Raw genomic sequence first — 56,761 nt, 5'->3', positions numbered from 1 at the left:
GTCGCTGCCGCTCAGCGCGCTGCCCCGCGACCCGGTCACCCTCGCCCGCTTCGGCCTCGCGGGACTGCCGCCCTCCACCTGGCTGATGCGCCGCTTCAAGGACGAGCGCGTGAAGGCGCTGTTCTCCGGCCTCGTCGCCCATGTCATCGCCCCGCTCGGCGGTATCGCCACCGGTGCCGTCGGCCTGGTCTTCGCGCTCGCCGCGCACGCCGCCGGCTGGCCGGTGGCCCGGGGCGGCTCCCAGGCCATCTCCGACGCGCTCGCCGCGTATCTGAAGGACCTCGGCGGCGCGATCCACACGGACTACGAGGTCAAACGCCTCGACGACCTGCCGCCCGCCCGCGCCTATGTCTTCGACACCTCGCCCACCGCGCTGGCCCGCATCGCCGGCTTCGGGCGGTTCTACGAGTCGTACCGCTACGGGGCGAGCGTCTTCAAGATCGACTACGCGCTGGACGGGCCCGTGCCCTGGACGGCCGAGGAGGCCCGCCGCGCGGGCACGGTCCAGGTGGGCGCGAGCAAGGCGGAGATCGGCGCCGCCCTCGACGCCGCCTCCCGGCACGGCCGGGCACCCGACGCGCCGTTCCTGATCACCGTGCAGCCCAGCCTCATGGACCCCACCCGCGCGCCCGAGGGCAAGCACGTGTTCTGGGCTTACGGGCATGTGCCCAATGGCTGGACGGGGGATCTGACGGACGCGATCGAGCGCCAACTGGAGCGGTTCGCACCCGGGTTCCGCGACCTCGTCCTCGCCCGCGCCACCGCGGGCCCGCCCGAATTCGCGGCGCGCAACGCGAACTACGTGGGCGGCGACATCGCCTGCGGCGCGGCCTCCGGCCTCCAACTGCTGCTGCGCCCCAAGCTCTCGCTCTTCCCGTACCACACCCCGCACCCGGCGGTCTTCATCTGCTCCTCGGCCACCCCGCCCGGCCCCGGTGTGCACGGCATGTCGGGCCACAACGCGGCCAAGGCCGTGTGGCGGCGGCTGCGACAGGAGCTGTGACGGGCCCTCAGGTGCGTAAACTTCCTTGCTGGTCAAGGCCGATCGAGTTCGCGCAAGAGGTTTTCCGTGACACGGAAAATCAAGTCACGGATTGACAAAGACCTTCACATTTTCTCCATGTGAATGTTCAAGTGACGCAGGTAAGTTGCCGCCATGAAAGATCGGAGAGCGGTACTCCGCTCCGGCTCCCGGCCTGCCGTGAGCCTGCACGACCTCGCTCAACTCGTCCGCGCACCCGCCGCCCTGAGCGTCCCCGGCGATGTGCTCGCGGGAGCGGCGGCCACCGGGCAGCCGCTGGGCGCACGGACATTCGGCGTCATGGGATCGTCCATCTGCCTCTACTGGGCCGGCATGGCACTCAACGACTACGCCGACGCCACGATCGACGCCGTGGAGCGACCCGAGCGACCCGTGCCGTCCGGCCGGGTGCCCCGCCGCACCGCCCTCGCCGTCGCCGGCGCCCTCACCGCCGGAGGCCTCGGACTCGCCGCCGTCTCGGCGGGCCGCCGGGGGCTGCTGGGAGCGCTTCCCCTCGCCGGTGCCGTCTGGGCGTACGACCTGAAGCTCAAGGCCACCCCGGCAGGCCCGGCCGCCATGGCGAGCGCACGTGTCCTGGACGTCCTCTCGGGCGCCCTCACCGCCGGGCGCGGCCGGAACCTCGGGGTCGGTACGGCCCTGCGCCGGGGTGCCGTCCCCGCCGCGCTGGTCGGCGCCCACACGTACACGCTGACCGCCCTCAGCCGCCACGAGATCTCCGGCGCCCCCGCGACGCTGCCGGTCCGGACGCTCGCCGCCTCCACGACCACGGCCCTCGCGACGGCACTCCCGGCCGTCCGCACCGCCCTCGCCTCGGCCAGGGCCGGACGCCACCCGGAGCGCCCCGCCGTCGCTCCGCGTGCGGCCGTGCCCCGGGCCGCCGTGGCCGCCGCCGGTGCCCTCGCCTACCTCGGCACCTACGGGACGGCCCAGGTACGCGCCGCACGGGAGCCCTCGGGCGAGAACGTACGACGGGCCGTCGGCGCCGGCATCCTCGGTCTGATGCCGCTGCAGGCGGCCCTCACCGCCCGCGGCGGAGCCCCGGCCACCGCGGCCGTCCTGGGTGTCGTGCACCCCCTCGCACGACGGCTCGCCCGGCGCATCTCCCCCACCTGAACCACCTGAACCACCTTCGACACCTGAACCACCCTCGGACCTCCGCAGGAGGAGCCCCCCGCATGACCCCGCCCCCCACACCCAGCGGCACACCGCTCAGATTCGGCTACGGCACCAACGGCTTCACCAACCACCGGCTGAGCGACGTCCTCACGGTCCTCGCCGACCTCGGCTACGACGGCGTCGCGCTCACCCTCGACCACGGGCACCTCGACCCGTACGCCGACGACCTCCCCCGCCGCGTGGCCGCCCTCGCGCGCGACCTCGACCGGCACGGTCTCGACGTCACGGTCGAGACCGGCGCGCCCTACCTCCTCGACCCCTGGGGCAAGCACCGGCCCACGCTGATGTCGGACGGCGCCGACCGCAGGATCGACCTGCTGCGGCGGGCCGTGCGCATCGCGGCCGACCTGGGCTCGCCCACCGTCCATCTGTGCAGCGGCCCGGCGCCGGGCGGACTGCCGGAGGAGGACGCGTGGAAGCGGCTCGCGGCGGGCATCGAGACCGTCCTGGAGACCGCGGCGGAGCACGGGGTGTCGCTGGCCTTCGAACCCGAGCCGTACATGTTCGTCGACACCGTCGAGCGCTGTCTGGACCTGGCCGAACTGGTCGGCGGACACGAACTGTTCGGGATCACCCTGGACATCGGGCACGCCCACTGTGTCGAGGAGCGGACCGTACTGGACTGTGTGCGCCTGTCCGCGCCGCGACTGCTGAACGTGCAGATCGAGGACATGCGGCGCGGTGTCCACCAGCATCTCGAATTCGGCGCCGGCGAGATCGACTTCCCGCCCGTGCTGGCCGCGCTCACCGCCATCGGCCATCGGGGGCTGGTCTCCGTCGAGATCCAGGGTGCCGCCCTCGACGCCCCTGACGTGGCCCGCCGCTCCCTGGAGTTCCTGCGCGCCGCGACGGCCTGACCAGTACCCCGTCCATCGCTCAAGCCCTTTCCTCCCACAGGAGGTTGTCCCGCCATGGCCTCACCCGGCCTGCTCACCGATCCCCGTACCACCCTCCTCTCCTGCGCGCTCGACGCGACGGCCCGCGCCTGGCTCGACGAGGCCACCGCGAAGGTCACCGGCCGGCCCGCCGCGATCCGGGCCCTGTTCCCGGCCGTCCGCAGGCGCTGCGGACACACCCGGCTGGACGAACACTGGACCGTCGACGAGGCCGCCCGCGCCGTCCTGCTCACCGCGCTGCCCCTCAGGGGCGAGGCGCTCGCCGAGGAACTGACCGGGCTCCACCGGCACGGCGACCCGGCCGAGCAGCGAGCCGTCCTGCGCGCCCTGCCCCTGCTGGACCCCGGCGCCCCCGAGGGCGCCGGCGACCTCGGCGACCTCGCCCTGCCCCTGGTCCGCGAGACCCTGCGCGGCAACGACAGCACCCTCATCGAGGCCGCCCTCGGCACGTACACGGCCGCCCGCCTCCCGGACGTCGAGTACCGCCAGGCCGTCCTGAAGTGCGTGTTCTACGAGATCCCGCTCGACCGCGTCACCGGGCTCGACACCCGCGCCGACCGCGAACTGGCCCGGATGCTCGCCGACTTCGCCCATGAGCGCGCCGTCGCCGGACGCGAGATACCCGCAGGCGTACAGCCTCTCGTCCGGGCCTTCCCGGACGTCGTCGGAGACGGACTCGCGGCCCTCGTCGACGAGTTCGCCGCCCTCCGGGCGGAGCCCGCCCCCACCCCGCACAAACCCGGTGCCGAACAGGGCTCCGACGCCAAGGAACAGGCCTGACCATGCGCATCTTCGACCCCCACATCCACATGTCCTCCCGCACCACCGACGACTACGAGGCGATGTACGCGGCCGGGGTTCGCGCCCTAGTCGAGCCCGCCTTCTGGCTCGGCCAGCCCCGCACCTCGCCCGAGAGCTTCTACGACTACTTCGACTCCCTGCTCGGCTGGGAGCCGTACCGGGCCGCGCAGCACGGCATCCAGCACTACTGCACGATCGCCCTCAACCCCAAGGAGGCGAACGACCCGCGCTGCACGCCGGTCCTCGACGAGCTGGACCGCTATCTCGCCAAGGACCGGGTCGTCGCGGTCGGCGAGATCGGCTACGACTCCATGACCCCCGAGGAGGACGAGGCACTCGCCCGCCAGCTCCAGCTCGCCATCGAGCACGAGCTGCCCGCCCTCGTGCACACCCCGCACCGCGACAAGGCCACGGGCACCCGCCGGACCCTGGACGTCGTACGCGAGTCGGGCATCGCCCCCGAACTCGTCGTCCTCGACCACCTCAATGAACTCACCGTCGGCATGGTCCTAGACAGCGGCTGCTGGGCGGGCTTCTCGATCTACCCGAAGACCAAGATGAGCGAGGACCGCATGGTGTCGATCCTCCAGGAGCACGGCACCGACCGCGTTCTCGTCAACTCGGCGGCCGACTGGGGCCGTTCGGACCCGCTCAAGACCCGCAAGACGGCCGACGCCATGCTCGCCGCCGGCTTCGACGACGACACCGTGGACAAGGTCCTGTGGCGCAACCCGGTCGCCTTCTACGGGCAGAGCGGCCGCCTCGACCTCGACGAACCCAAGCCGGACGAGGAGTCGAGCTTCGAGGGCAACTCCATCCGCCGCGGCGGAGCGTGAGGAACGGCCCATGCGATTCCGGCACCCGGACGGCACCACCGTCCACCTCGGCTACTGCAGCAACGTCCACCAGGCGGAGGACCTGGAGGGCGTCATCGCCCAACTCGCCGAATACGCCGAGCCCGTACGCGACCGCCTCGGCGTCGACCGGCTCGGCATCGGGCTCTGGCTCGCCCGCGGAGTCGTCACCCGACTCGTAGACGAACCAGGGGAGTTGCGGCGACTCAAGAACGAACTCGCCGCACGCGGCCTGGAGACCGTCACCCTCAACGCCTTCCCCTACGCCGGGTTCCACCGCGAGGTCGTCAAGAAGGACGTCTACCTGCCCGACTGGGCGGACGAGGCACGCCTCGCCCACACCCTGGACTGCGCCCGCGTGCTCGCCGAACTCCTCCCGGACGACGTCGAGCGCGGCAGCATCTCCACGCTCCCGCTGGCCTGGCGGACCCCCTGGCCCGCCGAGCGCGCCGAGACCGCCCGCCGCGCTCTGGACCGGCTGACCGCCGGGCTCGCCGGAATCGAGTCCGACACCGGCCGCCGTATCCGGGTCGCCTTCGAACCGGAGCCCGGCTGCGTGGTGGAGACCACCGCCCAGGCCGTACGGGAACTGCGCGGCCTCGACCCGGACCGGCTCGGCGTCTGCCTCGACGCCTGCCACCTCGCCGTCCAGTTCGAGGAACCCGGCGCCGCCCTGACCCGCCTCGCCGACGCCGGGCTGCCCGTGGTCAAACTCCAGGCGTCCTGCGCGATCGAGGCCGCCGACCCGGCCGACCCCGCCGCCCACGCGGCCCTGCGCCGCCTCGCGGAACCCCGGTTCCTGCACCAGACGCGTACGGCCCCGGCGGCCGAGGAGCAGGTGCGGGGAGCCGACGATCTGCCGGACGCCCTCGACGGTGAGCTGCCCACCGACACCGGGCCCTGGCGCGTCCACTTCCACGCCCCGCTGCACGCCGATCCCGAACCGCCGCTGCGCACGACCGCCGACCAGCTGAGCCAGGTCCTCACCGGACTGCTCGGCGGGGCCTCGGCCGCCTGCGACCACATCGAGGTCGAGACCTACACCTGGTCCGTCCTCCCCGAACCGCCCGCCGACCTCGCCGGTGGCATCGCCGCCGAACTCGCCTGGGCCCGCGACCGGTTGACCGGCCTCGGCCTCAAGGAGGACCACCTGTGAGCACCACCCCCGTGAACCGGCTCGTCGTCCTCGACATCGTCGGCCTCACCCCCAAGCTGCTGAAGCACATGCCCGCCGTGGCCGCCCTCGGCGACCGCGGCTTCCGGGCCCGGCTCGACCCCGTACTGCCCGCCGTCACCTGCACCGTCCAGTCCTCGATCCTCACCGGCGAGGCGCCCTCCGGGCACGGCGCCGTCGCCAACGGCTGGTACTTCCGCGACCTCGGCGAGATCATGCTGTGGCGCCAGCACAACGCGCTCGTCGGCGGCGAGAAGATCTGGGACACCGCCCGCAAGTCCGCCCCGGACTACAAGGTCGCGAACATCTGCTGGTGGTACGCGATGGGCGCCGACGTCGACCTCACCGTCACCCCACGGCCCATCTACTACTCGGACGGCCGCAAGGAACCCGACTGCTACACCTGGCCACCGTCCCTGCACGACGAACTGACCGACCGGCTCGGCCCGTTCCCCCTGTTCACCTACTGGGGCCCCAACGCGGGCCTGCCCTCCACCCAGTGGATCCTCGGCGCCGCCCGCCAGGTCTTCGACGAACACAACCCCGACCTCACCCTCGTCTACATCCCCCAACTCGACTACGAGCCCCAGCGCACCGGCCCCGACTCGCCCGGGACGATCGCCAACGCCCGCCAACTCGACGACGCCCTGCGCCCGTTGATCGACCACTTCCTGAACGAGGGCGCCACGGTCGTCGCGCTCAGCGAGTACGGCATCACCCCCGCCTCCCGTCCGGTCGACATCAACCGCGCCCTGCGCTCCGCCGGACTGCTCGACGTCTACACCCAGGACGGCATGGAGTACCTCGACCCGTGGACCTCACGGGCCTTCGCCGTCGCCGACCACCAGATCGCCCACGTCTACGTCCGAGACCCGGCCGACACCGCCGAGGTCGCCAAGATCCTCGACGGACTCGACGGCGTGGACCAGGTGCTGGACGCCGACGGCAAGGCCGCCCACGGCCTGGACCACGAACGCTCCGGCGAGCTGGTCGCGATCGCCGACCCCGACGCCTGGTTCACGTACTACTACTGGCTCGACGACGACCGCGCCCCCGACTTCGCCCGCCAGGTCGAGATCCACCGCAAGCCCGGCTACGACCCCGCCGAGCTGCTCTGGGACGAGACGGTCCCCGCCGTGAAGCTGCGCGCGGTGGGCCAGGTCGCCCGCAAGAAGCTGGGGCTGCGCTACCGCATGCAGACCGTCCCGCTCGACCCGGCCGGCGTCAGCGGCAGCCACGGCCGACTCCCCGACCACCCGGACGACGGCCCCGTACTGCTGTGCTCGGCGCCGGACGGGGCCCGCGAGGCGTACGCGGCGACCGAGGTGAAGTCCCTGCTGCTCGGACTGGCCGGCCTCGACTAGCCCCACCCAGCCCCCACCCACCCCCCGCACAGAACACAGAGCAAGGACCCCCCACATTGACGACCTACCCACCCCTGCCCACCACCCGGCCGCTGCTCGACCCGCCGCCGGAGTACGCCAAGTGGCAGGCCGAGGAGCCCGTCCGCAGGGTGGCGCTCTGGGGTGACAACAGCCCCTGGCTGGTCACCCGGCACGAGCACGCCCGGGCCGTCCTCTCCGACGCGCGCTTCAGCGCCGACGGCACGCGCGACGGCTATCCGGGCCTGCGCCCGCAGCCCACGCCGCGCGCTCCCGGCCAGATCTTCATGATGGACCCGCCCGACCACACCCGGCTGCGGCGCATGCTCATCCCCGACTTCACGTTCCGCCGCGTCGAGCAGCTGCGGCCCGCCGTCGCCCGGCTCTGCGACGGGCTGATCGACACGATGACGGCCGACGGGGCCACCGGCACCGACTTCGTCGAGTCGTTCGCCCTGCCGCTGCCGTCCCTCGTGATCTGCGAGCTGCTCGGCGTGCCGTACGAGGACCACGACTTCTTCCAGCGGCAGGCCCGCGCGTTCATCAGCATCGCCACGAAACCCCAGGAGGCGCTGGCCGCGCGTACGGCCCTGTACGGCTATCTCGGCGAGCTGCTGGCCCAGCGGATGAAGGAGCCCGCCGACGATCTGCTGTCACGGCTCGCGACGGAGCGGGTGGCGACCGGCGAGGCCACGGCGGAGGAGGCCGTCGGGATCTCGTTCGTCCTCCTCCTCGCGGGACACGAGACGACCGCGAACATGCTCGCCCTGTCGCTCGTCGCCCTGCTGCGAAACCCGGAGCAGCTCGCCGCCCTGCGCGCGGATCCGGGGCTGTGGCCGGGCGCGGTGGAGGAACTGCTGCGGTACCTGACCGTGGTGCACGCCGGTATACGCCGGGTCGCCACGGCCGACGTGGAGGTGGGCGGCGTCCTGATCCGCGCCGGCGAGGGCGTGATCGTGTCCCTCCAGGCGGCCAACCGGGATCCCGCCGCCTTCACCGACCCCGACCGGCTGGACGTGACCCGCGACGCGGACCGACACCTCGCCTTCGGCCACGGCCTGCACCAGTGTGTGGGTCAGTCCCTCGCCCGCGCCGAACTCCAGATCTGCCTGCCGGTGCTCTTCACACGTCTCCCGGAACTGCGCCTCGCCGCAGCACCGGAGGATTTCGCCCTCCAGGCGTCCGCCGTGCACGGAATGAGGTCCCTGCCCGTCGAGTGGTAGCGGCACCGGCCGGGCCGATATTCACCGCCTCGCAGGGCCCGACGGCTGATATAGAGGCGAGCATGACCACCATCACCCTCGTCCAGGGCGACATCACCCAGCAGTCCGTCGACGCCATCGTGAACGCCGCGAACTCCTCCCTCCTGGGCGGGGGAGGAGTGGACGGCGCCATCCACCGGCGCGGCGGCCCCGCCATCCTGGAGGACTGCCGCAGACTGCGCGCCTCCCGCTACGGCAAGGGCCTGCCCACCGGCCAGGCGGTGGCCACGACGGCGGGCGCACTGGACGCCCGCTGGGTCATCCACACCGTGGGCCCGGTCCACAGCCAGAGCCTGGACCGGTCCGCCCTGCTCGCCTCCTGCTACCGCGAATCCCTGCGCGTGGCCGACGAGCTGGGCGCCCGCACGGTCGCCTTCCCGGCCATCTCCGCTGGCATCTACGCCTGGCCGCTGGACGACGCCGCCCGGATCGCGGTGGAGACCGTACGGGCCACCGAGACCTCGGTCGAGGAGGTCAGGTTCGTCCTCTTCGACGAGCGGGCGTACGGGGCGTTCGCGGCCCAGGTCCGCTGAGGGAAGCCCTGCCGGTCAGCCGTCCGGGATCCCGGGCTCGCTCAACGCCCGCACCGTGACCTCGGGGCGAACCAACGACCGTGCCCCCAGCCGGAACTGGTCGAGCCTGTCGACGACGGTCTGGCCGACCGGCTTGTGGCCCCAGACGCTGATGCCCTGGTGGGTGGCGGGCTCCCAGGTCGTCTCGTCGACGACGATCGGGTTCCAGCCGATCTCCCACTCGGAGCCCGAGGTGGTGCGGGCGTAGTACGACAGCTGGAGGTGGTCTCCAAGGTGTTCATCGTCGGCCTGCCAGGAAGTCGGCGCACAGCCCGTCGAACAGCTTGGCGCGTTCCGCCGGGCCCCGAAGGAGGCGCGCCCGGCGCGGACCGACCTGTCCTCGAGACCCTGACGGCCCAACGGCGACACGGTGTCGAACAAGGGCGTACGCCAGGTGAAAAGCGGCTGTTCAGCACGGCCCTGTCGCGGAACTGCGGCCCGGGCCGCGGCGAGTGATCGGTTGCGGCGTACCGGGCCGCCTCTCACGGTGAGCGCATAGGACTGCAGCATCGAAAGGAACGTTCATGCGCGCCCTCGTCTCGCCCGGCCTCCTCGTGCCGCCCCTGGTCTGCGCCGCGCTGGTCCTCGGGCCGGTCGGCACCGCCGCCGCATCGGTCGACGCGGGCCCGCCGGCTTCGGGTCGGACGGCCCTGAGCCACCTCGACGACGTGGACGACGCCGAGTGGTCCGACGCCGAGTGGGACGCGCTGTGGTCCGACATCGACTCCGGCATGGAGTCCGACCTGTCGTGGTCGGACGCCACGTTCGACACGTCGTGGTCGGAAGCCCGGCTGGACGCCCTCCTGGCACAGCTCGACGCGCTGGACGAGCTGGACGAGCTGGACGACGAAGGCGCACTCACCCCGCTGCTGGACGTGATGACATCCCTCGTCGAACGCGGCGGCAGCCGTCTGGCACCGACCGAGGCGGCACGGTACGCGAAGGACCTGGAAGCGGCGAACACCAAGGTCCAGCAGCGGCTGCGCGACCTCGACAGCACGGCCCTGCGGCACACACGCCGCTCGCCCGCTCCGACCGCGGACCCGGTCACGGACGTCGTGGGCTCGCTCCAGACCGCCGTCCAAGACCTGACCGACGCGTTGACGACCACACTCGACCTCGGCGAGGTACTGGACGCGGTCACCGGCCTCCTGGACCCCATGATCGGCACGGTCACCGGCGTCCTCGGCGGCGTGCTGGGCGTTCTCCCCCCACTGCCCGCGGAGTAGGCGCTACAGGCCCGACCGGCCCGACCGGCCGACGCCCCCGAACCGCCGCAGCCCACCCGCGTCTTTCAGTCGGCCTCGGCCACGTCGCTGATCCCCAGCCGCAGATGCTCCACGTGGTACACGGCCTGGTCGAGGAGCTCGGCGACATGGTGGTCGTGCAGCGCGTACACCACGGAACGGCCGCGCCGCTCGCCCACCACCAGCCCCAGATTGCGCAGCAGCCGCAGCTGATGGGAACACGCCGACTGCTCCATGCCGACCTCGGCGGCCAACTCCGTCGCGGGCAGCGGGCCTTCCCGTAGCCGGGCGAGGATCAGCAGGCGGGAGGGGGTGGAGAGGGCCTGCAGCGTGGTGGCCACCTTGGCGACATTGGCCGCGTCGAGGCGCACGCGAGGGGTGTCGTCCTGCGCGGTGGTGACGGCTCCATGACCCATGGCGGATATCTTACCCACCGCACATGAAGGCATGAACGCGTCTTCATGTGTTCCTGTATGGTGGGCCGGGTGTCCGCCACCCTCACCCCTTCACCGGTCCGTCGTACGCCCACGACGGCGGCCCCGCGCCGCCGCACCCGCCTCCTCGCCCTGCCCGAGGCTCGCTGGGCGCTGGCCTCGACCGTCGCCTTCCTGCTCGCGCTCCCCCTCGACCTCGCCGGCGCCTCCGCCTGGCTGTACGGCCCGCTCTATGCGATCGCCTACGCGGCCGGCGGCTGGGAACCCGCCCTCGAAGGCCTGCGCGCGCTGCGGGAGAAGAGCCTCGACGTCGACCTGCTGATGATCGTCGCGGCCCTCGGCGCCGCCGCGATCGGCCAGGTCCTCGACGGCGCCCTGCTGATCGTCATCTTCGCCACCTCCGGCGCACTGGAGGCCCTGGCGACCGCCCGTACCGCCGACTCGGTACGGGGCCTGCTGGACCTGGCGCCCACGACGGCGACCAGGCTCTCGGCGGACGCCACGGAGGAGGTGGTACCGACCCATCAACTCGCCGTCGGCGACGTCCTGTTGATCCGTCCAGGCGAACGCGTCGGCGCCGACGGCCGGGTCCTCAAGGGCGAGAGCGAGGCCGACCAGGCCACCATCACCGGCGAACCCCTGCCCGTCCCCAAGACCCCCGGCGACGAGGTCTTCGCGGGCACTCTCAACGGCACCGGCGCGCTGCGCGTCCGCGTCGAACGCGACCCCGCCGACTCGGTGATCGCCCGCATCGTGACCCTCGTCGAGGAGGCCTCCCGCACCAAGGCGCCGACCCAGCTGTTCATCGAGAAGATCGAACAGCGGTACGCCGTCGGCGTCGTGGCCGCCACCCTCGCCGTCTTCGGCATCCCCCTCGCCTTCGGCGCGGACCTCACGGACGCGCTGCTCCGCGCCATGACCTTCATGATCGTCGCCTCGCCGTGCGCGGTGGTCCTGGCCACCATGCCGCCCCTGCTCTCCGCGATCGCGAACGCCGGCCGCCACGGCGTACTGGTCAAGTCGGCCGTCGCGATGGAACGGCTGGGCGAGATCGATGTGGCCGCCCTCGACAAGACCGGCACCCTCACCGAAGGCACCCCCGAAGTCACCGCCGTACGACCGCTGCCGGGCTCCGGCCTCGACGAGGACGAACTGCTCGCCCTGGCCGCGGCCGCCGAGCACCCGAGCGAGCACCCGCTGGCCCGGGCGGTGGTGGCCGCCGCCGGCCTGCGGGGGCTGAGGGTGCCCGCCGCCGAGGAGTTCGCGGCCACGCCCGGGCGGGGCGTGCGGGCCACCGTCGAGGGGTGTGTGGTGACGGTGGGGCGGCCGAGGTCGTACGGCGAGGCCGCCGACGCCGACGGGACGACGGTGCTCGTCGAGCGGGACGGAGTCCCGGTCGGAACCGTCACGCTGACGGACCGCCTCCGGCAGGACGCGCCGGTCGCCGTGACGGCGCTTGCCACCGCGACCGGTAGGGCCCCTGTGCTGCTGACCGGCGACAACCCGGCCACTGCGGCACGGATGGCCGCGGAAACCGGTATCACCGACGTACGGGCCGGGCTGCTGCCCGAGGACAAGGTGGATGCCGTACGGGAGTTGCAGCGGGGGGAGGGGAAGGTGTTGTTCGTGGGGGACGGGGTGAACGACGCGCCCGCGCTGGCGGCGGCGCATGCCGGTGTGGCGATGGGGCGGGCCGGGTCCGATCTGGCGCTGGAGACCGCGGATGCGGTGGTCGTGCGGGACGAGTTGACGGCGATTCCCGCGGTGGTCCGGCTGTCCCGGGCGGCTCGGCGGCTGGTGGTGCAGAACCTGGTGATCGCCGGGGTGTGCATCGCCGTGCTGGTGGTGTGGGATCTGGTGGGGCATCTGCCGTTGCCGCTCGGAGTGGCCGGTCATGAGGGGTCCACCGTGCTGGTGGGGCTCAATGGGCTTCGGCTGCTGCGGGAGGGTGCGTGGCGGCGGGCTGCTGGTTCGCCCGATGGAGAGGCGCATCAGATCTGTGGGCGGCTGCGGGTCCGAGGCGGCTGATCGCGCGGTTCCCCGCGCCCGTTGATGGAACCCCGGCGGCTACGAGGTCAGCCCACGTCGATGTCGGATTCTCGCCAGCCCGCGCCTCTCCCGTCCCCGATCCTTGAACCATGCGGAACGGGATGTACAGCGATGTCGAGCGGTGTGTGCGGGCCGTGCAGTCGAAGGACGCGCGGTTCGACGGGTGGGTGTTCACCGCGGTGCTCACGACGCGGATCTACTGTCGGCCGAGTTGCCCGGCCGTGCCGCCGAAGCCGGAGAACATGACGTTCTACCCGAGCGCGGCCGCCTGCCAGCAGGCCGGGTTCCGGGCGTGCAAGCGGTGCCGCCCGGACAGCAGCCCGGGCTCGCCCGAGTGGGACCAGCGGGCCGACCTGGTGGCCCGCGCCATGCGGCTCATCGGGGACGGGTTGGTGGACCGCGAGGGCGTGCCGGGGCTCGCGCGGCGGCTCGGCTACAGCACCCGGCAGGTGGAGCGGCAACTCCTCGCCGAGCTGGGCGCCGGGCCGCTCGCGCTCGCCCGGGCCCAGCGCGCGCAGACCGCGCGGCTGCTGATCGAGACGACCCCGCTGCCGATGGCGGAGATCACGTTCGCGTCCGGATTCTCCTCGATCCGCACCTTCAACGACACCGTGCGGGAGGTCTTCGCGCTCTCGCCGAGCGAGCTGCGGGAGCGGGCGGCACGGTCCGCCGGGCGTCGGCCCGACGTCCCGGGCACCCCCGGCGTACTGAGCCTCCGCCTGCCCTTCAGGGCCCCGCTCAACCCCGACAACCTCTTCGGCCACCTCGCCGCCACCGCCGTACCCGGCGTGGAGGAGTGGCGCGACGGCGCGTACCGGCGCACGCTCCGGCTGCCGTACGGGCACGGAATCGTCGGCCTCACTCCGCAGCCCGACCACATCGGCTGCCGGCTCACCCTCAGCGATCTGCGGGACCTGCCCGTGGCCATCAGCCGCTGCCGCCGCATGCTCGATCTGGACGCCGACCCGGTCGCCGTCGACGAGCAGCTGCGCGGCGACCCGGTCCTCGCGCCGCTGGTGGACAAAGCGCCGGGGCGCCGGGTGCCGCGTACGGTCGACGAGGCGGAGTTCGCCGTACGGGCGGTGCTCGGCCAGCAGGTGTCCACGGCCGCCGCCCGCACCCACGCGGCCCGGCTGGTCACCGCGCACGGCGAACCCGTCGACGACCCCGGGGGCGGCCTCACCCACCTCTTCCCGACCCCCGAGGCTCTCGCGGCCCTCGACCCCGGGACCCTCGCGATGCCCCGCACCCGGCGGAACACGTTCACCACCCTCGTCCGTCGACTCGCCGACAACGAACTGCACTTGGGCGTGGACAGCGACTGGGCCGAGACCCGCTCCCGCCTCCTCGCCCTCCCCGGCTTCGGCCCCTGGACCGCCGACGTCATCGCCATGCGCGCCCTCGGCGACCCCGACGCCTTCCTCCCCACCGACCTCGGAGTCCGCCGCGCGGCGAAGGAGCTGGGCCTGCCGTCCACACCGGCCGCGCTCACCGCACACGCGGCGGCCTGGCGCCCCTGGCGGGCGTACGCGGTCCAGTACCTGTGGGCGACCGACAGCCACCCGATCAACTTCCTTCCAGGACAAGGACGTTCATGATGAGCCAGCCCAAGCGGCACACTGTGGTCGACAGCCCCTACGGCCCCCTCACCCTCGTCGCCGCCGACGACGGCATCCTGTGCGGCCTCTACATGACCGAACAGCGCCACCGCCCACCGGAGGAGACCTTCGGCGTACGCGACCACAGCCACTTCGCCGAGGCCGAGGAACAGCTGGAGGCCTACTTCGCGGGCGAGTTGAAGGAGTTCACCCTCGAACTCCGCCTGCACGGCACCCCGTTCCAGCAGTCCGTCTGGGAGCAACTGCGCCGCATCCCCTACGGCGAGACCCGCTCGTACGGCGACCTGGCCGAGGCCCTCGGCAACCCGGGTGCCTCCCGCGCGGTCGGCCTCGCCAACGGCAAGAACCCCATCGGCATCATCGTCCCCTGCCACCGAGTAGTCGGCGCGAGCGGCGGCCTCACCGGCTATGGCGGCGGCCTGGACCGCAAGAAGCGCCTCCTGGACTTCGAGAGCGGCTCGGCGCTCTTCTAGGGCCTGTAGCCGAAATCCTGCCCGCCCCGCGAACGCCATGAGGCCTTGGTGATCGCGACGGCCTCGCCGACGACCACGGGGGCGAGCCGCTCGCCAGCCATGGCCTGTATGGCGCACTGCGGTCTTCCTCCCGAGTGACCCCGGTGGCGCGAGTCCGTGGATCGCTGGTGTCTGTAGGAAGGAGGACCAGGCAGAAAGCGGGAGACCATGGAGCGAAAGCACGAGCGCCTCGCGACACCCTGGGCCGCCGGGGTGGCCGGGGTCGTGTTCGCGATCCTGATGGCCGCGGCGATCGTCCTGATGCGCATCGCTCTGCCCGCCGGCGCCGGTGGGGACGACGCGACTGTCGGTGCCGGACAGCGCGGCACCGTGCGGACGGCGCTGGCGCTGCTCCCGTTCGCCGGGATCGCCTTCCTGTGGTTCATGGGCGCCCTGCGCGAGCAGGCCGGCGAGGGCGAGGACCAGTTCTTCTCCACCGTGTTCCTGGGCAGCGGCCTGATCTTCGTCGCCACCCTGTTCGGCGCCGCCGCGGCGGCCGCAACCGTGCTCGACGAGAGTCAGCAGCACTCTCCTTTCGGCCGGCACTTCGCCTACGCCTTGCTGACCACGTACGCCATGCGGATGGCGGCGGTGTTCATCATCACGACCTCGACCATCGGCCGCCGACGTGGCGCCCTCCCGCGCCCGCTCGTCGTCCTCGGCTATCTGGCGGGCCTGACGCTGCTCGTGGTGGGAGCGAACCTGCCCTGGTCCGAACTTGTCTTCCCGGCCTGGGCCCTGGTCCTCAGCCTGAACATCCTGTGGGGCCGGCGCCCCGCCCGCCCGCAGCCGCCCCCGTCGACCTGAGCCGACCGCACCGCTGACTCGAACGGCCTCCTTCTCGTCGCCGCATCCCGTCCGGCCACCGAGGGTGGTCGTAGGGGGCTTGACCGGGCCATTGGAGAGGACCGATTCCGTGGTAAGGATTGCCGTCGACCTGAACCGCTGTCAGGGGTATGCGCAGTGCGCGTTCCTCGCCCCCGAGATCTTCACCATGCACGGCGAGGAGGCGCTGCTGTACGACCCGGAGGCCGCCGAGGCGCAGCGCGCGAAGCTGGCCCAGGCCGCCGCGGCCTGCCCGGTCCAGGCCATCCTCGTCGACGCCGTGGACGTACCGGCCGAGGCGGTGTCCGGTGCTCGGTGACGGATCCCTTGAACGGCTCAAACGCGAGGGCCGCATCGTCGTCGTGGGCGCCTCGCTGGCCGGGCTGCGCGCTGCCGAGACCCTGCGGGCCGAGGGCTTCGTGGGCTCCCTGACCATGATCGGCGACGAGCCCCACGAGCCGTACGACCGGCCTCCGCTCTCCAAGCAGGTGCTGCTGGGCAGGGCGGCCGCCGACCGCACAGCGCTGCCAAGGCTCCGTTCGGTCGACGCGACCTGGCGGCTGGGTGTCCCGGCCACCGGCCTGGACATGGCCGCACGGCGGGTGCGGCTGGCCGACGGCGACGACGTGCCGTACGACCGGCTGCTGATCGCCACGGGCGTTCGGGCGCGACCGTGGCCGCGCGAGGCCGAGGCGGAACTCGACGGTGTCTTCGTCCTGCGGACCGCCGACGACAGCGCCGCGCTCGCCCGGCGGCTGGACGCGGGACCCAAACGGGTCCTGGTCATCGGGGCCGGGTTCACCGGCTCGGAGATCGCCTCCGCCTGCCGCGAGCGCGGCTTCCCGGTCACTGTCGCCGAGCGCGGCGCGGCGCCTCTGGTCGGCGCTCTCGGCGGGGTGGTCGGCGCGGTGGCTGCCGAGATGCAGCGCGAGCACGGTGTGGACCTGCGGTGCGGGGTCATGGTGACCGCTCTGGAGGGCGATGCCTCGGGACGGGTGCGCGCCGCGCTTCTGTCCGACGGCTCCACCGTGGAGACCGACGTGGTGATCGTCTCGCTCGGCGCCACCCGCAACACCGGATGGCTCGCCGGATCCGGACTGGGGGCAGGCCCCCGAGGCATCGCCTGCGACGCCGGCTGCCGCGCCTTCGACATCCGCGGAATCGTCACCGACGACATCTATGCGGCGGGCGACGTCGCACGCTGCCCGCACCCCCTGTTCGGCTACCAGTTCCTGTCCCTGGAGCACTGGGGCAACGCCGTCACCCAGGCCCGGATCGCGGCGCACAACATGATCAGCGAGAGCACCGACCGCATCCCCCACATGGAGGTGCCGGCCTTCTGGTCCTCGCAGTTCGGAGTCAACATCAAGTCGGTCGGGGTGCCGTCGCTGGGGACGGAGATCCTCATCTCGCAGGGATCGCTCAAGGACCACCGGTTCCTCGGCGTCTACGGGTATCAGGGGCGCGTCATCGGCGCGGTCGCCTTCGATCACGCCCGATGGCTGCCGTTCTACCAGGAGCTGATCGAGACCACCGCGCCCTTCCCGCCGTCGTTCCCCACGGTCGACCGGCGCTCGGACGGACAGCGGCCGATCGACGCCGACTTCCCCGATCCTTCGGTCCCCACTCACGGCCCCACCGTGACCCTCGGCGGATACTCGCCGGCCGACCGCCGGATGACGTTCACCCCCGCGCACTGACCCGTACGGCCACGAGGACTCGCCATGACGCAATCCTTGCTGCACCAGATCCTGGACCACGCCAACCGCGCCAACCCGTACCCGATCTACGAACAGCTGCGGAAGACGCCGGTACACCACGAAGACGGCGGGCCGTACGTCATCAGCACCTACTACGAGATCCGCAGCCTCCTGCACGATCCCCGGATCAGCTCCGACGCCCGCAATCTGGCCTCCACCGCCCGCGACCCGCTGGCCGAGCCGGCCCGGGAGGAGAGCGCCCTGCCGCCCGGGTTCCTGCGGCTCGACCCGCCGGAACACGACCGGCTGCGACGCATGACGAACCGGCCCTTCGGCCCGCCGCACTCCCCGCACCGGGTCGACGGGATGCGCGGAGAGCTCCACGACATCGTCTCCGGGCTCATCGACGGCATCGGCGACCCGGGCCGGATCGACCTGGTGGAGCAGTTCTCGTACCCCTTCCCGGTGACCGTGATCTGCCGGCTGCTCGGGGTGCCGCGCGAGGACGAGGCGCGCTTCCACACCTGGGCGGACACGCTCGCCGCGAGCCTGGACCCCGACCCGGACGCGGATCCCACGGAGCGGGGCAAGGGCGCGCACGACGCCCGGATGCAGTTGGGCATGTACCTGGCCGGCCTGATCGAGGAGCGCCGCAGGAATCCCGGCGAGGACATGCTCTCCCAGCTGGCGACGGCCAAGGGCGAGGACGGCGCCATGACGACGATGGAGCTGCTCAGCACCGCGGCGCTGCTGTTGATCGCGGGGCACGAGACCACCGTCAACCTCATCACCAACGGGATGCTGACCCTGCTGCGCCATCCCGACGTCCTCCAGCGGCTGCGCGAGGATCCGCGGCTGGCCGTGCCCATCGTGGAGGAGTTGCTGCGCTTCGAGCCGCCGGTGCAACTGGTGCCACAGCGCACCACCCTCGCCGACATCGAGGTCCGCGGCGTCACCATCCCGAAGGGCGCCTCCCTCTGGCTGGTTCTGGCGTCCGGCAACCGCGACCCCCAGCGCTTCGAGGACCCGGACCGTTTCGACCCGGATCGCAGGGACATCCAGCACCTCGGCCTGGGCAGCGGCATCCACAGCTGCTTCGGCGCACCACTCGCCCGGCTGGAGACCCAGTTCGCCCTGTCGGAACTGGCCCGGAGGCTGGAAAACCCACGTCTGCTGGAGGACCCGCCCCCGTACCGGCAGAACGCCGTGCTGCGCGGGCCGCGGCATCTGTACGTCTCTTGCGACGGGATTCGCCCTTAGGGGTGCTCCGTGCCGAGCTCCCGCAGAATCCTCGGCAGCGCCGTGCCGATCGGTTCCCGTACGACTTCGTCGGCGAGTTCGTCGTACGGGGTCGGATCGGCGTTGACGATGATCAGACGGGCCCCGTGGTCGGCGGCGATCCCGGCGAGCCCGGCGGCGGGCTGGACCTGGAGGGTCGTGCCGACGGCGATGAACACCTGGCAGGCCTTGGTGATCGCGACGGCCTCGCCGAGGACCACGGGGTCGAGCCGCTCGCCGAACATGATCGTGGCCGACTTGAGGATGCCGCCGCACGTCAGGCACGGCGGGTCCTCCTCGCCGGCCGCGACGCGGGCGAGGGCGTCCTCCATGGGCGCACGGGCATGGCACTTGGTGCACACCACGGACCGTGCCGTGCCGTGCAGTTCGAGGACCTTGCGGGCTGGCATCCCGGCGAGCTGGTGCAGCCCGTCCACGTTCTGGGTGATCACCCGTACCGGCACCCCGGACCGCTCCAGCTCGGCCACGGCCCGGTGCGCGGCGTTCGGCTCCGCCTTCAGCGTCCGGTTCTGCCGCCGCATCTGCCAGGAGCGCCGCCGGATCTCCGGGTCGCCCATGTAGTACTCGTAGGTCACGAGCTTCTCGGCCTCCGGGTCCCGCCGCCACAGCCCGTTCGGGCCGCGGTAGTCCGGGATGCCGGAGTCGGTGGAGATACCGGCGCCGCTGAGGAGAGCGACGAGGGGCTTGGTCATGAGCCGACAGTAGGACTCCTGTCCGCTCGAACGCGAACGGATATGCCCGCCCCGAAGCCTCGCCCGAAGCCCTGCCCCCCGAAGCCTGCCTCCGAAGTCGCGGCGGCCTGACCCGTCCGCATGCCCCGCAGTCCCTCGTCGGCAGAGAGCCGACCGTCCATACTCCCCACTCGGTCCCGGCACAGAACCCGGTACGCCGGCCGCGTACGCCCTCGCGCCGCGTTCGCCGACGCGGCTGCCGCCAGGCGTCCCGGTCCGAGAGCCGGGGCGCCGGGGCACCGCACGCCTTCTACCCCCAGCGCCACGACACCCGCGGCGGTGTCACCCCACCACCGCCTGCACCGGCACCGACCGGACCCGGCGTCCGCTACTCCGCCACCTACGCCTTCCACAAGCCCGCCGAGCAAGGCGGTCGAGTCGACGCGGTGAAGGGCGACGCGGTGAGGGGCGGGGCGGTGAGGGGCCGGCCGGTGAGGGGCCGGGCGGTCAGGAGGGCGCCAGCCCGTACGTGCGGTCGTAGTGCTGGGCCACCAGGAAGCCGTTGTCGTCGCAGGCGAGCTGCCAGTCGTTGACGCCGGTCTCGCGGCCGTCGGTGAAGTTCCACAGCAGTTCGCCCCGGGCGGCGTCGATCGCGTAGAAACCGTTCTTGTTCCTGTAGGCGGGGACGTAGACCGTCTCGGGGCCCGCGGTGACCGGCTGGTCGACATTGAGGCGTGGCGTCGGGCAGAACCAGCGCCGGGCGCCGGTGGCGGCGTTGAAGGCGTACACCCCGGAGGGGTTCGTGCCGGTGACGTACACCGTGGCCCCGGCGACGCCGAGCGAGCCGAACTGGCCTCGGTCGGGCCGCACCCGCCAGCGCCGCTTGCCGGTGGAGAGGTCCAGGGCCTCCAGTTCGCGGCCGATGGTGAACACGGTCCGGTCGAGAACGGCCAGCCCGGGCCGGAGGTCGTAACCGACCGGGTGTTTCCACTGGATCCCGGAGGTCTCCGTGTTCCGGGCCGTCACATTGCGCAGGCCGTCGGCGTAGATGAAGTAGCCCGGGATGACGACCGGATGCAGCGGGACACCGACGTCCTCGGGGCTGATGGGGATGATGTCGGCCCGGCGGGTCGGGAGATCGACGCCGAAGATCGTCTCCGTGGACGTCGCGACCCCCTGCTCGGCGCTCTCGCGCCGGAACCTCAGACCGATGACGGAGAGGGCAGTGTCGTTGTAGCCGCCGAACAGGGTCTCGAACCGGAACTCAGGCCCGAAGTCGAGGGTGAAACGTTCCGTCCCGTCGGCGGGGTCGATTCCGATCACCGTCGAGCCCTCGCCCAGCGCGACGGCGGCGCCGAAGATCAGCAGGGCGGGGGTGGGCGACTGACTGATGCCTTTGTAGACCCATCTGGGGCGGGTGCCGTCCTTGAGGTCGAGGCAGATCATGCCGCCCGGGCGGCTCTTCAACAGGGCCGTCCCGTCGTTGAACACGGCCGGGGCCTGGAGCAGCGGATCGCCTCGGTGCGTCCAGACCGGCTTGGGCGGACTGCCCAGCGGCTCGGCGGTCCCCCCGCTCATGTTCTTGCCCCGGGTGAGCAGCACACCGGTGCCGACCGAGGCGGCGGCACCCGCCGACACGGCGAGGATCGCGCGCCGGGACAGACCGCGCCGGGGGGAGAGGGCACGCCGGTGCCCCGGGGAGGTGGACCGGGCCGGCGCCGGTTCCCCCGAGGGGGCATACGGCTCCGGGCCGGGCGGCTGGGCCTCGCGGCGGGCCTCGTCGCCCTGGCCGTAGGCGCCGGAGGCGGGGGAGTGGCACGCCGGGGCCGGGTCCGCCGTGGAGGCCGCCCGGTCCTGGTCGTAGCCGTAGCGGTAGTCGTAGAGGCTCGGGATCGGGGCCTCCGCGGTGGCGGGGGCCGTGCCCGGAGCGAGTGTCGCGGTGTCGAGAGCCGTCACCGCCGCCGTACGACGGGCGATCGAGGTGGCTATGGGCGCGGGCAGCCAGTCGTCCCCGATCAGCTGCTCCACACCGCCCGGCGCACAGGCCGCCGCCAGCTTGTCCGGGGTGATCCGAAGCCGCGGGTCCTTGGTGAGACAGAGGCTGATGATCTTGTCCAGCGGGTCGGGGACGCCCGTGAGGTCCGGCGCGTTGTGCACGACCTGGTAGAGGAGGGTGGCCGCCGAGTTGCCGCTGAACGGGGAGTGTCCCGACACGGCGAACGTGAGCACCGAGCCCAGGGAGAAGACGTCCCCCTCGGGCCCCAGAGGCTCGCCCGTGGCCTGCTCGGGACACATGTACTCGAAGGAGCCGAACAGGGCCCCGGAGCGTGTGAGGTCGTAGCCGTCGCTCGCGCGGACGATGCCGAAGTCGATGACGCGCGGCCCGTCGGCGGCCAGCAGCACATTGGACGGCTTGAGGTCACGGTGGACGAGGCCGGCGGCCTGCACCGAGATCAGCGCCTCCGCGATCCCGGCGCCCAGGACGAGCACCGACTCCACCGGGAGCGGCCCGTGCGCGGCGACCGCCTCGGCCAGTGTGGGGCCCGGTATGTAGGCCGTGGCGAGCCAGGGCGTGTCGGCGTCCGGGTCGGCGTCCACCACCGGCGCCGTGTACCTGCCGCCGACCGCGCCCGAGGCCTCCACCTCACGACGGAAACGGATGCGGAAGTTCTTGTCGCCCATCAGCTCGGGGCGGATGGCCTTGACCGCGACGGTCTGCCCGTCCGGGGACGTGGCCAGGTAGACCCGGCCCATGCCCCCCGCGCCGAGCCGTGCCACAAGACGGTAGGGACCTAGTTCCCGGGGATCGTCTGAGCCCAGTGGTTCCATGACCTCAGCTGCCTGTTCTGGGTGTTGACGGGCGAGAAGCGGCCCGCAGTGGGGGGAGAGGGAGGCCGGCTTGTCCGGGCGGCTCCCGGCGACCGCTTCCGAGGCGCGGAAGGCGGCACCGCCCGGACAGGGTCTGAAGTTCACCCTAGAGGCTGGATTGACAGACGGGGAGCGATTTCAGCCAGCGTTTTAAAGTTCTATTAACGTGAATCGCGCACTCTTCTCACTTTCCGCACAAGCGAGTTGACGATATGTCAGCTGACTCCTGTAACCGTTCGTACGACCGTTATAGCGGTCCGGCCCTGGTGAGCGGCGGTCGGCTCAGCCCACCCGGTGGCCGTTCTCCAACTCCACCGTCCCCGTTCCGTCGGCCAGCGCGTCGAGCGCGGCGAGCACGCGACGGCCGAGCGGGCCCGGGAGATATCCGGCCAGTCCGTCCCGCGGGACGAGCCGCCACGACAGGAGTTCCTCCTCCTGGAGCCGGATCCGCATCAGGTCGTCCTCGCCGAGCACCCCGCCGTCGTAGACGTACGCCACGAGCGGCTGCCGCCCGGGCCACTGCACCCAGTCCACGGCGAGCAGCCGCCCGAGCTCCACGTCCAGCCCGATCTCCTCGGCCGTCTCGCGCCGCGCGCCCTGCCTCGGCGTCTCCCCGTCGTCGGACTCGATCGTGCCGCCCGGCAGCGCCCAGCCCTCGCGGTAGTTGGGCTCGACGAGCAGGACCCGGCCCTCGGCGTCCCGGAAGATCGCGGCGGCACCGGCCAGCACACGGGGCAGGCTCGCGAGGTACGTGGCGAAGTCTTGAGTGGTCATCCGGAAAGCGTAATCAGCGGCGACCACGCCGGTCGTCACCCACAAGGCTCCACCCGCGCACTCAGCCGCCCTGGACCCCGGCCTCCGCCAAGCGCACCGTCCGCTCGGCGAGTGCGCTGATCCGCGCCCCGTCGAAGCCGAACACGGCGCTCCGTACGGTGTCCTCCAGCGGCCGCGTCCACTGCGGCGGGATCGCGGACGCCCCGCACAGCACCCCCGCCACCGAACCGGCGGTCGCGCCGTTCGAGTCGGTGTCCAGGCCTCCCCGGACGGTCAGCGCGATGGTGCGGGTGAAGTCGCCGTCGCCGTAGAGGAGCCCGGCGGTGAGTACGGCGGCGTTCGGGACCGTGTGGATCCAGCCCAGCCCGGAGGTCTCCTCGCTCACGGTGGTGAGCGTGTCCTCCCAGCTCATCCGGGTGCCGTGGAGGGACATGACCCGGCGCACGGTACGAGCGAGCCGGCTGCTCGCCGGGATCACGGCCAGCGCCTCCTCCAGGGCGTCCCGCGCACCCGTTCCGGTGAACGCCGCCGCGATCAGGGCCGCGGCCCACATAGCCCCGTACACACCGTTGCCGGTGTGCGACAGGACGGCGTCGCGACGGGCCAGCGAGGCGGCGCGGCGGGGCAGTCCCGGGGAGGTCCAGCCGTGGATGTCGGCGCGGATGAGGGCACCGATCCACTCCTGGTACGGGTTGTCGTACGTGGCGGTCAGGGGCGGTTTCAGACCGTTGGCGAGATTGCGATAGGCGGCCCGCTCCGCCGTGAACGTCTGCAGATACGGCAGCCGCAGCAGCCACAGATCGCCGACCTGCTCGGTGCTGAAGCCGAAGCCGTGGGTCTCCAGGAGGTCGAGGCCCAGGATCGCGTAGTCGACGTCGTCGTCCCGGCAGCTGCCGTGGACACGCCCGCGCACGCACTGGCGCCACTCGGGGCGCAGGGCGAGGGCGTCGGCCTCGTCGACGGGCTCCGGGAGGTAGTCGGTGAGGGGCAGGGCGTCCGCCCGCCGCAGATAGCGGTCGATGCGCTCCCGCGTCCAGCGGTCGCCCTGCTCGACCGGTTTGCCGAGCATGTTGCCCGCGATCCGGCCGAGCCAGCCCCCGAGCACGCGGTCGGCGAGTTCGGTGCCCAGAGCGGCGAGTTCGGTGCCCACAGGGATCATGGCTGAAGGTTTACCCAATTCCGGCCACGGACGCGCGTCGGTCGGCGGAGCCACGATTTCCATCCGGTCTAGGAAGCGCTTTCTGTTCGACGGGTGATACGCACCGTTCCTGGGCATGACGGATGCGTCCGGGTCCGGTTAGGGTCGCAGCGGCGCGACTGCCTTGACATGTGCAAGGCCCGATGAGCGAGGGGAATGCAAAGGTGGCGGACGCTGCTGTGGACGGAACGGTTACGGGAAACCTCAGGGGGACCCCGCGGGTGCTGATCGCCGCGGACAAGTTCAAGGGATCGCTGACGGCCGTCCAGGTCGCCGAACGGGTGACGGCGGGGCTGCGCCGCGTGCTGCCCGCTCTCGAGGTCGAGGCGCTGCCGGTGGCCGACGGAGGCGACGGCACGGTGGCCGCGGCGGTCGCGGCCGGCTTCGAACGACGTGAGGTACGAGTCGCCGGGCCGCTCGGCGAGCCCGTGACGGCGGCGTACGCCCTGCGCGGCGACACGGCCGTGGTGGAGATGGCCGAGGCCAGTGGGTTGCAGCGACTGCCCGCCGGGGTCTTCGCCCCGCTCACGGCGTCGACGTACGGCTCCGGGGAGCTGCTGCGTGCCGCGCTGGACGCGGGTGCGCGGACGATCGTGTTCGGCGTGGGCGGCAGCGCGACGACCGACGGCGGCGCCGGCATGCTCGCCGCGCTCGGCGCCCGCTTCCTGGACGCCTTCGGCGAGCCGGTGGGGCCCGGCGGCGGAGGTCTGCGCGACCTGGTGACGGCGGACCTGTCGGCCCTCGACGCACGTCTCGCGTCCATCGACTTCGTTCTGGCGAGCGACGTAGACAACCCGCTGACCGGCCCCAAGGGCGCCCCCGCCGTGTACGGCCCGCAGAAGGGAGCGAGTGCGGAGGACGTCACGACCCTCGACACGGCGCTCGCGCACTTCGCCACCGTCCTGGAGAAGGTGGTGGGGGCCCGTGCGGCCGAGCACGCGCTCGCTCCCGGCGCCGGGGCCGCGGGCGGCATCGGCTACGGCGCCCTGATCCTCGGCGCGCGCTTCCGCCCCGGCATCGAGGTGATGCTCGACGTCCTGGGCTTCGCCACGGCCCTGGAGAAGGCGACCCTGGTGATCACCGGCGAGGGCTCACTGGACGAACAGACCCTGCACGGCAAGGCCCCTGCGGGCGTCGCCGCGGCGGCCCGGGCGGCGGACAAGGAGGTCGTCGCGGTGTGCGGACGCCTCGCCCTGCCACCGAAGGCCCTGGGAAGGGCCGGCATCCGCCGGGTGTACCCCCTGACCGATCAGGAGCCGGACGTGGCGAGGTGCATCGCGGAGGCGGGCCCGATCCTGGAGGACGTGGCGGAACGGATCGCACGGGACTTCCTGACCTGAGCATCCTCAGGCCCCGACCGGCTGAGCCGTCCCTGTCTCTTGGTCTGTCTCTTGGTCTTTCGACTCTCACCCATGGACCGACCGGGTCGGCCGTGGGTGGGCACAGGCCGGGGGTCTGCGGGCTGAGGCCCCCGGGAAGGCCCGCAGCGACGCCGAGCACGCACACACAGCGAAAGGCGCACGCACCCAAAGCGTAGGGCCCCGAACCAAACCTGGTCCGGGGCCCTACGCCGCGCCATCAGCGGAGCGTCACGGCAACTGCGCCGCCCGCGCCTCACGCCGGTTGCCGCGGAAGTTGTTCACCCGCCGCGCCGTGGCGAAGAGGGGGATCACCGCGCCCATCACGAGCTGCAGCGCGCAGCCCGTCTGGAGGAGGAGCTGACCGCCGGGGGCGTCGAAGGCCCAGGCCGCCAGCAGACCCATCGAGAGGACGATCCAGGAGAGCATCGCTCCCGCGAGGGGCCCTCGCGGCTTCGGGTACTCGACCCGGCTCACCATCAGCCACGCCGTACCGAGGATCGCAAGGAGGGTCGCCACGAAAGGCAGCTCAAGCAGCACGATCGAGACGACGGTCAGCGCGCCGAACGGCGACGGCATGCCCTGGAACGTGCCGTCCTTCACCGTCACGCACGAGAATCTCGCGAGCCTCAGCACCACCGCCAGCAGCACCACGATGGCCCCCAGTGCCGCCATCCGCTGGTGAGCGTCGTCCGCGACCATGCCGTAGACGAGGACGAAGTACGCGGGAGCCAGGCCGAAGCTGATGAGGTCGGAGAGGTTGTCCAGCTCCGCGCCCATCGGCGAGGAGCGCAGCTTGCGCGCCACCAGGCCGTCGAACAGGTCGAAGATCGCCGCGCACAGCATCAGGATCACGGCCGTGGCCGCGCTGTGCCGGGCCATGCCCGACTCCTGGCTGCCGGTGAGGTGCGGGATCAGGATGCCCGTGGTGGTGAAGTACACCGCCATGAAGCCGCACGTGGCGTTGCCGAGGGTGAGGGTGTCCGCTATCGACAGACGCAGTGACAGCGGCATCTCCTCCGCGTCGTCGTCCGCCTCGTCGGCCTCCGGCACCCAGCCGGTCTGTGTATCAGGATCAATCACGGTCAATGCGAGTCACCCCAGCCACGGTCTTCTGCCCCACCTCGACGTCGACCTCGACACCCTCCGGGAGGTAGATGTCGACGCGCGAGCCGAAGCGGATCAGGCCGATCCGGTCACCCTGCTCGACCTTGGTGCCCTCAGGGATGTACGGAACGATGCGGCGAGCCACGGCGCCGGCGATCTGGATCATCTCGATGTCACCGAGTTCGGTGTCGAAGTGCCAGACGACGCGCTCGTTGTTCTCGCTCTCCTTGTTGAACGCCGGGACGAACCCACCGGGGATGTGCTCCACCGACGTGACCGTACCGGAGAGCGGCGCGCGGTTCACGTGGACGTTCAGCGGGCTCATGAAGATCGCGACGCGAGTGCGGCCGTCCTTCCACGGCATGATGCTCTGCACCACACCGTCGGCGGGCGAGATGACTCGGCCCTGGGCGATCTCACGCTCGGGGTCGCGGAAGAACCACAGCATGCCGGCCGCGAGCGCGGTGGCGGGTACGGCCACGGCCCGGGCGGCGCCGGAGCGGCGCGAACGGGCGAGGCTGAGGGCTGCGGTGGCGACGGTCGGGAGAAGCCACGGCGATGCTCCGCGCGCGAGGCGGACCCGGCCGCGAGGTGCAGAGGTTTGGCTGTGGGGCATGGATGACCTTCGTAGCGGACGATGCCGCGCGGTGACTGGGGACGGCGGCTTTCCGGGATCGTACCGGTCGCGGGCCACAACTGGGCAAGCCAGGAAGCCGAGTCGACGGCCGAAGAGTGCTGACGGGGTGTGATCTTCTTCTCGAAGAAAACACCCCAAACCAGACATTCAACCCTGGGCTAGCCCTGGAATCGATACTCTTCGAGCAGTCGGCGACCGATGATCATTTTCTGGATTTCGGCGGTACCTTCGCCGATCAGCAGCATCGGCGCCTCGCGGTAGAGGCGCTCGATCTCGTACTCCTTGGAGAAGCCGTAACCGCCGTGGATCCGGAAGGCGTCCTCGACGACTTCTTTGCAGTATTCGGAGGCGAGGTACTTCGCCATTCCTGCTTCGAGGTCGTTTCGTTCTCCGGAGTCCTTTTTGCGTGCTGCGTTCACCATCATTGCATGAGCGGCCTCGACCTTGGTGGCCATCTCGGCCAGCTTGAACTGGATCGCCTGGTGCTGGGCGATCTGCTTGCCGAAAGTGTGCCGCTGCTGGGCGTACTGGACGCCGAGTTCGAATGCACGCTGTGCGACACCGCAGCCACGGGCCGCCACATTCACGCGTCCAACCTCGACACCGTCCATCATTTGGTAAAACCCTCGGCCGGTGGTGCCGCCGAGTACACGATTGGCCGGAATGCGTAGTCCGTCCATGATGAGTTCGGTCGTGTCTACGCCCTTGTAACCCATCTTGTCAATCTTCCCGGGAATGGTGAGTCCGGGCAGGACCTCTCCGAATCCGGGCTCCTTCTCGATCAAGAAGGTCGTCATCGACTTGTGCGGAGCGGTCCCCTCCGGGTGTCCTTCCTCACTTCGGACGAGTACGGCGACGAGCGTTGACGTCCCGCCGTTCGTGAGCCACATCTTCTGACCGTTCAGGACGTACTCGTCGCCGTCCTTGACCGCCTTCGATGTGATCGCCGACACATCGGAGCCGAGCCCCGGCTCCGACATCGAGAAGGCGCCCCGGACGTCACCGGCCGCCATCCTCGGCAGGAAGTGGTTCTTCTGCTCCTCGGTGCCGTGCTGCTTGAGCATGTACGCCACGATGAAGTGCGTGTTGATGATCCCGGACACCGACATCCAGCCCCGGGCGATCTCCTCCACGCACAGCGCGTACGTGAGCAGGGACTCGCCCAGACCGCCGTACTCCTCGGGGATCATCAGACCGAAGAGCCCCAGCTCCTTCAGACCGTCGACGATCTGCTGCGGGTACTCGTCGCGGTGCTCCAGCTCCGTCGCGACCGGGATGATCTCCTTGTCCACGAAGTCGCGGACCGTCGACAGGATCTCCTGCTGGACGTCGGTCAGTCCGTGGGTCTGGGCGAGTCGCGCCATGGCTACTTCTCCTGCTCCTTGAGCTGGGGGCGGCCGGGCTGCTCGCCGCCGCGCTCCTTGATGTACGTCTCGGTCGGCACCATCACCTTGCGGCGGAACACGCACACCAGCGTGCCGTCCTGCTTGTAGCCCTTGGTCTCCACGTACACGATCCCGCGGTCGTTCTTCGACTTCGACGGCCACTTGTCGAGCACGGTCGTCTCGCCGTAGATCGTGTCGCCGTGGAAGGTCGGCGCCACGTGCTTCAGCGACTCGATCTCCAGGTTGGCGATGGCCTTGCCCGAGATGTCCGGGACGGACATGCCGAGCAGCAGCGAGTAGATGTAGTTCCCCACGACGACGTTCTTGCCGAAGTCGGTCGTCTTCTCCGCGTAGTTGGTGTCCATGTGGAGCGGGTGGTGGTTCATGGTGAGGAGACAGAAGAGGTGGTCGTCGTACTCCGTGACCGTCTTCCCGGGCCAGTGCTTGTAGACCGCCCCGACCTCGAACTCCTCGTAGGTGCGTCCGAACTGCATCGCGCTCAGGCCTCCGGGATCTCGAACTTCGACGTGCGCTGCATGCCGGCGGCGCGTCCCTTGCCGGAGATGACCAGGGCCATCTTGCGGCTGGCCTCGTCGATCATCTCGTCGCCGAGCATCGCCGAGCCCTTCCTGCCGCCCGCCTCGGACGTGTAGTAGTCGTACGCGTCCAGGATCAGCTCGGCGTGGTCGTAGTCCTCCTGGGAGGGCGAGAAGATCTCGTTGGACGCCTCGACCTGGCCCGGGTGCAGCACCCACTTGCCGTCGAAGCCGAGCGCGGCGGCACGCTGCGCGACCTCGCGATAGCCGTCGATGTTGCGGATCTGCAGGTAGGGGCCGTCGATCGCCTGGAGGTTGTTGGCACGGGCGGCCATCAGGATCTTCATCAGGATGTAGTGGTAGGCGTCCGCCGGGTAGCCGGGCGGCTGCTCGCCCACGACCAGCGACTTCATGTTGATCGACGCCATGAAGTCGGCCGGTCCGAAGATGATCGTCTCGACGCGCTGGGACGCCGTCGCGATCTCGTTGACGTTGTTCAGACCCTGCGCGTTCTCGATCTGCGCCTCGATGCCGATCTTGCCGACCTCGAAGCCCATCGTCTTCTCGATCTGGGTCAGCAGGAGGTCGAGGGCGACGACCTGCTGCGCGGTCTGCACCTTCGGCAGCATGATGCAGTCGAGGTTCTGGCCGGCTCCCTCGACCACCGTCACGACGTCGCGGTACGTCCACTCGGTCGTCCAGTCGTTGACGCGCACGACCCGCGTCTTGCCCGTCCAGTCGCCCTCGTTGAGGAACTTGACGATGGTGTGCCGCGCCTCGGGCTTGGCGAGCGGCGCGCACGCGTCCTCCAGGTCGAGGAAGACCTGGTCCGCCGGGAGGCCCTGCGCCTTCTCCAGGAAGCGGGGGTTGCTTCCCGGTACCGCGAGACACGAGCGGCGGGGACGCAGACGGTTGACGGTCATGCGGGGACCTCCAGGGGGTCGAGCTTGTTCGCTTTGCGGATCTCGTCGACGATACGGCCGATGATCCCGGTGATGTCGAAGTCCTTCGGGGTGAAGACCGCGGCCACTCCGGCGGCCCTGAGCTGCTCGGCGTCGCCGTTCGGGATGATCCCGCCGGCGATCACCGGGATGTCGTGCGCACCGGCCTCCCGCAGCCGCTCCAGCACGTCCGGCACGAGCTGCGCGTGCGAGCCGGAGAGGATGGACAGCCCGACCGCGTGCACGTCCTCCGCCAGGGCCGCGTCCACGATCTGCTCGGGGGTCAGCCGGATGCCCTGGTAGACCACCTCGAACCCGGCGTCACGGGCCCGCACGGCGATCTGCTCGGCCCCGTTGGAGTGCCCGTCCAGGCCCGGCTTGCCGACCAGGAAGCGCAGCTTGCCGACGTTCAGGTCCTTCGCCGTCAGCTCCACCTTGCGGCGCACCCCGCTCAGGGCCGAGCCTTCCTCGACGGGGACCGCCACCGGCGCCGACGAGACCCCGGTCGGCGCCCGGAACTCCCCGAACACCTCGCGCAGGGCCCCTGCCCACTCGCCGGTCGTGACCCCGGCGCGGGCGCACTCCAGGGTGGCCTCCATGAGGTTGTCGGTGCCCTTGGCGGCCTCCTTCAGCCGCTCCAGCGCCTTGCACGGGCGCGGGTGGTTGAAGGGCGGCTGGTAGCGGGTGTCGCGCCAGTTCCGCAGCGACGCGATCACCCGGGCCTCGACCGCCGGGTCGACCGTCTGGATCGCCGCGTCCAGGTCGGCGGTCAGCGGGTTCGGCTCGGTCGACTCGAAGATGTTGACGCCGACGATCTTCTCCTGCCCGGACTCGATCCGCCCCCGGCGCTCGGCGTGCGAGGAGACGAGCTGCGACTTCAGGTAGCCCGACTCGACGGCGGCCATCGCGCCGCCCATCTCCTGGATCCGGTCGATCTCGGTGAGCGACTCCTCGACCAGCTTCGCGACCTTCGCCTCGATGACGTGCGAACCCTCGAAGATGTCCTCGTACTCCAGCAGATCGCTCTCGTGTGCCAGCACCTGCTGGATGCGCAGCGACCACTGCTGGTCCCACGGCCGGGGAAGACCGAGGGCCTCGTTCCAGGCCGGCAGCTGCACGGCACGCGCGCGGGCGTCCTTGGAGAGGGTCACGGCCAGCATCTCCAGCACGATCCGCTGGACGTTGTTCTCCGGCTGCGCCTCGGTCAGCCCGAGGGAGTTGACCTGCACGCCGTAGCGGAAGCGGCGCTGCTTGGCGTTCTCGATGCCGTACCGCTCGCGCGTGACCTTGTCCCAGATGCGGCCGAACGCCCGCATCTTGCACATCTCCTCGATGAAGCGGACGCCCGCGTTCACGAAGAAGGAGATACGGGCGACGACGTCACCGAACTTCTCGGCGGGCACCTGACCGCTGTCGCGGACGGCGTCCAGGACGGCGATCGCCGTGGACATCGCGTACGCGATCTCCTGCACCGGCGTGGCCCCGGCCTCCTGCAGGTGGTAGCTGCAGATGTTGATCGGGTTCCACTTCGGGATGTGGGAGACCGTGTACGCGATCATGTCCGTCGTCAGGCGCAGACTCGGCACCGGCGGGAACACATGCGTGCCGCGGGACAGGTACTCCTTGACGATGTCGTTCTGGGTCGTCCCCTGGAGCTGCGTGATGTCCACGCCCTGCTCCTCAGCGACGACCTGGTAGAGCGCCAGCAGCCACATGGCGGTGGCGTTGATGGTCATCGAGGTGTTCATCTGCTCCAGGGGGATGTCCTGGAACAGCCTGCGCATGTCACCGAGGTGCGCGACCGGCACGCCGACCCTGCCGACCTCGCCGCGGGCGAGGATGTGGTCGGAGTCGTAGCCGGTCTGCGTCGGCAGGTCGAACGCCACCGACAGACCGGTCTGGCCCTTGGCGAGGTTACGCCGGTACAGCTCGTTGGACGCCTCGGCCGTGGAGTGACCTGCGTACGTGCGCATGAGCCACGGCCGGTCCTTCTGACGCTCAGTCATCTGTGACCTCAGATGTTGCGGAAGCGGTTGATGGCGTCGATGTGCTGCGCGCGCTTCTCGTGGTCGCGCACGCCCAGCCCTTCCTCGGGGGCCAGCGCGAGCACGCCGACCTTGCCCTGATGGAGGTTGCGGTGCACGTCGTACGCGGCCTGCCCGGTCTCCTCCAGGGAGTAGACCTTGGAGAGCGTCGGGTGGATCTTGCCCTTCGCGATCAGCCGGTTGGCCTCCCAGGCCTCGCGGTAGTTGGCGAAGTGCGAGCCGATGATCCGCTTCAGGGACATCCACAGGTAGCGGTTGTCGTACTCGTGGTTGTAGCCCGAGGTCGAGGCGCAGGTGACGATCGTGCCGCCCTTGCGCGTGACGTAGACGGAGGCGCCGAAGGTCTCGCGGCCCGGGTGCTCGAAGACGATGTCGACGTCCTCGCCGTCGGTCAGCTCACGGATGCGCTTGCCGAAGCGCTTCCACTCCCTGGGGTCCTGGTTGTGCTCGTCCTTCCAGAACTTGTAGTCCTCGGCGTTGCGGTCGATGATCGCCTCGGCGCCCATCGCCCGGCAGATGTCCGCCTTCTGGTCGCTGGAGACGACACAGATCGGGTTGGCGCCACCGGCCAGCGCGAACTGCGTGGCGTAGCTGCCGAGTCCGCCGCTCGCGCCCCAGATCAGGACGTTGTCGCCCTGCTTCATGCCGGCGCCGTTGCGGGAGACCAGCTGGCGGTACGCGGTCGAGTTGACCAGGCCCGGAGCGGCGGCCTCCTCCCAGCTGAGGTGGTCCGGCTTCGGCATCAGCTGGTTGGACTTGACGAGGGCGATCTCGGCGAGACCGCCGAAGTTCGTCTCGAAGCCCCAGATCCGCTGCTCGGGGTCGAGCATCGTGTCGTTGTGGCCGTCGGACGACTCCAGCTCGACGGAGAGGCAGTGCGCGACGACCTCGTCACCGGGCTTCCAGGCGTTGACGCCCGGGCCGGTGCGCAGGACGACGCCCGCGAGGTCGGAGCCGATGACGTGGTACGGCAGGTCGTGGCGCTTGGTCAGCTCGCTGAGCCGGCCGTAGCGCTCCAGGAAGCCGAAGGTCGACAGCGGCTCGAAGATCGAGGTCCACACGGAGTTGTAGTTGACCGAGGAGGCCATGACAGCCACCAGGGCCTCGCCCGGGCCGAGCTCCGGCAGGGGCACCTCGTCGAGGTGCAGCGACTTGCGGGGGTCCTTGTCGCGGGTCTCGAGGCCCGCGAACATCTCGGTCTCGTCCTTGTGCACGGTGATCGCGCGGTAGGACTCGGGGAGCGGCAGAGCGGCGAAGTCGGCGGACGTGGACTCCGGCGACTGGATCGCGTCCAGGATTTCCTTCACGGTGGTGCCTCCGGCGACGAGCGTCCTGAGGGAAGACGCTGCTGAGGGTTACGTCGGGTGCTGCTGAGCTGGTTGTGGAACTGCCGTCGGTTCGGCGGAGGGATGCTGTTGTGGCGGCGCTTTGTGGCGCGGAAGGGTGCCTGTGACGCAGGCGTCCGGGCGCGCAGTCCATCGGGCTGCGGGGACAGTCGGCATACGGAAGGTTTCTGTACGCCGACCGCTCGGACTACTTCAACGTATGGCACGCCGTGTCACCCCGCAAGGCACCGAGTGCCAGAAAGTTCGCTCAGGTGAAATCTTTACGTAACAACTGAGCGATGATCGATCAGCGTGGCGGGCAAAGGGGGCCTGACATGCCAAAACGGCCACCCGCCGGGGTGGCCGTTCTCACAGCTACTGATGAGTAGATCGCGGTTTCAGCGGTCCCGCTGAGGGTCTCAGCGGTTTTGCAGCGCCTCTTCGATGGTCCGCATGACCTCGTCGAGGGGGGCGTCCGTGCGGGCGACCGTGACCAGGACCTCGCCGTGGGTGGAGGCCGTCGCGGCGGCCGGCTGCGGGGCCGTGGTGCGGCCCGCGCCGATGCCGGTGCCGAAGGTCCTGCGGACGATCGCGAAGGCGTGGTCGAGCTGGGCCTCCACGTCGCCCTGGGCACCGGACCTGAGCCAGCGCCGCAGCACGTGGTTGTGCGCGGTGACGACCGCCGAGGCGGCGACCTCCGCGAGCAGCGGGTCGTCGCCCACGTCGTCGTGGTGGGCGTGCTCGTCGAAGTGGCCCAGCAGATAGCGGGTGAAGAGGCGTTCGTAGCGGGCCACGGAGGCGATCTCTGCCTCCCGCAGGGTCGGCACCTCACGGGTCAGCTTGTAGCGGGCGACCGAGATCTCCGGCCGGGCCGCGTACATCTTCATGACTTCCTTGATGCCGCGGCACACCGTGTCGAGCGGGTGCTCGTGCGCGGGGGCCGCGTTGAGGACCGCCTCGGCGCGGATCAGGGTGTCGTCGTGGTCCGGGAAGATCGCCTCTTCCTTGGAGCGGAAGTGGCGGAAGAAGGTGCGGCGGGCGACGCCGGCCGCCGCCGCGATCTCGTCGACGGTGGTTGCCTCGTACCCCTTCGTCGAGAACAGCTCCATGGCCGCGGCCGCCAGTTCCCGGCGCATCTTGAGTCGTTGGGCGGCGGCGCGACTGCTCGCGGCACTCTCCGGCGCGTCGGGCGTAGCTGCTGTACGTGAGGACTTGGCGGGCTGGGACATGCCCCGAACGTACTGCATCTGCGCAGGAGAATGCGCATGTCCACCGATCCCCCCGCCCGTCAGGGGCGGGGGGTCTGCGGCGGGTTTGAGCAGTCCGCCCCACTCCGTGCCGGTGGGGAACCAGTCGCCCGGACGCTCAGCGCTTGGCATATTCGCGGAAGCCACGGCCCGTCTTGCGGCCGAGGCAGCCCGCGGCCACCAGGTGCTCCAGCAGCGGCGCCGGGGCCAGCCCCGGGTCGCGGAACTCGCGGTGCAGAACCTTCTCGATGGCCAGCGAGACGTCCAGGCCGACCACGTCCAGCAGTTCGAACGGACCCATCGGGTAGCCGCCGCCGAGCCTCATCGCCGCGTCGATGTCGTCCAGCGACGCGTAGTGCTCCTCGACCATCTTGATCGCGTTGTTCAGGTACGGGAACAACAGCGCGTTCACGATGAAACCGGCCCGGTCGCCGCAGTCCACCGGGTGCTTGCGGATGGTGGCGCACAGCTCGCGGACGGTGGCGTGGACGTCGTCCGCGGTCAGGACCGTACGGACCACCTCGACCAGCTTCATCGCCGGGGCCGGGTTGAAGAAGTGCATGCCGATCACGTCCTGCGGGCGCGAGGTGGCGCGGGCACAGGCGACGACGGGCAGCGAGGAGGTGGTGGTGGCGAGGATCGCGCCCGGCTTGCAGACCTTGTCGAAGGTGGCGAACAGCTGCCGCTTGACCTCCAGTTCCTCGGCCACGGCCTCCAGCGCCAGATCGACGTCCGCGAACGCGTCGTACGAGCCCGTCGGGGTGATCCGGTCCAGCGCCTGGGCCGCCACCTCGGCGGTCATCCGGCCCTTGTCGACCGAGCGGGCCAGCGACTTGCCGATGCGGGCCTTCGCGGCCTGCGCCTTCTCCTCGCTGCGCGCGGCCAGGACCACGTCGTAGCCGGCCTTGGCGAAGACCTCGGCGATCCCGGACGCCATGGTCCCGGAACCCGCGACCCCGACCGACCGGATCGTACGGCCCTGCCCCTGGGCGCCTGCCTCCAGCGGGGTCAGCGCGTCCCGCACGACGGTCGCCGAGCCCGGGGCCTCATACGTGTAGAAACCGCGCCCCGACTTGCGGCCGGTCAGGCCGGCCTCGCTGAGCTGCTTGAGGACGGGCGCGGGGGCGTGCAGCCGGTCGCGGGACTCGGCGTACATGGCCTCCAGGACCGTACGCGCGGTGTCGACGCCGATCAGGTCCAGCAGCGCCAGCGGGCCCATCGGCAGACCGCAGCCGAGCTTCATCGCCGCGTCGATGTCCTCGCGGGAGGCGTACCGGGCCTCGTACATCGCGGCGGCCTGGTTGAGGTAGCCGAACAGCAGTCCGTCGGCGACGAATCCGGGCCGGTCGCCGACCGCGACGGGCTCCTTGCCCAGGTCGAGCGCGAGATCGGTGACGGCGGCGACGGCCTGGGGCGAGGTCAGCACGGACGAGACGACCTCGACCAGCTTCATCGCCGGAGCCGGGTTGAAGAAGTGCAGCCCGAGGACGCGCTCGGGACGCGCCGAGTCGGCGGCCAGACGCGTGACCGACAGGGCGTTCGTGCCGGTGGCGAGGACGGTCTCCGGGCGGACGACCCTGTCCAGCTCACGGAAGACCTGCTGCTTGATCTCGTACGACTCCGGGACCACCTCGATCACCAGGTCGGCGTCGGCCGCGGCCTGGAGGTCGGTGAAGGTGCGGAAGCGGGACAGGACGTCACCGCGCTCCTGCTCGGTGATCCGGCCGCGGGCCACGGCCCGCTCGGTGGAGGCTTCCAGTGTGGCGACGGCGCGGGCGGCGGCCGCCTCACTGATGTCGATGCCGATGACCTCACGGCCGGCCCGGGCGAGGACCTCGGCGATGCCGGTGCCCATGGTGCCGAGGCCGACCACGGCAATGGTCTTCAGCGGGGAGACGGGGGACAGGGGAGTGGCCATCGCGGGACTCCAGGAATGAGGGGTGACGACTGAGGGAGGAGCGCCTCGAGTACGCCGAAGGGCGCGGCGGGCGCGTGGAGTTGCGGGTGCGGGTGTGGTGATGCGGCGGGGCTGCGAGCGCACACGCCCCGGTGCCGTCCGTGCCGTCGGGGCGCGCACACGCCCATGGCACGGTTTCACGGTTGATCCGACCGGCCCTGTCCCGGAGCCGGGTCGTACTGCGGTCCTTCGGCACTGAGTGCCGAAAGTATCCGAACCGACCAGCACTCACGACGGCTGCGTCACCAGGCCGTCGCAAGCAAGTACGCGAGTGGGTAACTCGCTCGATTGAGCTTAACCGGTGGGTAACGAGCGCGCCAGCCCTCGTGTTTGTGATGTACGTCCCCGAAGTGACACCGGGCCCCTACGCTCGAACCATGGACGAAGAGTTGCGAACGCTCACGGAGCGTGTGCGGGCCGAGGTGGAGGTCGGAGCGGCCGGTTACGAGCGGCTGTTGGCCTCGGACAGCGTCGACGAGCTGGCGGCCGTGCTGACGGAGCCCGGACAGCCGCTGTGGGCGCGGGAGTTGGCCGCCTTCCGGCTCGGTGTCGCAGGGGACCGCCGGGCCTTCGAGTCGCTCGTCCTGCTGCTCAACCACCGCGACCCACCGCGCTGCGCCTCCGCCGCGTACGCCCTGGCCCGCCTCGGTGACCCGCGCACGGCCCGCGCGGCGGCCGCCCTCGCCACCAACGAACTGCGCGTCGCCTACGCCCTGCACCCCGTACGACTGCTCGTCGAACTCCGCGCCCCCGAGTCCGTACCCGCGCTGATCACCACCCTGGAGCGACGCCTCAGACCCCACGACCCGTACCGCCGGGTCGCCCTCGCCTGTGTGGAGGGGCTCGGCGCGCTGGGGGACACCCGCGCCCGGACCGTACTGAACGAGTGCCTGGCCCATCCGAACCTCGCGGAGGCGGCGGTGCACGCGCTGGCCCGCATCCCCGGGCAACGCTAGCGCTCCGCCGGGAACGCGGTGGCGGAGCTGCGGGCCGGCGGGGGCTGGTCGCGCCCACGCGGCGGAGCCGCATGTCCGGACGCGGTCCCGCGCCCCGTTACGGGGCGTCTCGATCCCCCAGCCGCAAGACGTACCGCACCTCGGGCACCGCCACCCCGTCCACCTCGAACGGCTCCTCGGCGCCGTCCGGAACGAAGCCGTGGCGCTCGTAGAAACGCCGTGCCCGGACGTTCTCCTTGAGCACCCACAGGAACGCGCGCCCGTGTCCGGCGGCCGTGCACCGCCCGAGCGACTCCCGAAGCAGCGCGGTGCCCACCCCGCTGCCGAGGTGGCCCGGGCGTACATAGATCGTGTACAGCTCGGCGTCCGCCGTGCGGACCTCGCCGTCACGGTAGGGGCCGTGGGCCGCCCATCCGACGACCTCCCCGGCCTGCTCGGCGACAATGTTCACCACCGGGTTGCCGGCCTTCGTCAGCATGGTGCGCCGTAACTCGGTGTCCTCGTCGACGTCCAGCGCGTCGAGGTACGACCGGGGGATCAGGCCCGTGTACGCGGCCCGCCAGCCGCCGATGCGGATCTCGGCGACGGCACGGCAGTCGGCGAGCGTCATGTCCCGGACACGCGGGCCCATCAGGCGCCCTTGCGCGCGGCGACCGGGCAGCGCCGCAGGTTCTCGAAGACCTGGCGGGTCCGGGCCGCCGGGTCGCCCTCGCCGACCGGCCTGCCGTCCTCGTCCGGAGCGAGCTGACCCGAGACGGCCGCGAAGCGGCCGGTGCCCATGACAAGGTGCGCGTCCTGGGTGGTGGGGGCGACGCCGTCGGGGGCGGAAATTCTCGTCAGTTCACTCATGGGTCCATCGTGGACCGTGGGTCTGACAACGCCCCCGACGGGCTGTCACTTCACGTTCACCTCACCTGGCTCTAGGGCGTGTTTTGAAAGTCCCGTCTGCCCCGCGACGCCTGGCACGGCACCTCGCCGCCTTGTCGGGGTCGTCCGCGTACGCCCAGTACGCGGACGACCCTCCGCCTTGCGACGCACCGCACCAGACGCCGCGGGTCCCGCCCTCCGGGCGGACGACGCTACTTTCGAAACACGCCCTAGCCGCGGAAGCCGAGCAGGCCGTGCAGGGTCGAACCCCGCGAGGAGGTGCCGGCCACCTGCGCCGCCGCCGGCTTCGGGTCGGCCGTCTTCTCGCAGACCGCGTCGACCTCGCCGGTGCCGCGCGGCACCTTGCCGCTGCTCAGATACGTGGACAGGTGCTTGTCCAGGCAGGCGTTGCCGCTGAGCGTGATGCCGTGGTTCCCGCCGCCCTGCTCGACTACCAGGCTGGAGCCGCGCAGCAGGTGGTGGGTGATGACGCCGCCCTCGTACGGGGTGGCCGCGTCGTCCGTGGCCTGGAAGATCAGGACCGGCGGCACCTTGGTGTTGGAGACGTCCACGGGGTTCAGCGACTTGGTGGGCCAGAAGGCGCACGGCGCGTTGTACCAGGCGTTGTTCCAGGCCATGAAGGGGGCCTTCTTGTACACCGCCCAGTTGTCGTTGCGCCACTGGTTCCAGTTACGCGGCCAGGACGCGTCCCGGCACTGCACGGCGGCGTAGACGCTGTAGCCGTTGTCGCCCCCGGCGTCGATGGCGGCGAAGTTCTTGTACGCCGCGACCAGCGGCTTGACGTCCTTCTTGTTCACATAGGTCGAGAACGCCTCGGCGAGGGTGGGCCAGTAGCCGTTGTAGTAGCCGCCCGGGATGAAGGTGTCCTCCAGCTCCGAGGCGCCCACCAGGCCCCCGGCGGGCTTCTTGGCCAGCGCGGACCGCATCGCGTACCACTTGGCCTCGATCTTCTCCGGATCGGTGCCGAGCTTGTACGTCTTGTCGTACTTGGCGATCCAGGCCATCAGCGCCCGCTGGCGGTCGTTGAAGGCGTAGTCCTGCTGGATGTTGTCCTCGTACCAGACGCCCGTCGGGTCGACGACCGAGTCCAGCACCGCGCGCCGTACGCGGTTCGGGAACAGCTTCGCGTACACGGCGCCCAGGTAGGTGCCGTACGAGTACCCGAAGTAGTTGATCTTCTTGGCGCCGAGCGACTTGCGGATCAGGTCCATGTCCTTCACGGCGCTGATCGTGTCGATGTACGGCAGCACGTCGCCGTGCTTCTTGGCGCAGGCGTCGGCGAAGGCCTTCGCGCGCTTGAGGTTGGCCTTCTCGATCTTGTCGGTGCTCGGCACGGAGTCGGGGCGCACCGGCTTGAAGTGGCCCGGCTTGCAGTCGAGCGCGGGCTTGCTGGCGCCGACGCCGCGCGGGTCGAAGCCGATGACGTCGTACTGCGCCGCCACCTTCTTCGGCAGCGACGACGCCACGAACCCGGCGAGCGTGAGACCGCTGCCGCCCGGGCCGCCCGGGTTGACCAGCAGGGGCCCCTGGTACGTCTTCGCGGTGTGCTTGACCCGGGACAGGGCCAGCGTGATCTTGCGGCCGTTCGGCTTGGAGTGGTTCAGCGGCACCTTCAGCGACGCGCACTGGAGCGTCGGGAAGTCGTCGTTGCCGCACTTCTTCCACGCGAGCTTCGCCACGGAGGCGGCTGAAACCGTGCGGGGCGCGGACGCGGAGCCGGCGCTCGCGTCGGCAGGTACCGCGGTGACCATTCCGGCCACCACGGCGGCTGCACCGCACAGAGCAGCTGCGCGTTTCTTCATCGTCAGGGCTCCCAGGACGGAGGATTTTGAGCCGTGCACGCCACGGCCTTCGTGGCATGGTCCCGGAATGCGCCCTGGAAGGAACTCGTTCTACCAAACCTTGACCCAATTGGTCCGAGAGAAATGCTCGGATGCGCTCTGAGCTGTCAGATCGTCACCATCTGTGCATCCTCTGTGTGTTGCCCGTGCGGCGGGGCTCAGGGCGTCAGAGAAGAGTCAGCTGTGTCGGCGTCGTGTCCACCGCTGTCCTGGCCGGCGCCGGTTCGGGCTCCGGGATCCTTCTCGGCAGCCCCGCGCTCGTGGGCCCCATCCCGAACTCCTGTGCCAGCTCGTGGACCTGACGCGTGACCCGGCGCTGGTACCACTTCGGCGCGTACGCGCCCTCCGCGTACAGCCGCTCGTAACGCCGTACGAGATGCGGGTGGTGGCGTTCCAGCCAGGCCGTGAACCACTCGCGGGCGCCGGGCCGCAGATGCAGCACCAGCGGGGTCACGGACGTGGCCCCGGAGGCCGCGATGGCCCGTACCGTGGCGCGAAGTTGGGCCGGGTGGTCGCTGAGGAAGGGGATCACGGGGGCCATCAGCACCCCGCAGCCGATGCCGTGGTCGGTGAGGGCGCGTACGACGTCCAGGCGGCGCTCCGGGGCGGGTGTGCCCGGCTCGACGGTGCGCCACAGCTCGTGGTCGGTGAAGCCGACGGAGACGGAGACGCCGACCTCGGTGACCTCCGAGGCCTGCCGGATCAGGTCGAGGTCGCGCAGGATCAGCGTGCCCTTGGTCAGGATCGAGAAGGGGTTCGCGTGGTCGCGCAGGGCCCCGATGATGCCCGGCATCAGTTGGTAGCGGCCCTCCGCGCGCTGGTAGCAGTCGACGTTGGTGCCCATCGCGATGTGCTCGCCGTGCCAGCGGGGCGAGGCCAGCTGTCGGCGCAGCAGCTCGGGCGCGTTGATCTTCACCACGATCTGCGAGTCGAAGTCGAGGCCCGTGTCGAGGTCCAGATAGCTGTGGGTCTTGCGGGCGAAACAGTAGACACACGCGTGCGTGCAGCCCCGGTACGGGTTCACCGTCCATTCGAACGGCATGCGCGAGGCTCCCGGCACCCGGTTCACGATCGACCGCGCCCGGACCTCGTGGAACGTGATGCCGCGGAACTCGGGGGTGTCGAAGGTCCGGCTCGTCACCGTCTCCGCGCCGAACAGCGCGGCGTCCCGGGCCGTGGCGGGGTTCTCGGCCAGATGGTCCCAGCGCATGGACGCCTCCTCGGTTGCTCTGGCCCCAGAATAGAACAGATGTTCCCTTGATCGTGCGAACGAATTTTCGAACATCGTGTGCAGATGTGTCCGGGGCTGCCCGCATGTGCCTTCCCCTGCCCTTGGGGACCCCCGATTTGGGCCCTCCGGCCGGGGGGTGGTTGGCTTTCCGCACACCCCGGAGTCACCGAGTGCTGGAGGAATGGCAATGGCGCAGGTCGAGGCCACGACAGAACGAGTCGTCGCGGCGGACGCGGAGACGGTGTTCGACACCCTGGCCGACTACAGCGGCTCGCGCGGGAAGCTGCTGCCCCAGCACTTCAGCGAGTACGAGGTGCGCGAGGGAGGCGACGGCGAGGGCACCCTCGTCCACTGGAAGCTCCAGGCCACCAGCAAGCGCATCCGCGACTGCCTCCTGGAGGTCACCGAGCCCTCCGACGGCGAGCTGGTCGAGAAGGACCGCAACTCCTCCATGGTCACCACCTGGCGGGTCACCCCGGCCGGCGAGGGCAGCTCCCGAGTCGTCGTGACCACCACCTGGCAGGGCGCCGGCGGCATCGGCGGCTTCTTCGAGAAGACCTTCGCCCCCAAGGGCCTCGGTCGCATCTACGACGCCTTCCTCGACAACCTCGCCACCGAGGTCGAGAAGTAGCGGCCGGGTTCAACGGGCGGCACCGCAGCGCGCGTTGCCGTTCTCACCGGTTCGAGTGGATCTCCATGACGCTCCCCGGAACGCCGTAACTCGTGGCACTTACCGGCAGTTGCCGCTTAACGCGGGCATTGCGCGGTAAGTGCGACGAGGGGAGCGGTACGCATGGACGCGACCACACTGGTGAAGGACGAACCGGCCGCCACCACCGCACCACCGCCGACCGATCCGCCCCGACTCACACCACACCGCGTGCGGTTGGTGTTCTTCGCCCTCATGCTCGTGCTGCTCCTCGCCGCGCTGGAACAGATGATCGTGGCCACCGCGCTCCCGAAGATCGTCGGTGAACTGCACGGCCTGGACCGGATGTCCTGGGCGATCACCGCCTACCTGCTCACCGCCACCGTGGGACTGCCGGTCTACGGCAAGCTGGGCGACCTCTACGGACGCAAGGGCGTCTTCCAGTTCGCCATCGTCGTCTTCGTCGTCGGCTCGGCCCTCGCCGGGTGGTCGCGGACCATGGACCAGCTCATCGCCTTCCGCGCTCTCCAGGGCGTCGGCGCCGGCGGGCTCATGATCGGGGTGCAGGCGATCATCGCCGACATCGTGCCGCCCCGCGAACGAGGCCGCTTCATGGGTCTGATCGGCGCCGCGTTCGGCCTGGCCTCCGTCGCCGGACCACTCCTCGGCGGCTACGTCACCGACCACTTCTCCTGGCGGTGGTGCTTCTACGTCAACGTCCCCTTCGGCCTGGTCGCCCTGGCCGTCGTCACCCTCGTGCTCCAGCTTCCCAGGCCCACGGCACGGGGACGCCTCGACCTGCTCGGCTCCCTGCTGCTCGCCGCGGCTTCCACCTGCCTGGTCCTGCTGACCAGTTGGGGCGGCGTCGAGCACGCGTGGGACTCGCGCGTCATCCTGGGCCTCGCCGCGGGAGCGGTGGTGGCGACCGTCCTCTTCCTCGTCGCCGAGCGGTTCGCCGCCGAACCCCTCATCCCCCTGCGGCTGTTCAAGAACTCCGTCTTCGTCGTCACCGGGCTCGTGGGCCTCGCCGTCGGCATCGCGCTCTTCGGAGCCGCCAGTTACCTGCCGACCTTCCTGCAGATGGTGAACGGCGCCACGGCCACCGAGTCCGGGCTGCTCATGGTGCCGATGATGGCGGGCATCGTCGGCGCGTCCGTCGTCTGCGGCCGGCTCATCAGCCGCACCGGGCACTACGCGTCGTACCCGCTCCTCGGCAGCGCCCTGGCCGCCGTCGGCATGTGGCTGCTGTCCCGCCTGGAGACCGACACGCCCCGGCTGCACCACAGCCTGTGGACGGCCGTCCTCGGGGCCGGGATCGGCATGGTGATGCCCGTCCTCGTCCTCGCCGTGCAGAACTCCGTGCCCCCCGCCGACCTCTCCACCGCCACCAGCGCCAACAACTACTTCCGGCAGATCGGCGGCAGCGTCGGGGCGGCCGCCTTCGGCACGCTCCTCATGGACCGGCTCGCCGAACGCCTGCCCGCCCGCACGGACGGTGTCCTGCCCGCCCCCGAATCCCTCACCCCGGGCCTCGTCCACGCCCTGCCCGACCAGCTGCGCGACGCGTACGTCGAGGCCTACGCCGACGCCATGCCGAGGATCTTCCTGTACCTCGTGCCGGTGCTCGTCCTAGGGCTCCTCGTCGCCCTCTTCCTCAAGGAGAACCCCCTGGTGTCCCACGACGAGGTACCCGCAGAGCCCGCGCCCGCTCCGGCCCCCGCCGAGCCTCCGCCGCCGCCCCCGCTCTCCGTTCCGGTCACGCAGGCACGCGTGTACGTCCCCGGTGTCCCCGTCTGCGGCACCGTGCGGCACTCCGACGGCACCGTCGTGCCCCGGGCCGCGCTCACCCTCATCGACGCCACCGGACTCCAGACCGGGCGCGGCGGCAGCGGCGAGGACGGGCGCTACGTCCTGTCGACGCCCGGGCCGGGCGCGTACGTGCTGATCGCGGCGGCCGGCGGTCACCAGCCGCAGGCGGTCAGCGTGACGGTCGGGGAGCGGCCGGTCGAGGTCGACATCGTGCTCGGCGGTGCCGGACGGCTCGTCGGCACGGTACGGACGGCGGACGGCAGGGCCGTGCGCGACGCGACCGTCACGCTCACCAACGTCCACGGGGAGGTCGTCGTGACCACGCGCAGCGGGGAGGAGGGGCAGTACCTCATCACCGAGCTGGTGGCGGGGGAGTACACGCTCGCCGCGAGCGCGCACTCGTACCGCCCGGCCGCCCTCCCCGTCACCGTGCGGGCCGCCCGGGAGACCCGCCAGGACGTCGAACTCGCCGGCGGCGCCGTCCTGCGCGGCACGATCCGCGCCGGGGGCGGCAGGCCCGTCGAGGAGGCCCGGGTGACGCTGCTCGACGCCGCAGGGAACGTCGTCGACACGCTCACCACCGGTATCGACGGGACCTTCCGGTTCGTCGACCTCTCCTCCGGCGAGTACACGGTGATCGCCACCGGATATCCGCCCGTCGCGACGGTGCTCCAGATCGCCGGCGGTGGTAGGACGGAACGGGATCTGCAACTGGGGCACGCGGACTGATCTCGCGGGCAGGCGGGCGGGACCGGGGGGCGTGCGGGTCGGTTGTGCGCCGCCCATGCGGTGGACGGTGCGCCGGAGGCTCCCCCTGGGCAATTCGCGTGTTGGCACACATCGCGAAGCTACGCCGCCGTACGGTAGTGGGGGCGGCGCAGATCTTGCGGAGCCGTGGGGAGAAAGGGCCTTGGCCATGGACCGTGGCACCGACACGGGCGCGAACACCGGCCATGGAGCCGGTGACGGCACGGCGGAGCACGCCGTCGGCCGCATCCCTCTGGCCGTGGTCGTCGTCGACCGCTCCGGCCTCGTGTCCCACTGGAGCACCGGCGCCCGGCGGCTCTTCGGCGCCGACAAGGAGGCCGCGGTGGGCCGCCCCGCCCTGGACCTGCTGCCCGTCTCCGGCGCCCTCCCCGACGAGGAGGAGCACCACACCCCGCCCTACGGGGCGTACAGCCCGTACGACGAAGTCGGCCACGACCTGGAAACCTCCCTCGACGGACAGCTGTCCTACCCGGCCGCGGGGCGGGCCCGGCTCACGGTGCCCGAGCGAAGCGGGATGGGGGTCCCCCCGCCCGCAGGGTGGGGGAGGGACCGCGTCGACGTGCTGTGGTGGGCGTACCCCCTGGTCGGCCCCGGCAGCGGGCGCCTGCTGGTGCTGGCCGCCGACGCGGAGGCGCTGCGCCAGGGGGACGACGAGGTCGCCGTCGAGCGCATCGCACCCGGCTTCGCCCTGCACACCGACTTCCCCGGCGCCGAGGAACTCGCCCACGGGCTCCCCGAGATCCTGCCCAGCATGAGCGTCGGCGAGGGCGCCCGTATCGTCGCCCAGGTCCTCGAACTGGGCTATCCGGTACTGGAGTTCAGCCAGCACGACCGGGTGCCCGTCACCCCCGACTGGGGCGTGCCCCGGCGCGCCGAGCGGCGGGCGCGCCGCGAGCGGGCCGCGCGCGCCGTCGCTCAGGGGCTGCCGGTCCCGGAGGAGCTGAAGGACGAGGGCGAGGACCTCGAGTACGCGGCCGTGCGCGAGCGCCTGGAGTTCCTCAACGAGGTCAGCGGACGCATCGGCACCTCCCTCGACCTGTCCCGCACGATCATCGAGGTCAGCAAGGCGGTCGTCCCCCGCTTCACGGACGTCGCGGGCACCTATCTGCGCGAACAGGTCGTCGCCGGTGAGGGGTTCCCCGACGGGGTGCCCGACACGACCACCATGTGGCACCGCGTGGCCGTCGAGCACACGGACGAGCCGGGCCGCTGGGACGACGTCGTACCGGTCGGCGAGGCCATGCCGTTCCCGGCGCACACCCCGTTCTTCCAGTGCATGACCACCGGCGAGCCCGTCCTCGTGCCGCGCATCAGCGAGCAGATGGGGCACGCGATCGCCGCGCAGTTCGAGAAGCGCGACATCCGGCCGCTGATCACCCACCGGTCCATGCTGGTCGTGCCGTTGAAGGCCCGCAATGTCGTGCTCGGCTTCATGATCCTGCTGCGCCACCCCGAGCGCGAGGTCTTCGACGACATGGACCGCGTCACGGGCGCCGAACTCGCCGCCCGCGCGGGCCTCGTCCTCGACAACGCCCGCATGTACACCTACCAGGAGAACGTCGCCGAGACGCTCCAGGACAGCATGCTCCCGCAGATCGAGGCCCACCGGCCGGGCTGCGACATCGCCACCCGCTATCTGCCGGGCACCCTCCTCGGACGCGTCGGCGGCGACTGGTTCGACTCGGTGAAACTGCCCGGCGCCCGCACCGCCCTCGTCGTCGGCGATGTCATGGGGCACGGCCTCAACTCGGCCGCGATGATGGGTCAGTTGCGCACGGCCGTCCAGACCATGGCCGCCCTCGACCTGCCACCCGCGCAGCTCCTGCGCAACCTCGACGACCTCGCCCAGCGCCTCGGCGATCACTATCTGGCGACCTGTCTCTACGCCGTCTACGACCCCATCGTCGGCGAACTGCACATCGCCAACGCCGGTCACATCCCACCCGTGCTGGTCCGCGCGCTGGACGGCCGCAGCGAACTGCTCGACCTGCCCACGGGCGCGCCCATCGGCGTCGGCGGGGTGCCGTTCGAGGCGGTACGCGTGCGCGTGGAGCCCGGCGACCGGCTGGTGATGTGCACCGACGGCCTGGTGGAGGTGCGCGGCGAGGACATCGGTGTGGGCCTCGCGACGCTCTGCGAGTCCGCCGCGCACCCGGCCGCCTCCATGGACGACGCCTGCGACACGATCATCCGCGCCCTCAACACACGCGGCGGCCGCAAGGACGACGTGGCCCTGCTGATGGCGCGGCTCAACGGCATCGAGCCGGAGGACGTCGCCGAGTGGCGGCTCGCCCTCGACTGCGCGGAGGTCGCGCGGGCCCGTGCCGCCGTCCGCGAACAGGTGCACTCCTGGGGGCTGGGCTCCCTCGCGGACACCACCGAACTGCTGGTGGGCGAGCTGGTCACCAACGCCGTACGGCACACGCACAGCCGCCGGATCGAGCTCAGGCTGGTGCGGGGCGACACGCTGCTGTGCGAGGTCGACGACGACGATCACACCCTGCCGTCGCTGCTCAGCACGGGCCCCACCGACGAGTTCGGGCGCGGGCTGCGCGTGGTGAGCACCCTCGCGCGCGAGTGGGGTGCCAGCCGGACGGGCGCGGGCAAGACCGTGTGGTTCGAGCTGACTCTGCAGCGCCGCCGCCGCTGAAACGGCGTGCTGCGAGAGGTGTGTGCTCCGGGGCACCGGGGGCGAGGGACGGCGTAGGCGTCGCGTACGAGGCGTGAAGGATCGCGCGCTGTGCTTGTGGGTGCGTGCCGGGCGCGGTAGACCGATCTGGGCCGGTCGCACAGCGCGGGCCGCTGTCCGGCCGTTCGACCGGCGGCCGCTGTTTTGCCCCGTCGGCACCGGCGGGCCGTCCATCGCACTCCGGGAGTCGGGCATGAGCGTGACGAGTCGGTACAGGCAGGCCTGGGAGGGCTTCTGGAGCGAGGCCTCCGGTGAACCGGGCGCCGTCTTCTGGGACGCGGCCCCCGCACAGACCGCCGCGGTCCACCTCGCTCTGTTCGAGCCGCATCTGGTCAACCCCGGCCTGCCCTTCATGGACCTCGGCTGCGGCAACGGCACCCAGACCCGCTTCCTGGCCGACCGCTTCGACCGGGTGATCGGCGCGGACCTGTCGGTGGCGGCCCTGGACCACGCCCGCCGCGCCGACCCCAAGGGCAGGGCCGCCTACCGGCAGGTCGACGCTGCGGAGAAGACCGAGGCCAAGACCCTGCACACGGAACTCGGCGACCTGAACGTCTATGTGCGGGGCGTCCTCCACCAGTGCGAGCCCGACGACCGACAGCGACTCGTCGACAACATCGCCACGCTGGTCGGCGAGCGCGGCCGTGTCTGCCTCGTCGAGCTCGCCGAGACCGCCAAGCCCGTCCTCATGGGTCTGGCGCAGAGCCCCGCGGGCCCGCCGGCCAAGCTCGCGCCGATCTTCCGCCACGGCATCGCCCCCGGCGAGGTCTCCGACGCCGCGATCCCGGAGTACCTCCGCGCCGCCGGGCTCACGCTCATCGCCGACGGCGAGCTGCCGCTGGTCACCACCGAGTACACACCCGAGGGCGCCCGGATCGAGCTGCCGTCGAGGTGGTTCGTGGCGGGGCGCGCGGCTTAGCACTGGGCTGACCCAGGGCCGAGACAGCCAGTCCGATTCTCGTGGCTGCCTTCCTCTGTCGGATGGGCCGAACCGCCTTCCGACGGCGCCGGCTCATGGCATCGCTGTGGGCCGGGGTCCCTCGGACACCGACGGCTTCTTCGCCCTCCCCGATGTCCTCAAGGCCCTGACGGACCGCGAGCGCGAGGTCAGGTGAAGCCGCGTCCACGGAGCTGATCGGACCGGCGCGGGGCTGGCGGACGGCGGGTGGCCGGCTTCATGTCTCATGCGTCAGGGGCCAGGCGGTACGTCCACGGTGTACGGGAGTGGCGTCGGTCCGGGTTTCCAGGGCGTGCAGCACGGCCACCATGTCCTCGCCGCCGTGGCCCTGTTCGACGGTCTCGCCGTAGAGGGTGTGGCAGATGTCGAGGAGCGGGGAGGCCAGGTCCGCCTTGCGGGCGGCCTCCGCGATCAGGCGGTTGTTCTTCAGTACGTCCGCGGCGGCCGCCTGCACGGCGAAGTCGCGGGCCAGCAGCTTGGGTGCCTTCACGCGGGAGACGGCGCTGGCCATCGGGCCCGCGTCCAGGACGTCCCGGAGCAGACGCTGGTCGAGCCCGTGCCGGTCGGCGAAGTGGAACGCCTCGGTCAGCCCGGTCACCAGCGTGATCAGGAACAGGTTCACCGAGAACTTCATCAGCAGCGCGCCCGGCACCGCACCACAGGCGAACGTCTCCCGGCACATGGGGGCGAGCAGGGGCCGTACGGCCGCCACGGCATCCTCGTCACCGGCCAGCATCCCCACCAGGGCGCCCTGCTCGGCCGGGACGCGGGAACCGGAGACGGGGGCCTCGACGTAACTCCCGCCCGCCGCCCGGATGTCGTACTCCAGGCCGCCCGAGTACTCGGCCGAGGTCGTGCCCATGTGGACGACGGTGTGTCCGGCGACGCGTTCGGCGAAATCCGGGGTGCCGCGTCCCAGTACCGCGTCCATGGCCTCCTCGTGGGCCAGCATGAGGATCACGGTCTCGGCCCGGTCGAAGACCACGGCGGGACTCGCCGCGACCTCGGCTCCGGCGGCGCGCAGGGGCTCGCAGCCGTCGGGTGTGCGGTTCCAGACGACGAGGGGTGTCCCGGCGCGGGCGAGGTTGAGGGCCATGGGCTGTCCCATGACCCCCAGACCGACGAAACCGACGTACACGATGCCCTGCCTTTCCCGGCTCCCGAGGTGGCCGAGCCCTCGCGGTCGCTCTCGCCATCGACTATGACAGCGGTCATGGTAGTCGGCCCTATGACCGCTGTCATAGGGTGAGGGGCGGAGCACTCGCGACGGGGTGGTGGAGGTCGTAGATGGCGGTGGTCGAACGGGGGCCGCGAGAGCGGATGGTTTTCAGCGCGGCCCAGCTCATCCGGCGCGACGGGGTCGCCTCGACCGGTATGCGCGAGGTCGCCGCCCATGCGGGCGCCCCTCGTGGCTCGCTCCAGCACTACTTCCCGGGCGGCAAGGAACAGCTCGTCAACGAGGCGGTGGCCTGGGCCGGCCGGTACGCGGGCAACCGGGTCGCCCGCTTCCTCGCCGCGCTGCCCGAGCCGACGCCCAGCGGGCTGTTCGGCGAAATGGTGCGGCAGTGGACCGACGAGTACGAGGCGGCCGGCTTCGCGGGCGGCTGCCCCGTGGCCGCCGCCACGGTGGACTGCGCGGAGTCCTCCGCGTCCACGCGCGAGGCGGCGGCAGCGGCGTTCACCACCTGGACCGGGCCGGTGACGCGGGCCCTCGCGGACATGGGCGTGCCCGAGCAGCGAGCCGGTGCGCTCGCCACGCTCATGATCAGCGCCCTGGAGGGGGCGATCCTCATGGCCCGGGCCGAGCGGGACACAAGCCCGCTGACGACCGTGGCCCGGGAGCTCGGCCCCCTCCTCGACGCGGCGGTGAGCAAGAAGGGCTGACCGGCCGTTCCGCTGCTGCGGAAGCGTTTCTTTCCGGCGTTCAGCTCGGCAGGGAAGAGTACGAGGTTTCCGCGCGAAGATGCTCCCGGAAATTTCCCGTTCGGGTAATTCGCGGGAACAATCTTCTCCATGGACGACCTGGACCGGAAGATTCTCACCGAGCTGGCGTTGGACGGCCGCCTGACGGTCACCGAACTGGCCGCCCGGGTGAAGCTGAGCGTCTCGCCGTGTCACCGGCGTCTGCGCGACCTCGAACGTGCGGGCGCGATCCGCGGGTATCGCGCGATCGTGGACCCGGCTGCCGTCGGCCTGGACTTCGAGGCGTTGGTGTTCGCCACCCTGAGCTGGGAGGACCGGGACACCGTCACCGCGTTCGAGCAGGCCGTGACCGAGGTCCCGCACGTGGTGCAGGCGCAGCGCCTGTTCGGTGAGCCCGACTACCTCCTCCGTGTGGTCGCCGCCGACCTGACCGTCTTCCAGCAGCTCTACGACCAGCGGCTGGCCACCTTGCCGGGCGTTCAGCGCCTCACATCCACCCTGGTCATGAAGCAAGTCGTCAATGACCGCCCATTGCCTGAGTAGTGCTTTTTCGCCGACTGATTTCCCACCGGCGAATCGGCGTCCTGTGGGCCATCCCCGTCGGCATCGCCACCGCGTTCGTCCATGTTCGTCCGCGTTCGTCCGGGTGAAGCTCCGTCGTTGATCGACAGTCCGAGGTCATGACACGCCCCCGACCTGCCGGCTGGGCGGTGCGCGGCTGACGAGTGGCATGTGCGGTGGGGGAGGTCAATACTGGACAATTAGTGAGAAGGTGAAACATCACGAACGACCATGAGCCCAAGAAGACGCGCTCCTCGTCGGGGCAGGCGTCCGCCGAGGAGCGGGTGAGCGCGTCCGAAGCCATGCGTAGTGCCGCCCAGCAGCTCACCGAGCTGCTGGGACGGGCGCCCGAGTCTGTTTCCGCCCTGCGGCCGACCGAGCAGGGCTGGGAGGCCGAGGTCGAGGTCGTGGAGCTGGAGCGCATCCCTGAGACGAGCAGCGTGATGGCCAGCTACCAGGTCGTTCTGGATCCTGCGGGCCAGTTGCTCGCTTACGAGCGCGGACGCCGGTACACGCGCGCGCAGGTCGACAGGGGAAACAGCCGCTGAGAGCGGCCCCCTTCGTTGAAGGGAAGAGATCGTGACTGTGGTGCCACAGGGGGCGGGCGGCACCGTCGGCGCCCCCGCCGGTGGCTCGGGAAGCCTCTATGACGTTCTGGAACTCGTACTCGACCGAGGCCTGGTCATCGACGTGTTCGCGCGGGTCTCACTGGTGGGCATCGAGATCCTGAAGGTCGACGCCCGTGTGGTGGTGGCCAGCGTCGACACGTATCTGCGTTTCGCCGAGGCGTGCAACCGGCTGGATCTGGAAACGGGACGCAAGGCCCCCGCGCAACTGACGGACATCGTCGAGAACACCACCGAGGCGGGAGCTCGGGGCAAGAGCAAAGGTGCGCTGACGGGCGCGGTCAAGGCGGTCACCGAGTCGCTCCAGAAGGGGCACGAGGACGAGGGCGAGCGCGAACCGAGGCGCGAGAGGCAGCGAGAGCGTTCCGAGCACGGCTCCAGCCGCCGTTCCTCCAAGGACCGTGAGGAGTAGCGACCCGATGTCCGTGTACGTATACGCGATCAGCAAGGCGGCGCATCCGCTGGACCTCGAAGGCCTCCAGGGCGTCGGAGAAGCGCCCACGGAACTGACCACGGTCCAGGGCGGCGAACTGAGCGCCGTCGTCAGCCGGACCCCGGAGGATCTCGCGGTCCGCCGCCGCGATCTGGAGGCGCACCACGAGGTCCAGGAACACCTGTGGGCCGACGGCACCATCCTGCCGCTGAGCTTCGGGTTCGTCGCCGAGGACGAGGCCGCCGTGCGCGCCCTTCTGGAGGAGCGGGCGGAAACCTTCTCCCAGCGCCTCGACGAACTCACGGGGCGTGCGGAGTTCAACGTCAAGGGTCTGCAGGACGAGAACATGCTCCTGCGTGCTCTCCTCGAAGAGTCCGAGCGGGTCCGTGAGCTGAACGAGGCCACACGGGGCGGCGGCGGAACGTACGAGGACAGGGTGGCGCTCGGCGAACTCGTGGCCCAGGAGGTGCAGAACCGGCAGGGAGCACTTGCCGGGGAGGTCCTCGCCGCGCTGCGGCCGCTCGTACTGGCCGAGAAGGTGGCCCCGCCGTCCCAGCAGTACTTCTTGAGCGCGTCCTTCCTGGTGGAGGACGAGCGGACCGAGGAGTTCGCCGACGTCGGTGGTGAGCTGGCCGAGAGCCTGGGCGAGGGCGTCGAGCTCCGGCTTCGGGGCCCGCTGCCGCCGTACAGCTTCGTGTGAATCGCATGGCGCGTATGACCTGAGTAATCCGAATAACCCGAATGACTCGTACGGTCGCTGACGGCCGTTGACCGTCCGAACAGCACGAGGAGGCGGTGTGGGACTGGTCGGAAGCATCCTGACTCTGCCGTTCGCCCCGGTGAAGGGCATCGGCTGGGTGTTGGAAACGGTGGTGCGTGCCGCCGAGGACGAGTACTACGACCCCGCTCCCGTTCAGGAAGCGCTTGTGAACCTGGAGCGGGCGCGAACCGAGGGGCGCGTCGACGAGGAGGAGTTCGCGCAGAGAGAGGAGGAGCTGCTGCGCCGTCTGGAGGAAATCAGCGCCCACCGGCTCCAGCAGGGCGCGTAGCCCGGTCAATGGCGACGCGTGGGCACGGCCGTCGGGGAAAGAAGACTGGATCATGAAAAACGCCACGATAGGCGCGGCTGTCCTGGGCGGCTACGTGCTGGGGCGGACGAAGAAGGCCAAGGTTGCCCTCAGCCTCGGCGCGCTGCTGGCCGGAGCGAAGGCACGACCCGGGCAGCTCGGCAAGTTGCTCGACACTCCGTTCTTCAGCGGAGTCACCCAGCAGGTGCGCACCGAGCTGACGGACGCGAGCAAGGCGGCGGCGATCTCCGTACTCACGGCCAAGGCCGACAGCCTGGCCGAGGTGATCCACGACCGCACCGCGGGCCTGCAGGAGAAGGCACACGGGGAGAGCGGCAAGGACCGGTCGGAAGCGGAGCACGACGAGGACGCGGAGGACGACGAGGGCCGGGCCGAGGAGACCGCCGAGCAGGAGCCGGAGGAGCCGGAGGAGCCGGAGGCCCGGGACGAAGAGGCTGAGGACGAAGAGACGGACGAAGACGAGGAGGCCAGGGGCGAGGAGGAGGATCGAGAAGACGACGAGCAAGAGGCGCAAGAGGGCGACGAGGAAGAGGCTCAAGGGGGCGAGGGGCGGAGCGGGAAGCGGCGGAGTCCCGCTCGACGCACCTCGGCGCGCGGGGGTGAGGGGCGCGCGAAGGCAGAACACCGTGGCTCGGACCAGAAGAGCCCGTCCCGCCCGAGGAAGAAGACCGCTGCGGCGAGCCGCTCGAAGAGCGGAGCCACGGCAGGGTCGAGGAGGCAGGGCGATGGCTGAGGGAACGGCGGCGAAAGGCGGTTCGGCGGGCGCCGGGACTCTCACCAAGGCCCGCGAGCAGGCGCGGCAGAACCCCGGCGCGGTCCGGCTCAAGGAAGAACTCGAGCACTACGTCGAGGCCCGGCTGGAGCTGATGCTGCAGGGGGTGGGCCACGGCCTGGGTGAGGGAGCACGTCGGCTGAGCGAGGCGGACATCAGCCCTCTCGGGCTGGTCACTGCCGTGGGCAGGGGCGGCAAGAAGCTCCTCGAACGTATGCCGTCGGGAGAGGTGCTGAGCTCGACGGCGTCCCACACCAAGGACGCGGTGGTGGACACGGCGAAGGGCGTCACCGAGAAGGCCAAGGACGTCACGGGGATGGCGAAGGACGTCACCGAGAAGAAGCACGGAAGGCAACCTGAGGGCGGTGTCGGTCGGGGGCTCACCGTCATCGAGGACATCGACGTGGGCGCCCCGGTGAGCGACGCGTACGACCAGTGGATGCAGTTCCGGGACTTCGAGCGCTTCGCCAAGGGTGTGGTCGATGTCGAGCAGGAGGACGAGACCACCATCACGGAACAGGTGCCCGACGAGCGCATCGCGTGGACGACCGAAGGTGAGAAGGCCACCACCAAGGGCGTCGTCACCTTTCATCCGCTCGGCGAGAATCTCACCAAGGTGCTCCTCGTCCTCGAGTACCTCCCCAAGGGAATGGTCGAGAGGGTCGGGGGCCTGGTGCGGCCACAGGGCCGCCGCGCACGTCTCGATCTGAAGCTCTACCGCAAGTTCGTGATGATGAGAGGCGAGGCCACCGGTGGCAGCCGCGGTGAGATCCACGAAGGTGAGATGTCCGACGAAGAGGACGATGAGGACGACGAGAACGACGAGAACGACGAGGAAGAAGACGAAGAGGAAGTAGACAAGGAGGCTGTGGACGAGAAGGGCCAGGAGGACGAGGCCGACGAAGATGACGTCGACGACCTCGAAGACGTAGAAGACGCCGAAGACGTAGAAAGCGCCGAGGACGCAGAGGACGCAGAGGACGTCGAAGACGGGGAGGACGCCGAAGACGGGGAGGACTACGCCGCAGAGGAAGACCAACCGTGAGCCAGTCCGACTCCCCTGTTCCCACGCCGTCCCGGGGCCTCTACTCGTACGGTCAGGAGTCCTCCAGCGCGAATCTCGCCGACATTCTTGAACGCGTGCTCGACAAGGGCATCGTCATCGTCGGCGACATCAAGATCAACCTGCTCGACATCGAACTCCTCACGATCAAGCTGCGTCTCCTGGTGGCTTCGGTCGACAAGGCCAAGGAGATCGGGATCGACTGGTGGGAGCACGACCCCGCCCTGTCGTCCCGTGCCGAGAACCGCAGCTCCCTCAGGGCGCAGAACGAGCGCCTCCGCGCCGAGGTGGAGGAGCTCCGCAGCCTCGTCGCGCAGGCCCCGGCGGAGCTGTCCACGAGTAGGACGACCGAGCGCCGCCGCCCTCGTGAGACCGAGCGGAAGGCCACTCGCGCGGAGCCTCGGGAGAAGCGCCGCGAGGAGCGCCGCGCGGAGCCACGCCGTAAGCGGCGCAAGGTGGAGGAGGACGAAAGCGCAGACGACATCGAGGACATCGAGGAAATCGAGGACGACGAGCACCGGAGCTGAGGACCATGGACGGACAGCTGAGCTACGCGTACGCCGTGGTCCGGTCCTCCCCCTCGCTGGAGCGGACCGCGCTCTCCGGTGCCCGTGGGGTGGCGGGCGCCGCCGTCGGACTGGTGCACTCCGGCGCGGTGGCCGCCGCGGTCAGCGCGGTACCGCGGGACGAGTTCTCGGAGGGGGCGCTGAAGGGCCTGCTGGAGGACCTGCGGTGGCTGGAGACGACCGCACGGGCGCACCACCTGGTCATCGAGACGCTCGCCGCGCACACCACGGTCCTTCCCCTGCGACTGGCCACCGTCTATCTCGACGACAACCGCGTCCAGGAGATGCTGAGCGAGCGGGAAGAGGCGTTCACCGCGATGCTGGACCGGCTCGCCGATCACCTGGAATGGGGCGTGAAGGTCTACGCCGAGGCGCGTCCCGAGGAACCAGCGGCGGACGCGGGGCGTCCGGCCGACCAGCGGACCCCGGGCCAGGCGTACCTGCGGCAGCGCAGATATCAGCGCCAGGCACGTGAGGACGCGTGGCGGGCCGCCGAGGAGGCCGTCCGGCGGACCGAGGCCGGCGCCCGTGGCCTGGCGGTGGAGCGGGCCAGGCACCGGCCCCAGCAGGGGGACCTGGCCCGGGTGCCGGGGCAGAACATCGCCAATGACGCGTACTTGGTTCCGCGCGGCGTGGCCGAGGAGTTCCGCAGTCGGATGCGGCACGCCGCCGACGGTCTCCCCGGCGTCCGTGTGGACGTCACCGGACCTTGGGCCCCGTACTCCTTCGCCCTGCCCCTGTCACTCGACACGCAGGAAGGGCCCGGACACCGATGAGGGCGTACGACGACTACAGCGACGATGACGACTACAGCGACTACCACGCCCACGGCGGCTACGACGCCCACGGCGGCTACGACGACTACGAGGACCGCCCGGTCGCCCAGCCGCAGGTGGCGCTGATCGATCTGCTCGACCGGCTGCTGAGCGGTGGCGTCGTGCTCACCGGGGATCTCGTCCTGGCGGTCTCCGACATCGACCTGGTGCGGATCTCGCTGCGCGCGGTGATCGTTTCCATCCGTGAGCAGATGGACGAGCAGTGGGCACC

At 70.8% G+C, this 56,761-nt stretch carries 52 protein-coding genes and 2 pseudogenes (2 of these 54 running past the window's edge); 34 read left to right on the top strand and 20 right to left on the bottom strand.

Going from position 1 to position 56,761, the window contains the following annotated elements; translation table 11 throughout:
• The 9 genes from SGFS_RS14770 to SGFS_RS14730 all read left to right on the top strand — a co-directional run.
• Positions 1–1,003 carry the 3' portion of a phytoene desaturase family protein gene (locus SGFS_RS14770; RefSeq protein WP_286250552.1) on the top strand. Its footprint begins 410 nt before the window's first position, so the window shows 1,003 of its 1,413 coding nt (coding positions 411–1,413); its start codon lies beyond the left edge, outside the window; the stop codon is at positions 1,001–1,003.
• 153 nt (positions 1,004–1,156) lie between these two features.
• On the top strand, positions 1,157–2,155 hold the full coding sequence (locus SGFS_RS14765; protein WP_286250551.1) for an SCO3242 family prenyltransferase: 999 nt from the start codon (positions 1,157–1,159) through the stop codon (positions 2,153–2,155).
• Positions 2,156–2,217: 62 nt separating this feature from the next.
• Positions 2,218–3,075: a sugar phosphate isomerase/epimerase family protein gene (locus SGFS_RS14760; protein WP_286250550.1), complete on the top strand. Its 858-nt coding sequence runs from the start codon at positions 2,218–2,220 to the stop codon at positions 3,073–3,075.
• A 54-nt stretch (positions 3,076–3,129) separates the two neighbouring features.
• Positions 3,130–3,894 carry an EboA domain-containing protein gene (locus tag SGFS_RS14755; protein ID WP_286250549.1) on the top strand — a complete coding sequence of 255 codons (765 nt, stop codon included), beginning with the start codon at positions 3,130–3,132 and terminating at the stop codon, positions 3,892–3,894.
• 2 nt (positions 3,895–3,896) lie between these two features.
• On the top strand, positions 3,897–4,751 hold the full coding sequence (locus SGFS_RS14750) for a TatD family hydrolase (RefSeq protein WP_286250547.1): 855 nt from the start codon (positions 3,897–3,899) through the stop codon (positions 4,749–4,751).
• Positions 4,752–4,761: 10 nt separating this feature from the next.
• Complete coding sequence (gene eboE / locus SGFS_RS14745) at positions 4,762–5,925, top strand: metabolite traffic protein EboE (protein WP_286250545.1); 1,164 nt, start codon at positions 4,762–4,764, stop codon at positions 5,923–5,925.
• Between the two features lie 68 nt (positions 5,926–5,993).
• Positions 5,994–7,307, top strand: a complete 1,314-nt coding sequence (locus SGFS_RS14740; RefSeq protein ID WP_434028196.1) for an alkaline phosphatase family protein — start codon at positions 5,994–5,996, stop codon at positions 7,305–7,307.
• A 56-nt stretch (positions 7,308–7,363) separates the two neighbouring features.
• Entirely contained in the window at positions 7,364–8,548 is a 1,185-nt protein-coding gene (locus tag SGFS_RS14735) for a cytochrome P450 (RefSeq protein ID WP_286250542.1), read from the top strand.
• 62 nt (positions 8,549–8,610) lie between these two features.
• Positions 8,611–9,120: an O-acetyl-ADP-ribose deacetylase gene (locus SGFS_RS14730; RefSeq protein WP_286250540.1), complete on the top strand. Its 510-nt coding sequence runs from the start codon at positions 8,611–8,613 to the stop codon at positions 9,118–9,120.
• 15 nt (positions 9,121–9,135) lie between these two features.
• On the opposite strand, the pseudogene SGFS_RS14725 reads toward SGFS_RS14730, so the two are convergent.
• Positions 9,136–9,378: pseudogene (locus tag SGFS_RS14725) on the bottom strand (VOC family protein); the annotation flags it as partial.
• 305 nt (positions 9,379–9,683) lie between these two features.
• Here SGFS_RS14725 and SGFS_RS14720 point away from each other — a divergent pair.
• Positions 9,684–10,388: a hypothetical protein gene (locus SGFS_RS14720; protein WP_286250538.1), complete on the top strand. Its 705-nt coding sequence runs from the start codon at positions 9,684–9,686 to the stop codon at positions 10,386–10,388.
• Positions 10,389–10,453: 65 nt separating this feature from the next.
• On the opposite strand, the gene SGFS_RS14715 is transcribed toward SGFS_RS14720, so the two are convergent.
• A complete protein-coding gene (locus tag SGFS_RS14715) occupies positions 10,454–10,822 on the bottom strand; it encodes an ArsR/SmtB family transcription factor (protein WP_286250536.1) in 369 nt (122 codons plus the stop codon).
• 57 nt (positions 10,823–10,879) lie between these two features.
• Between SGFS_RS14715 and SGFS_RS14710 the strand changes: the two genes are divergently transcribed.
• The 7 genes from SGFS_RS14710 to SGFS_RS14680 all read left to right on the top strand — a co-directional run bounded on the left by SGFS_RS14710 (position 10,880) and on the right by SGFS_RS14680 (position 18,805).
• The gene (locus SGFS_RS14710; RefSeq protein WP_286250534.1) at positions 10,880–12,868 is read left to right on the top strand and encodes a heavy metal translocating P-type ATPase; all 1,989 of its coding nucleotides are present in this window, start codon (positions 10,880–10,882) and stop codon (positions 12,866–12,868) included.
• Positions 12,869–12,990: 122 nt separating this feature from the next.
• Positions 12,991–14,487, top strand: a complete 1,497-nt coding sequence (locus tag SGFS_RS14705) for an AlkA N-terminal domain-containing protein (RefSeq protein ID WP_286259933.1) — start codon at positions 12,991–12,993, stop codon at positions 14,485–14,487.
• Complete coding sequence (locus tag SGFS_RS14700) at positions 14,487–14,981, top strand: methylated-DNA--[protein]-cysteine S-methyltransferase (RefSeq protein ID WP_286250532.1); 495 nt, start codon at positions 14,487–14,489, stop codon at positions 14,979–14,981. Before SGFS_RS14705 ends, SGFS_RS14700 begins: the two co-directional genes overlap by 1 nt.
• A gap of 207 nt (positions 14,982–15,188) precedes the next feature.
• Positions 15,189–15,827, top strand: coding sequence for a hypothetical protein (locus SGFS_RS14695; RefSeq protein WP_286250531.1), 639 nt, complete (start codon positions 15,189–15,191; stop codon positions 15,825–15,827).
• A gap of 109 nt (positions 15,828–15,936) precedes the next feature.
• Positions 15,937–16,164, top strand: coding sequence for a ferredoxin (locus SGFS_RS14690; RefSeq protein ID WP_286250529.1), 228 nt, complete (start codon positions 15,937–15,939; stop codon positions 16,162–16,164).
• Complete coding sequence (locus SGFS_RS14685) at positions 16,154–17,545, top strand: NAD(P)/FAD-dependent oxidoreductase (RefSeq protein ID WP_286250528.1); 1,392 nt, start codon at positions 16,154–16,156, stop codon at positions 17,543–17,545. The genes SGFS_RS14690 and SGFS_RS14685 overlap by 11 nt, the downstream gene beginning before the upstream one ends.
• 24 nt (positions 17,546–17,569) lie before the next feature.
• Positions 17,570–18,805, top strand: coding sequence for a cytochrome P450 (locus SGFS_RS14680; RefSeq protein ID WP_286250525.1), 1,236 nt, complete (start codon positions 17,570–17,572; stop codon positions 18,803–18,805).
• Here the strand turns inward: SGFS_RS14680 and SGFS_RS14675 are convergent.
• From SGFS_RS14675 to SGFS_RS14660, 4 genes are all read right to left on the bottom strand, one after another.
• Complete coding sequence (locus SGFS_RS14675) at positions 18,802–19,536, bottom strand: SIR2 family NAD-dependent protein deacylase (protein ID WP_286250523.1); 735 nt, start codon at positions 19,534–19,536, stop codon at positions 18,802–18,804. The genes SGFS_RS14680 and SGFS_RS14675 overlap by 4 nt on opposite strands.
• A 486-nt stretch (positions 19,537–20,022) precedes the next feature.
• Positions 20,023–22,293 (bottom strand): protein kinase domain-containing protein, encoded by a 2,271-nt coding sequence (locus tag SGFS_RS14670; protein WP_286250522.1) that lies wholly within the window; start codon positions 22,291–22,293, stop codon positions 20,023–20,025.
• A gap of 372 nt (positions 22,294–22,665) precedes the next feature.
• Positions 22,666–23,157, bottom strand: a complete 492-nt coding sequence (locus tag SGFS_RS14665; RefSeq protein WP_286250520.1) for an NUDIX domain-containing protein — start codon at positions 23,155–23,157, stop codon at positions 22,666–22,668.
• 61 nt (positions 23,158–23,218) lie between these two features.
• Entirely contained in the window at positions 23,219–24,316 is a 1,098-nt protein-coding gene (locus SGFS_RS14660; protein ID WP_286250518.1) for an ADP-ribosylglycohydrolase family protein, read from the bottom strand.
• A gap of 260 nt (positions 24,317–24,576) precedes the next feature.
• Here SGFS_RS14660 and SGFS_RS14655 point away from each other — a divergent pair, with 260 nt between their 5' ends.
• Entirely contained in the window at positions 24,577–25,695 is a 1,119-nt protein-coding gene (locus SGFS_RS14655) for a glycerate kinase (RefSeq protein WP_286250516.1), read from the top strand.
• A 249-nt stretch (positions 25,696–25,944) separates the two neighbouring features.
• Here the strand turns inward: SGFS_RS14655 and pssA are convergent, their stop codons facing one another.
• The 9 genes from pssA to SGFS_RS14610 all read right to left on the bottom strand — a co-directional run bounded on the left by pssA (position 25,945) and on the right by SGFS_RS14610 (position 36,854).
• Entirely contained in the window at positions 25,945–26,802 is an 858-nt protein-coding gene (gene pssA / locus SGFS_RS14650; RefSeq protein ID WP_286250514.1) for a CDP-diacylglycerol--serine O-phosphatidyltransferase, read from the bottom strand.
• Positions 26,789–27,436, bottom strand: coding sequence for a phosphatidylserine decarboxylase (locus tag SGFS_RS14645; RefSeq protein WP_286250513.1), 648 nt, complete (start codon positions 27,434–27,436; stop codon positions 26,789–26,791). Before SGFS_RS14645 ends, pssA begins: the two co-directional genes overlap by 14 nt.
• A 179-nt stretch (positions 27,437–27,615) precedes the next feature.
• Positions 27,616–28,821: an acyl-CoA dehydrogenase family protein gene (locus SGFS_RS14640; RefSeq protein ID WP_286250512.1), complete on the bottom strand. Its 1,206-nt coding sequence runs from the start codon at positions 28,819–28,821 to the stop codon at positions 27,616–27,618.
• A 2-nt stretch (positions 28,822–28,823) separates the two neighbouring features.
• A complete protein-coding gene (locus SGFS_RS14635; protein ID WP_286250511.1) occupies positions 28,824–29,336 on the bottom strand; it encodes a MaoC family dehydratase in 513 nt (170 codons plus the stop codon).
• A 5-nt stretch (positions 29,337–29,341) separates the two neighbouring features.
• On the bottom strand, positions 29,342–30,301 hold the full coding sequence (locus SGFS_RS14630; protein WP_286250510.1) for an HpcH/HpaI aldolase/citrate lyase family protein: 960 nt from the start codon (positions 30,299–30,301) through the stop codon (positions 29,342–29,344).
• Positions 30,298–32,325, bottom strand: a complete 2,028-nt coding sequence (locus SGFS_RS14625) for a protein meaA (RefSeq protein ID WP_286250509.1) — start codon at positions 32,323–32,325, stop codon at positions 30,298–30,300. Before SGFS_RS14625 ends, SGFS_RS14630 begins: the two co-directional genes overlap by 4 nt.
• An 8-nt stretch (positions 32,326–32,333) precedes the next feature.
• Complete coding sequence (gene ccrA, locus SGFS_RS14620) at positions 32,334–33,671, bottom strand: crotonyl-CoA carboxylase/reductase (protein WP_286250508.1); 1,338 nt, start codon at positions 33,669–33,671, stop codon at positions 32,334–32,336.
• A 437-nt stretch (positions 33,672–34,108) separates the two neighbouring features.
• Positions 34,109–34,918, bottom strand: a complete 810-nt coding sequence (locus SGFS_RS14615; protein ID WP_286250507.1) for a TetR family transcriptional regulator — start codon at positions 34,916–34,918, stop codon at positions 34,109–34,111.
• Between the two features lie 136 nt (positions 34,919–35,054).
• On the bottom strand, positions 35,055–36,854 hold the full coding sequence (locus tag SGFS_RS14610) for a 3-hydroxyacyl-CoA dehydrogenase family protein (protein ID WP_286250506.1): 1,800 nt from the start codon (positions 36,852–36,854) through the stop codon (positions 35,055–35,057).
• 416 nt (positions 36,855–37,270) lie between these two features.
• Between SGFS_RS14610 and SGFS_RS14605 the strand changes: the two genes are divergently transcribed.
• Positions 37,271–37,849 carry an adenylosuccinate lyase gene (locus tag SGFS_RS14605; protein WP_286250505.1) on the top strand — a complete coding sequence of 193 codons (579 nt, stop codon included), beginning with the start codon at positions 37,271–37,273 and terminating at the stop codon, positions 37,847–37,849.
• Positions 37,850–37,946: 97 nt separating this feature from the next.
• Here the strand turns inward: SGFS_RS14605 and SGFS_RS14600 are convergent, their stop codons facing one another.
• From SGFS_RS14600 to SGFS_RS14585, 4 genes and pseudogenes are all read right to left on the bottom strand, one after another.
• Positions 37,947–38,480 carry a GNAT family N-acetyltransferase gene (locus SGFS_RS14600; protein ID WP_286250504.1) on the bottom strand — a complete coding sequence of 178 codons (534 nt, stop codon included), beginning with the start codon at positions 38,478–38,480 and terminating at the stop codon, positions 37,947–37,949.
• A 14-nt stretch (positions 38,481–38,494) separates the two neighbouring features.
• A pseudogene (locus SGFS_RS14595) lies at positions 38,495–38,698 on the bottom strand (Rid family hydrolase); the annotation flags it as partial.
• Between the two features lie 248 nt (positions 38,699–38,946).
• On the bottom strand, positions 38,947–40,539 hold the full coding sequence (locus SGFS_RS14590) for an alpha/beta hydrolase (protein WP_286250502.1): 1,593 nt from the start codon (positions 40,537–40,539) through the stop codon (positions 38,947–38,949).
• A gap of 205 nt (positions 40,540–40,744) precedes the next feature.
• A complete protein-coding gene (locus tag SGFS_RS14585; protein ID WP_286250501.1) occupies positions 40,745–41,788 on the bottom strand; it encodes an Rv2578c family radical SAM protein in 1,044 nt (347 codons plus the stop codon).
• A gap of 208 nt (positions 41,789–41,996) precedes the next feature.
• Here SGFS_RS14585 and SGFS_RS14580 point away from each other — a divergent pair, with 208 nt between their 5' ends.
• The 4 genes from SGFS_RS14580 to SGFS_RS14565 all read left to right on the top strand — a co-directional run bounded on the left by SGFS_RS14580 (position 41,997) and on the right by SGFS_RS14565 (position 48,643).
• On the top strand, positions 41,997–42,440 hold the full coding sequence (locus SGFS_RS14580) for an SRPBCC family protein (protein ID WP_286250500.1): 444 nt from the start codon (positions 41,997–41,999) through the stop codon (positions 42,438–42,440).
• A gap of 162 nt (positions 42,441–42,602) precedes the next feature.
• Entirely contained in the window at positions 42,603–44,996 is a 2,394-nt protein-coding gene (locus SGFS_RS14575; RefSeq protein ID WP_286250499.1) for an MFS transporter, read from the top strand.
• A gap of 187 nt (positions 44,997–45,183) precedes the next feature.
• On the top strand, positions 45,184–47,685 hold the full coding sequence (locus SGFS_RS14570) for a SpoIIE family protein phosphatase (protein WP_286250498.1): 2,502 nt from the start codon (positions 45,184–45,186) through the stop codon (positions 47,683–47,685).
• A gap of 232 nt (positions 47,686–47,917) precedes the next feature.
• Positions 47,918–48,643, top strand: coding sequence for a class I SAM-dependent methyltransferase (locus SGFS_RS14565; RefSeq protein ID WP_286250497.1), 726 nt, complete (start codon positions 47,918–47,920; stop codon positions 48,641–48,643).
• 256 nt (positions 48,644–48,899) lie between these two features.
• On the opposite strand, the gene SGFS_RS14560 is transcribed toward SGFS_RS14565, so the two are convergent.
• On the bottom strand, positions 48,900–49,823 hold the full coding sequence (locus SGFS_RS14560; RefSeq protein ID WP_461852252.1) for an NAD(P)-dependent oxidoreductase: 924 nt from the start codon (positions 49,821–49,823) through the stop codon (positions 48,900–48,902).
• Positions 49,824–49,969: 146 nt separating this feature from the next.
• Between SGFS_RS14560 and SGFS_RS14555 the strand changes: the two genes are divergently transcribed.
• The 11 genes from SGFS_RS14555 to SGFS_RS14505 all read left to right on the top strand — a co-directional run.
• On the top strand, positions 49,970–50,566 hold the full coding sequence (locus SGFS_RS14555) for a TetR/AcrR family transcriptional regulator (RefSeq protein ID WP_286250495.1): 597 nt from the start codon (positions 49,970–49,972) through the stop codon (positions 50,564–50,566).
• Between the two features lie 129 nt (positions 50,567–50,695).
• Positions 50,696–51,148 carry an Lrp/AsnC family transcriptional regulator gene (locus SGFS_RS14550; protein WP_286250494.1) on the top strand — a complete coding sequence of 151 codons (453 nt, stop codon included), beginning with the start codon at positions 50,696–50,698 and terminating at the stop codon, positions 51,146–51,148.
• Between the two features lie 236 nt (positions 51,149–51,384).
• Positions 51,385–51,714 carry a gas vesicle protein GvpO gene (locus SGFS_RS14545; RefSeq protein WP_286259932.1) on the top strand — a complete coding sequence of 110 codons (330 nt, stop codon included), beginning with the start codon at positions 51,385–51,387 and terminating at the stop codon, positions 51,712–51,714.
• A gap of 37 nt (positions 51,715–51,751) precedes the next feature.
• Entirely contained in the window at positions 51,752–52,204 is a 453-nt protein-coding gene (locus tag SGFS_RS14540; RefSeq protein WP_434028195.1) for a gas vesicle structural protein GvpA, read from the top strand.
• Between the two features lie 7 nt (positions 52,205–52,211).
• A complete protein-coding gene (locus SGFS_RS14535; RefSeq protein ID WP_286250492.1) occupies positions 52,212–52,925 on the top strand; it encodes a GvpL/GvpF family gas vesicle protein in 714 nt (237 codons plus the stop codon).
• A gap of 97 nt (positions 52,926–53,022) precedes the next feature.
• Entirely contained in the window at positions 53,023–53,274 is a 252-nt protein-coding gene (locus SGFS_RS14530) for a gas vesicle protein GvpG (RefSeq protein ID WP_286250490.1), read from the top strand.
• Between the two features lie 52 nt (positions 53,275–53,326).
• Positions 53,327–54,046: an ABC transporter substrate-binding protein gene (locus SGFS_RS14525; RefSeq protein WP_286250489.1), complete on the top strand. Its 720-nt coding sequence runs from the start codon at positions 53,327–53,329 to the stop codon at positions 54,044–54,046.
• Positions 54,039–55,130, top strand: a complete 1,092-nt coding sequence (locus tag SGFS_RS14520; protein ID WP_286250487.1) for an SRPBCC family protein — start codon at positions 54,039–54,041, stop codon at positions 55,128–55,130. Before SGFS_RS14525 ends, SGFS_RS14520 begins: the two co-directional genes overlap by 8 nt.
• Positions 55,127–55,675, top strand: a complete 549-nt coding sequence (locus tag SGFS_RS14515; protein ID WP_286250485.1) for a gas vesicle protein — start codon at positions 55,127–55,129, stop codon at positions 55,673–55,675. Before SGFS_RS14520 ends, SGFS_RS14515 begins: the two co-directional genes overlap by 4 nt.
• Positions 55,676–55,680: 5 nt before the next feature.
• Positions 55,681–56,490: a GvpL/GvpF family gas vesicle protein gene (locus SGFS_RS14510; protein WP_286250483.1), complete on the top strand. Its 810-nt coding sequence runs from the start codon at positions 55,681–55,683 to the stop codon at positions 56,488–56,490.
• A protein-coding gene (locus SGFS_RS14505) for a gas vesicle protein (protein ID WP_434027059.1) crosses the window boundary here: on the top strand, positions 56,487–56,761 show its 5' portion. The gene runs 85 nt beyond the window's last position; 275 of the gene's 360 nt are visible here — the first part of the coding sequence; its start codon is at positions 56,487–56,489; the stop codon falls past the right edge of the window. Before SGFS_RS14510 ends, SGFS_RS14505 begins: the two co-directional genes overlap by 4 nt.

Source organism: Streptomyces graminofaciens, assembly GCF_030294945.1.
In the GTDB taxonomy this organism is placed as follows: domain Bacteria; phylum Actinomycetota; class Actinomycetes; order Streptomycetales; family Streptomycetaceae; genus Streptomyces; species Streptomyces graminofaciens.
This window is presented reverse-complemented; position numbering and strand designations above follow the sequence as displayed.

What these genes read in the sequence shown, in the direction of transcription:
- SGFS_RS14765 (WP_286250551.1), top strand. Translation starts at nt 1,157, where the DNA reads ATGAAAGATCGGAGAGCGGTACTCCGCTCCGGCTCCCGGCCTGCCGTG.
- SGFS_RS14760 (WP_286250550.1), top strand. Translation starts at nt 2,218, where the DNA reads ATGACCCCGCCCCCCACACCCAGCGGCACACCGCTCAGATTCGGCTAC.
- SGFS_RS14755 (WP_286250549.1), top strand. Translation starts at nt 3,130, where the DNA reads ATGGCCTCACCCGGCCTGCTCACCGATCCCCGTACCACCCTCCTCTCC.
- SGFS_RS14750 (WP_286250547.1), top strand. Translation starts at nt 3,897, where the DNA reads ATGCGCATCTTCGACCCCCACATCCACATGTCCTCCCGCACCACCGAC.
- eboE (WP_286250545.1), top strand. Translation starts at nt 4,762, where the DNA reads ATGCGATTCCGGCACCCGGACGGCACCACCGTCCACCTCGGCTACTGC.
- SGFS_RS14740 (WP_434028196.1), top strand. Translation starts at nt 5,994, where the DNA reads ATGCCCGCCGTGGCCGCCCTCGGCGACCGCGGCTTCCGGGCCCGGCTC.
- SGFS_RS14730 (WP_286250540.1), top strand. Translation starts at nt 8,611, where the DNA reads ATGACCACCATCACCCTCGTCCAGGGCGACATCACCCAGCAGTCCGTC.
- SGFS_RS14720 (WP_286250538.1), top strand. Translation starts at nt 9,684, where the DNA reads ATGCGCGCCCTCGTCTCGCCCGGCCTCCTCGTGCCGCCCCTGGTCTGC.
- SGFS_RS14715 (WP_286250536.1), bottom strand. Translation starts at nt 10,822, where the DNA reads ATGGGTCATGGAGCCGTCACCACCGCGCAGGACGACACCCCTCGCGTG.
- SGFS_RS14710 (WP_286250534.1), top strand. Translation starts at nt 10,880, where the DNA reads ATGGTGGGCCGGGTGTCCGCCACCCTCACCCCTTCACCGGTCCGTCGT.
- SGFS_RS14705 (WP_286259933.1), top strand. Translation starts at nt 12,991, where the DNA reads ATGTACAGCGATGTCGAGCGGTGTGTGCGGGCCGTGCAGTCGAAGGAC.
- SGFS_RS14700 (WP_286250532.1), top strand. Translation starts at nt 14,487, where the DNA reads ATGAGCCAGCCCAAGCGGCACACTGTGGTCGACAGCCCCTACGGCCCC.
- SGFS_RS14695 (WP_286250531.1), top strand. Translation starts at nt 15,189, where the DNA reads ATGGAGCGAAAGCACGAGCGCCTCGCGACACCCTGGGCCGCCGGGGTG.
- SGFS_RS14680 (WP_286250525.1), top strand. Translation starts at nt 17,570, where the DNA reads ATGACGCAATCCTTGCTGCACCAGATCCTGGACCACGCCAACCGCGCC.
- SGFS_RS14675 (WP_286250523.1), bottom strand. Translation starts at nt 19,536, where the DNA reads ATGACCAAGCCCCTCGTCGCTCTCCTCAGCGGCGCCGGTATCTCCACC.
- SGFS_RS14665 (WP_286250520.1), bottom strand. Translation starts at nt 23,157, where the DNA reads ATGACCACTCAAGACTTCGCCACGTACCTCGCGAGCCTGCCCCGTGTG.
- SGFS_RS14660 (WP_286250518.1), bottom strand. Translation starts at nt 24,316, where the DNA reads ATGATCCCTGTGGGCACCGAACTCGCCGCTCTGGGCACCGAACTCGCC.
- SGFS_RS14645 (WP_286250513.1), bottom strand. Translation starts at nt 27,436, where the DNA reads ATGCCCCACAGCCAAACCTCTGCACCTCGCGGCCGGGTCCGCCTCGCG.
- SGFS_RS14640 (WP_286250512.1), bottom strand. Translation starts at nt 28,821, where the DNA reads ATGGCGCGACTCGCCCAGACCCACGGACTGACCGACGTCCAGCAGGAG.
- SGFS_RS14635 (WP_286250511.1), bottom strand. Translation starts at nt 29,336, where the DNA reads ATGCAGTTCGGACGCACCTACGAGGAGTTCGAGGTCGGGGCGGTCTAC.
- SGFS_RS14630 (WP_286250510.1), bottom strand. Translation starts at nt 30,301, where the DNA reads ATGACCGTCAACCGTCTGCGTCCCCGCCGCTCGTGTCTCGCGGTACCG.
- SGFS_RS14625 (WP_286250509.1), bottom strand. Translation starts at nt 32,325, where the DNA reads ATGACTGAGCGTCAGAAGGACCGGCCGTGGCTCATGCGCACGTACGCA.
- SGFS_RS14615 (WP_286250507.1), bottom strand. Translation starts at nt 34,918, where the DNA reads ATGTCCCAGCCCGCCAAGTCCTCACGTACAGCAGCTACGCCCGACGCG.
- SGFS_RS14610 (WP_286250506.1), bottom strand. Translation starts at nt 36,854, where the DNA reads ATGGCCACTCCCCTGTCCCCCGTCTCCCCGCTGAAGACCATTGCCGTG.
- SGFS_RS14605 (WP_286250505.1), top strand. Translation starts at nt 37,271, where the DNA reads ATGGACGAAGAGTTGCGAACGCTCACGGAGCGTGTGCGGGCCGAGGTG.
- SGFS_RS14600 (WP_286250504.1), bottom strand. Translation starts at nt 38,480, where the DNA reads ATGGGCCCGCGTGTCCGGGACATGACGCTCGCCGACTGCCGTGCCGTC.
- SGFS_RS14590 (WP_286250502.1), bottom strand. Translation starts at nt 40,539, where the DNA reads ATGAAGAAACGCGCAGCTGCTCTGTGCGGTGCAGCCGCCGTGGTGGCC.
- SGFS_RS14585 (WP_286250501.1), bottom strand. Translation starts at nt 41,788, where the DNA reads ATGCGCTGGGACCATCTGGCCGAGAACCCCGCCACGGCCCGGGACGCC.
- SGFS_RS14580 (WP_286250500.1), top strand. Translation starts at nt 41,997, where the DNA reads ATGGCGCAGGTCGAGGCCACGACAGAACGAGTCGTCGCGGCGGACGCG.
- SGFS_RS14575 (WP_286250499.1), top strand. Translation starts at nt 42,603, where the DNA reads ATGGACGCGACCACACTGGTGAAGGACGAACCGGCCGCCACCACCGCA.
- SGFS_RS14570 (WP_286250498.1), top strand. Translation starts at nt 45,184, where the DNA reads ATGGACCGTGGCACCGACACGGGCGCGAACACCGGCCATGGAGCCGGT.
- SGFS_RS14565 (WP_286250497.1), top strand. Translation starts at nt 47,918, where the DNA reads ATGAGCGTGACGAGTCGGTACAGGCAGGCCTGGGAGGGCTTCTGGAGC.
- SGFS_RS14555 (WP_286250495.1), top strand. Translation starts at nt 49,970, where the DNA reads ATGGCGGTGGTCGAACGGGGGCCGCGAGAGCGGATGGTTTTCAGCGCG.
- SGFS_RS14550 (WP_286250494.1), top strand. Translation starts at nt 50,696, where the DNA reads ATGGACGACCTGGACCGGAAGATTCTCACCGAGCTGGCGTTGGACGGC.
- SGFS_RS14535 (WP_286250492.1), top strand. Translation starts at nt 52,212, where the DNA reads ATGTCCGTGTACGTATACGCGATCAGCAAGGCGGCGCATCCGCTGGAC.
- SGFS_RS14525 (WP_286250489.1), top strand. Translation starts at nt 53,327, where the DNA reads ATGAAAAACGCCACGATAGGCGCGGCTGTCCTGGGCGGCTACGTGCTG.
- SGFS_RS14520 (WP_286250487.1), top strand. Translation starts at nt 54,039, where the DNA reads ATGGCTGAGGGAACGGCGGCGAAAGGCGGTTCGGCGGGCGCCGGGACT.
- SGFS_RS14510 (WP_286250483.1), top strand. Translation starts at nt 55,681, where the DNA reads ATGGACGGACAGCTGAGCTACGCGTACGCCGTGGTCCGGTCCTCCCCC.